This is a genomic window from Sphingopyxis sp. HIX, assembly GCF_001468285.1.
Lineage (GTDB): Bacteria > Pseudomonadota > Alphaproteobacteria > Sphingomonadales > Sphingomonadaceae > Sphingopyxis.
On the sequence record NZ_LNSB01000013.1, the window covers coordinates 1 to 56,473 of the forward strand.

Consider the following 56,473-nt stretch of genomic DNA (forward strand, 5'->3'; position numbering starts at 1 on the left):
AGTCGCAGCGGGGTGGGCCATTGCAGCGTTGCTGCCCACCCCCAACCCCTCCCGCAAGCGGGAGGGGAGATCGACGTCCGCTCCCCACCCCAAACCGGCCAAAAAAATGGGGCGGCCCCTTGCGGAGCCGCCCCTGCAGTTGCGGGCTTCACATGGTGAAGGTCGTCAGAGCTTTCGCGTGTTGGTCTCGATCAGCTTCTTCGCCTCGGCGATCGCTTTTTCGGTCGTCAGCTTCTTGTCCTGGATTTCGTCGGCCATTTCGAGCAGGCGACCGCTGATCACCGTGCCGGTCTGCGCCTCCTCCTGGATCGCGATGCCGCCCTTGGCCGCGGCGACGCGGTCCCATTCGGCGCGGATCGCGGCCCAATAATCCTTGGTGGCGGCCCAATAATCGTCGGCGGCCTTCACGTCATATTGGTCGTATTTGATATAGGTGTTGAGGACATATTCCTGGACGATCGGCACCAGCTTGCCGTCCTTGGTCCCCATCTTGGTGTTGTCCTGCCAATGGACCCAGCCGTCGGGCGAGGGCTGGTGGCGGTTGATCGAATAATAGCGGTCGTAGACGGGGTTGCGGACCGCGTCGCGGCGCGCAAGCGGGCGCCAGGTCCAGTTGGAGCGCCAGCGGCGGATGCCCGCCTGCGTCTCGAACTGGCCCCAGCCGCCGTAGCGCGGGCTGTCGTCGACCTGATAGACCGTCTGCGACCAGCGCCCGGTGCGCATCCGTTCGGGGACGTCCTCCCACGTCCAGGCGTTGCGGTCCGAATAGACGAGGACCTTCGCGGGTTCATATTCCCAGTCCTGGCGCCAATGCTTGATGATCATGCTCTTGTCGTCGTCGCCGGTGATGACGAGCATGTGCTGCAGGACGATCTTGCGGCCGGTGTCCTCGATCACGCGCACGACCTCGTTACCGCCCGAGCGCTTGGGTTCGAGCACCTCGTAATTCGGGTCCCAGCGCGTCGATTCCTGCATGTTGAAGCTGACGCGGTAATTGCCCGCCATCGCGAGGATGTCGGCGCGGTCCTGCTCGAAATTGGCGGCCGCGGTTTCCTCGGCGATCGGCGGATGCGCCAGCGCGGCGGTTGGCAGCGCGGCTGTGAGCAGCAGCGCGGCGGCGATCGTGCGATAAGTCTTCATCGGTGCAGTCCTTCGGTTTTGCTCAGAAGCGGTAGCTGAGCGAGGCGCTCGCGTTGCGGCCGGGCTGGGTATAGGCGTCGGCGATCAGCGAGGTCGAAGCGAGGCCGCGGACGTCGCTCCACCAGCTGTATTTCTTGTCGAGGATGTTGAAGACGCCGGCGCGCAAGGTCAGCCCGTCGACGATGCGCACGAAGGCGGTCGCGTCGAGGATGGTGAAGCCGTCGGGGCGGAAACATTGCGGCGTGCAGAGCCCGTCGGTGCGCGACGCCTCCTTGCGCGCGGCGTGCGTCATGATGACCTGCCCGCCGAAGCGCCCGCTGCGTTCACGATAACCGATGCCGGCCACCAGCTTCAGCGGGTCGATCGTCGACAGCGGGCTGCGCGCGCCGGTCGGCTCGATCACGTCGCCGGTGGCATAGGATAGGGCGAGCGTCGTATAGAGGCCGGACGACGCTCGCCCCTCGAACCGCGCTTCGGCGCCCTTGACGCGAACACGATCGAGATTCACGAATTGATAGACGGCCGGGTCGGCGGGGGTGAAGCTGCCGTCCACGACCTCCTGGCTGATGAAATCCTTGTAGCGCGAGCGGAACGCCGTCACGTCGAGGCTGATCGCGTCGTTCGAAAAGCGGATGCCGCCCTCGAAGCTTTCGCTGCGCTCGGGCCCGAGATCGGGGTTCGGGATCGAGGTGTAGCCCGAGGCGAGATTTTCGAAGAACTGGTTTACCTGGCCGGGCTCCGGCGCCTTGAAGCCGGTGGCATAGTTGCCGAACAGGCGGACCTCGTCGGTGATCTTGAACACCGCGCCGAATTTGGGCGAGACGCGCGAGCCGTCCTGTCCGGCGCCGTTGAAGGCAGGGAGCAGCGGATCGTCGTCGGGCGACAGATCGTACCAGTCGAAGCGCAGCGCCGGATAGAGCAGCAGGCGGCCGTCGGCGATCGAGATTTCGTCGCCGACGAACAGGCCGGCGCGGGTGAAATCGGTGCTGGGGAAGGCGCGCGTCGGGAAGGTCTCGCCGAAGGGCGGCACGGTGCCGTCGCGCAGGCCGCGCTGGCGCGTCTTGCTGATGTCGCCGCCGAAGACGAGGCGGTGCGAGATGGAACCGGTGTTGAAGTCGGCGCGCGCGTCGGCGGCGGCGCCGATCACGCGGTTCTCGAAGGTGTTGAGGCGGGTGCGGTCGGCGGCGGGGGTGCGGTCTTCCTCGGTGTACTGATTATCCTCGCCGTCCTGCCAGTAGAGCGCGACGCGGGCGAAATCGATCGCGCCCTCGCCTTCCCAGCTCCAGTCGAGCGACACGCGCTTGCGCTCACCGCTGTCGAAGCCTTCGAGGCGGTCGACGCTGGAGGTGATCACGCCCGCGGCGTTGCGCGTCGCGGTCACGCCGGTCAGGCCGTTGGTGTAGAGATGGGTGTCGAGATATTCGCCGGTCAGGCGCAACTTGTGGCCGTTGGCGGGATCGTAGACGATGCGCGCGAGCGCGGCGTTCGACTTGCCGTCCTGCGGGTTGGGCAAGGTGCGCTGCGGCCCGGTGCCGGGGACGAGGCCCGAAGTACCGGGAGTCCCGACGGGGAAGACGATGCCGGGGTTGGTGCCCTTGTTGTCGAGTTCCTTCCAGTCGCGGCGCGTATAGGCGGCCATCACCGACCAGTCGCCGCTGCGGCCCGCGATGATCGCGGTTTCGCTATATTCGTCGTCGGCGCTGCTGTAAGCGGCGCGGACGAGGCCGCCGACGGACTTGCCGCCGGTCAGGAAATCGGCGGGATCGCTGGTGACGAAGCTGACCGCGCCGGCGAGACCGTCGCTGCCGTAGAGCGCCGACGAGGGGCCGCGCAGGATTTCGACCGACTTGACGAGGCCGAGGTCGACATAGTCGCCGCGGCCCGCGGCCTGCGCGCCGAAGCTGAAGCCGTCGGGGACGCGCACGCCGTCGACCTGGATCAGCACGCGGTTGCCGCCGATGCCGCGGATGTTGAAGCTGTCGTTGCCCGCGCGGCCGGTCGCGCCGAGCGCGGCGCCGAAACGCGCGGGCTGGCGCTGGACGCTGACGCCGGGCTCGAAGCGGATAAGGTCGCGGATGTCGGTCGCCAGCTCGTTGGCGATCTGCTCCTCGGTGATCAGCGAGACGGTGAGCGGCACATCCTCGGCCTTCACCTCGGTGCGCGTCGCGGTGACGACGATCTGGTTCTTGCGCGCCACCCAATATTCGCCGTCATTGTCCTGCGCCATCGCGGGCGCGGCGGTCGCGGCAAGCGCGATACCGAGCGCGGTGCCCGCGGCGAGCCGGTGGATGGACGGCGAACCCTGGATCTTCAATTGTCTTCCCCTTACAGTTTGCGAGTGACTCGCAATAGCGGCGCTCTAGGAGCGTGAAGCGCAGGGGTCAAGCTTTATGATAATGCGAATCGTTCGCGTAAAATGAATGATCCTCCTCACGCGCAGCGATGGGGAGGATCATTCAGCCATTGCCCTCCCCTGCCCCGCGCGGCATGATCGGCGCGGGGGGACAGGAGCGATGGCGGCAGAGGTCTTCATCAGCTATTCGTCGAAGGACCGCACCGTCGCGAACATGGTGTGCGCGCTGCTCGAGGAGCGCGGGCACCGCTGCTGGATCGCGCCGCGCGACATATTGCCCGGCACCGAATGGGGCGAGGCGATCATCACCGGCCTCAAGGGCGCGCAGGTCTTCGTCCTCGTTTTTTCGCAGCACGCCAACACCTCGCCGCAGATCCTGCGCGAGGTCGAGCGCGCAGTGCACCTCGGCCTGCCGATCATCCCCTTTCGCATCGAGGACGTCGTCCCCGAACGCAGCCTCGAATATTTCATGAGCGTGCCGCACTGGCTCGACGCGCTGTCGCCGCCGGTCGAGGACCATATCGCGCGGCTGGGCGACGTGGTGAGCCAGCTGGTCAATGGTGTCACCGATGCGCGCGAATATCGCTCGGCCAAGCCGCAGGGCGCCGCGAAGCTCAGCTGGAACAATGCGCTGGTGCGCGCGGGGACGGGCGGCGCGGTGCTCGCGCTGCTGCTGCTCGCGGCGTGGCTCGGCGGGCTGGCGCCGCCCGCCTCGCCGGTGGGCTGGCTCGCGGCGCTGGTCGCGCTCGCGATCCCCGCGGGGGTGATCGGCAGCGGGCAGGCGAAATGGTGGACCAAGCGCGGCGTGCAGTCGGCGCTGCTTGCGCTGCTGTTCGTTGCGGCGGCGGCTTATGGCTGGGCGCACAGCGGCTATGTGATCGCGGGCGAACAGGGCGCGCCGCTGGTGCGCGGCACCGAATGCACGCCCGATGCGAAGCTGGTCTACGAGAGCGAATGCCCCGACCTGCCGTCCGACGCGCTGATCGACGCGGCCTATGACGAGGCGGCGCTGTGGACCGCGGGGTCGATCGGGCGCGTCAAGCTGATGCTGGGCGGGGCGTGGATGCTCGCCGCGGCGGCAGCGGCGCTGCTGGTCGCGGGCTGGCTCGGCGGGCCGCGGCGCCTGAAGCAGGAGGAATGAGATGCGCATCGGGGGGATGATGGCCGCACTGACGGCGCTGACAGGACCGGTCGCGGCAGAGGCGCAGACGCCGCCCGACGCGGCGGCGCTGAAGGCGATCGAGGCCAAGGTGCCGCCGCAAGGCTGGTATCCCGAGGGCTATTACGACGTCCGCATCGCCGCCGAGGCGCAGGTGGCCGAACATCCGCGCGCGGTGAAGGACCTGGTCTTCGACTGGGACGACGGCAACGGCAAGCGCTACGACATCATCGATTGCAGCGCCGAATATTATACCGATTCCGCCGAATATGACGCGGTGACGCTGCGCTATGTGACCGATGCGGTCGACATCTCGCGCATCCGTTCCGAACTCGAGCGGCTGGGCTTCCCGCTCGCGGTCTATGCCGAGCCGCTCGCCGCCTTCGAGCGCGCACGGGTCGAGGCGGCGGCGAAGCTGTCCGAGCGCGAAGTGCGCATTGCCGCGGGGGTTGAGATGCCCGCGGAAGACGAGCCCTATCCCGACGACGTCGGCGATTATGAAGATTCGGCCGAATACAAGTTCGTCCAGGCGGTCGAGGCCAATCGCAAAAGGCTCGCACCCAAGCTGCCCGCGGTGACGCTCGAGGGCGGCTGCGGCGCGGGCGACGGCGCCCCGGTGATCGTCAAGACCAGCCCGCCGGGCGGCGAGGTGCTGCTGGTCAACGCCTTCGCCTTCAAGGTGTGCACACGCAAGAAAACCGACCCGTGGGACCGCTTCGCGTGCAAGTGGAACGAGATCGAGACGGGGGTCGAGAAGCAGCTCTCCGGCCGCTACGTCTATCAGGTGAAATGGCCCGACGGGGTGGTGCGCAAGGGCACGCGCGAGATCATCGCGGGCCCCGACGGCGATCCGGCGTCGACGGTGACGTTCCGGAAAACGGGGAGCTGAGCATGGGCGGCCGAACGCTCGCCGCCTTGCTGCTGCTCGCGGGTCCGGCGACCGCCGCCGCGCAGGAGACCGACGAAGCCGCTGCGATGCGCGGCTTCGAGGCGGCCGTGCCGCGGCAGGACTGGTATCCCGAGGGCTATTACGACATCCGCATCGCCGCCGAGGCCGAGATGGCCGAGGTCATCGCGAGCCCCGCCGCGGACCGCCCCGAAACGCCGGGCGGCGACCATAATCTGATCGCCTGCGACGCGCGAAAGCTGAGCAGCAGCGCGGCCGACCCGTTGCTGGAACGTTATGGCGATACCGCGCTCGAAACCGCACGGCTGCGCGCGCAGCTCGGCCGGCTCGGCTATCCGGCCGGCGTCGCGGCCAGCCCCTTGCTCGCCTTCGAACGGGCGCGCATCGCGGTCGATGGCGGCGGCAAGGGATCGGGCGATCCCTATGAAGTGCTCGCCGAGGCGCTCAACGCCGCGCGGGCGAGCACGCCCGCCCTGCCCGAAGTCTTCGCCTTCGACGAATGCCGCCCGCCGCCCGCCGCCGCCCCTTCGCCGGCTCCCGGCAGGCCGGCCGTCGCCGCAGTCCGGCCACGGCGGACGGCCGGCGTGACCTTCGTCACCCAGCCTTCGGCGGGCGAGCTGTTGATGATCGACGCCTTTGCGTTCAAGGTCTGCACGCGCAAGCAGTCCGACCCGTGGGACCGCTTCCAGTGCCGCTGGAACGAGATCGAGACCGGCGTCGCGAAGCCGATGTCGGGCCGCTTCGTCTATCAGGTCAAATGGCCCGACGGCACGATACGCAAGGGCACACGCGAGGTCGCGCCCGGACCGGGCGGCGCGGCCACCGTCACCTTCCGCAAGACGGGAAGCTAGGCCCCCGGCCCCTCATAGGCATCGACGATGCGCCCGACGATCGGGTGGCGCACGACGTCGGCGCTGGTGAAGCGGCTGACGTTGATGCCCTCCAGCCCTTCGAGCCGCGCGACCGCGTCGGCGAGACCCGAGGTTGCGGGGACCGGCAGGTCGACCTGTTTCGGGTCGCCGCAGATCACCATGCGGCTGTTCATGCCGAAACGCGTGAGGAACATCTTCATCTGCGGGATCGTCGTGTTCTGCGCCTCGTCGAGGATGATGAAGGCGTCGGCGAGCGTGCGCCCGCGCATGAAGGCGAGCGGCGCGATCTCGATCTCTCCGCTCGCGATGCGGCGCTCGACCTGCTCGGCGGGCAGGCAATCGTGGAGCGCATCGTAGAGCGGGCGCAGATAGGGATCGACCTTTTCCTTCATGTCGCCGGGCAGGAAGCCCAATTTCTCGCCCGCCTCGACCGCGGGGCGCGAGAGGATCAGGCGCTGGACGCTGCCGGTGATCAGCTGCGCCACCGCCTGCGCGACCGCGAGATAGGTCTTGCCGGTGCCCGCGGGGCCGAGCGCGAAGATCACGTCGTCGCGGGCGAGCGCCTGCATATAGGGGACCTGCGACGGCGCGCGCGGGACGATCGTCTTCTTGCGCGTGCGGATCATGATCGGCGGCGCCGCGTTGGTATCGTGGCGGATGATGCCGTCGAGCGTCGGCTGCGCCGACATCGCGATCACCCCGTCGACCATGCCGGCGTCGACCTCCTGCCCCTGTTCGGCGCGGTTGTAGAGATCGACGAGCACGTCGCGCGCGCGCGCCGCGGCCTCGGCCTCACCCTCGATCTGGACGCGGTTGCCGCGCGCCGAGATATAGACGCCGAGCCGGTTTTCGATCGCTACCAGGTTGCGGTCGAATTCGCCGAACAGGATGCCCAGCAGCTGGGTCCGCTCAAACTCCGCCGTCAATCGGACGCGGTCGCCGGGTTCGGCGGGGGCAGCGGCAGTCAGCGGGCGTTTGGACATATGGGCAAGGCTCCTTCGGACAGGATTCGACTGTACTCCCGCGAAGGCGGGAGTCCATCATCGGCGGCTTCCCGATTCGACAGAAGGAGAGGCATGTGCGGCTTTACAGTCACACATGACCCTCCTGCACCGTCACTAGGCGACCGCTTCCATGAGCGGTTCGGCGCCCAGGCTGTTGGGTCCGGCCGACGCAATGCGCACTTCGACCATGTTGCCGATGGCCAGCCCCGGTGCGACGAGATGCGCCGATTGCAGCCAGGGCGTCTTGCCGATCAGCTGGCCGTCCAATTTGCCCTTGCGTTCGAGCAGCAGCTGCGTCGTGCGGCCGACGGTCGCGGCGTTGAAGGCGTGCTGCTGTTCGTTGAGCAAAGCCTGCAGCCGCTGGAGGCGGTCGTTCATGACGGCTTCGTCGACCTGATCGTCCATGGTCGCGGCCGGGGTGCCGGGGCGGCGCGAATATTTGAAGCTGTACGCCATCGCATATTTGGTCGCGCGGACGATATCGAGCGTCGCCTGAAAATCCGCCTCGCTCTCGCCGGGGAAGCCGACGATGAAATCGCCCGAGATCGCAATGTCAGGGCGCGCCGCGCGGACGCGTTCGATGACTTTGAGATAGGAATCGACGCTATGGCTGCGGTTCATCGCCGCGAGGATGCGGTCGCTGCCCGCCTGCACCGGCAGGTGGAGGAAGGGCATGAGCTCGGGAATCTCGCCATGCGCGGCGATCAGCCCGTCGGTCATGTCGTTGGGATGGCTGGTGGTATAGCGGATGCGCTCCAGCCCGTCGATGCGCGCCAAGTCGCGGATCAGCCCGTCGAGGCCGACCGCCCTGCCCTTCGTATCCGCGCCGTCCCACGCGTTGACGTTCTGGCCGAGCAGCGTGATCTCGCGCACCCCGCCGGCGACGAGCGCCTGCGCCTCGGCGATCAGGTCGGCGTAGGGCCGGCTGATCTCGGCGCCGCGCGTGTAGGGCACGACGCAGTAAGTGCAGAATTTGTCGCAGCCTTCCTGCACCGTCAGGAAGGCGGTCGGGCGCTGGCCGCCGGCGCGCTTCGGCAGCGCGCCGAACTTGCTTTCGAGCGGCATGTCGAGGTCGATCGCCTTCTCGCCCTTGGCCGCCTTCGCGATCAGGTCGGGCAGGCGATGATAGGCTTGCGGGCCGACGACGACGTCGACGCTCGGCGCGCGGCGTGCGATCTCGGCGCCTTCGGCCTGCGCGACGCAGCCCGCGACGGCGATCGTCGGGGTGCTGCCGTCGGCACGCTTCAGCCGGCCGATGTCCGAATAGACCTTCTCGGCCGCTTTCTCGCGGATGTGGCAGGTGTTGAGCACGACGAGGTCGGCGTCCGCGCCGTCGGCGGCGGCCACATAGCCTTCGGCGCCCAGCATCTCGGCCATGCGCTCGCCGTCATAGACGTTCATCTGGCAACCGAAGGATTTGACGTGAAAAGTCTTGGGAGAGTCGGATTTCATCGGCGCGCTATAGGCGATGCCGCGACGCGGCGGAAGGGCGCGCATTTTCCGCGATTTCCGCGGCGATCGCGGCGCGCGCGGCCTCGTTGATCGCCTTGCGGTCCTGCTCGACATGGTCGGGCAGCGGATCGAGATAATGGATGGTCAGCGGGATCGCGCGCCGCCGCGCGAGCAGCCGTTTGAAGTTGTCGAGCCCGGATTCGGGGTCGAGCCACGCGATGTCGTTCGCCTCAGCCCCATAGTCGAGGAACACCGGCTGGACGCGCAGCTTCGGCGGGGTCGGGACGATCGCCTGGAACAGCGAGGCGCGAAAGGGCAGCAGGCCGTCGCCGGGCCCGGTCGTACCCTCCGGGAACAAGGTCACCGGGCGCCCGCGCGCGAGCGCCTCGCGCAGGCTGTTTGCCTGGTTGTGGATCTCGCGCTTCGCCTCGCGCTGGACGTAGATGGTCTTGTTCTGGTCGGCGAGCCAGCCGACGAGCGGCGTCGTCTCGACCTCCGCCTTCGACACGAAGGCCGAGCGCGCGGCCCCGCCGAGCGCGAGGATGTCGAGCCAGCTGACATGGTTCGAGACGAACAATACGTCGCGCCGCAGCCGCGTGCCGGTGGTGTGAATGCGCAGCCCCGCGATCCAGCCGACGGCATTGAGGAAGGCCATGACCATCGGCGAGGGCCGGCCGACTGCGCGGTAGCAGAGATGCGGCACGATCAGGAACAGCAACGTCAGCACCATCAGGGCGAGACGCGCGACCGTGCGCCAGGTTATGCGGGCGGCGTCAGCCCTTGTCGCGACCGAGGGAGACACCGTAAAGCTCCATGCGATGGTCGACGAGGCGGAAGCCCAGGCGTTCGGCGATCACCTTCTGCAACGCCTCGAGCTCGGGATCGACGAATTCGATCACCTTGCCCGTCTCGACGTCGATCAGATGGTCGTGATGCGCCTCGGGCGCGGCCTCGTAGCGCGAGCGGCCGTCGCCGAAATCGTGGCGGTCGAGGATGCCCGCCTCTTCGAACAGGCGCACGGTACGATAGACGGTCGCGATCGAGATGCCGCTGTCGAGCTTCGACGCGCGCTCATAGAGCGTTTCGACATCGGGATGATCTTCGCTGTCGGAGATCACGCGCGCGATGATGCGGCGCTGCTCGGTGATGCGCAGCCCCTTTTCGTGGCACAAAGCTTCGAGGTCGATGGTACCGGACATGCGGGCCTTTCCTGCAATATGCAGCCGTGTCGTTCTTCTTTAATCTGTATAGGCACGGCCCGCGCATAGGACAAGGGCGGCGCCATCGCGGCACCGCCCTCACCTGCCCTTCCGGGCCGCCGTTTGAAGCGCGTCAGGCCGCCTTCTTGGCCTTGGGCTTGCGACCGCCGCCGCGACCCTTGGTGCCGAGGCCGATTTCCTTGGCCAGCGCGCGGCGCTTTTCGGCATAGTTGGGCGCGACCATCGGATAGTCGGCGGGCAGGCCCCACTTGGCGCGATAGTCGTCGGGGGTCATGCCATAATGCGTCATCAGGTGGCGGCGAAGCATCTTGAGCTTCTTGCCGTCTTCGAGACAGACGATGTAGTCCGGCTTGACCGAGGTGCGGATCGAAACCGCCGGGACCGGCTTTTCCTCTTCGACCACTTGCGTGCCGAGGCCCGAAAGCGCGGCATGCACATTATTGATAAGGACCGAAAGATCCGAGATCGCGACGCTGTTGTTGCTGACATGGGCAGCGACAATATCCGCCGTAAGGGTGACCAGCATTTCGCTGGTATCGGCTTGCTCCGACATGGGACAGATTCCTTATTTGTTATACCCAGAAGTTGGATGACGAATATTGAGAGTCTTCTTCATCCGCACTTGCCCATGCCACTTTGGCGTCGCTTCCGCAAGCTAGTTACCCTAGTTATCTCGGTTGTGGAGGAAACGCCTCATCGTAATGGCATCGCGGATCGTCCCGTCGGCGCCGCGGTAATAGTCCTTGCGCCGCCCGCATTCCGAAAAACCGCTCTGCCGATAGAGATGAACGGCGTCATTGTCGGCGCGCATTTCGAGGAAATAGTCTTCGGCACCTTCGGCGGCCGCCCAGCCCTGCCAGTCGGCCATCAGTCGCGCGCCGACCCCGCGGCCGCGCCATTCGGGATCGACCGCGAGGAGCAATAATTCGCTTTCGGGACCGGCGATCCGCGCCGCCGAAAAGCCGCACGGGATCTCGCCGTCCCACGCGAGGCAGACGCGCGCCGAGGGCAAGGCGAAAAGCGTCAGCAGCTGCGCACGGCTCCACGCCTCGCCATAGGCGGGGTCGAACGCCGCCTCCATCACCTGCATCACCGCCGCGAGGTCGGCGACGCGCGCGGCGGCGAGGCGGATCGTGTCGCTCACGCCGGCTGCGCCATCGGCTTGGCGTCGGGCGCGCGGCCGTAGATAGGACTGGGATCGGCGAAGATCGCGCCCGCGGGCAGGCGCGCGAAGGCGCGCGCGTCGGGCAGCATCGCCAGCGCCGTGCCATGGCCGCGCCGGGCGACGAAGGCCTCGGCGCGGTTGCCGACGACCAGCGCGTCGTCCAGCGCGATCGCGGCTTCGGGGAGCAGCGATTGCACGTCGGCGCGCGGCGACAGGTCGGCGGCGAAGGGCTGGACGAACCACTGGCCGTGGCCGCCCTCCATCACGACCAGCGCGCCGTCCGCGTCGGCAATGTCGGCGGCCGCCGCTGCGGCGACCAGTGCAAGCGTCGAAAAGCCCCGCACCGGCACCTGCCAGCCGAGCGCCAGCGCACGCGCCGCGGCGACGCCGATGCGCACGCCCGCAAAGCTCCCGGGGCCGCAGCCGACGAAGATCGTATCGGCGCGCCCGCCGCCCGCGAGCTCGGCGATCAGCGGGACGAGCCGCTCGGCATGGCCGCGGCCGATCACATCGTGCCGAAAATCGTCCAGGCGAGCGCCGGCAAACAGCGCGACCGAACAGGCCTCGCTGGCGGAGTCGATGACGAGGCGGCTGGCCTCAGACGATGCGGTTGAAGCGGTCAAAGCCGGGCCGCGGGCTGCGGTCGAAGATGGTCGCGGGATCGCCATAGCCGAGCGTCGAGATGAAGTTGCTGCGCACCGTCGGCTGGTCGGCGAAAAAGGCGGCGTCGACCGCCTCGTTGCTGAAGCCCGACATCGGCCCGGTGTCGAGCCCGAGCGCGCGCGCCGCGAGGATGAAATAGGCGCCCTGCAGGCTCGAGTTGCGGAAAGCGGTCGCGTGCGCCAGCTCAGGGTTCGTATTGAACCAGGGCTTCGCATCGGCGTGCGGGAAGAGTTCGGGCAGATTCTCGTAGAATTCGAGATCCATGCCGACGATCGCGGTCACCGGCGCCTGGCGGATCTTGTCGCCATTGGCGGGCAGCGCGAGCGCGGCGAGCTTTTCCTTGGCTTCGTCCGAGGTCACCCAGACGATGCGCGCGGGCAGGCTGTTGGCGCTGGTCGGCCCATATTTCACCAGGTCCCAGATGGCGTGCAATTGCGCCTCGCTCACCGGCTTGTCGACATAGCCGTTATAGGTGCGCGCGGTGCGGAACAGCTGGTCGAGGGCCTCGTTGGAAAGCGGCTCGCTCATCGGGTCATTCTCCTGGATGGTAGGGTCCTGAGAGGGTCAGACGGCGTGGACCGCCGTCACTTCGGGCACATAATGTTTGAGCAAGGATTCGATGCCGTTCTTCAGCGTCGCGGTCGACGAGGGGCAGCCGGCGCAGGCACCCTGCATCTTGAGGTACACATTCCCCTTGTCGAAACCGCGATAGACGATGTCGCCGCCGTCGTTGGCGACCGCGGGGCGGACGCGCGTCTCGATCAGTTCCTTGATCTGCTCGACGATGTCGGCGTCGGCGGGATCATCGGCAAAGGCCTCATCCTCGGCGGGGACCGAAAAGCCCGATGCGCTCGCGGGATGGAAGAGCGGCATGTCGGCGAGGAAATGGTCCATCACGATGCCGAGGATGTCGGGCTTCACATCGGCCCATTCGGCGCCCGGCGCGATCGTCACCGAGACGAAGTCGCGGCCGAAGAAGACGCCGGTGACGTCGCCGAGCGTGAAGAGCGCGGTCGCGAGCGGCGAGGCCTGCGCTTCCTCGGGGCTCGCGAAGTCGCGCGTGCCGCTTTCCATGACCACCCGGCCGGGCAGGAATTTGCGCGTCGCGGGATTGGGCGTCGATTCGGTTTCGATCAGCATGGGGGGCATGTGGGACGCGATCGGGCTTTGTGCAAGCCGACAAAGATGCGCTAGGGGCGAAAAATGCGCCGTTTCTCCTACTTCGCCGCGATCGACTGGTCGGGCGCGCGCGGTCCGCGCCAGCGCGGCATCGCGCTGGCGGTAGCGAGCGGCGCGGCGGCGCCCGAACTGGTCCGCCCCGGGCACATCTGGTCACGCGCCGAGATATTGGCCTGGCTCGAAGACGTGGCGGCATCGGGCGCCGACATGCTGATCGGCTTCGATTTTTCGGCGGCCTTCGCCTTCGAGGATCGCGGCGCCTATTTTCCCGAATGGCGGGAGAGCCCTGCCGACCTGCCGACGCTATGGGCGCTCGTCGAGGCGCTGGCGGCGGCCGATCCCAACTATGAGATCGCGAGCTTCTTGGCGCATCCCGAGGCGCGGCGCCATTTCCGCCACGGCCGCGGCGAGGTCGGCGACCTGTTCGAGGCCGGCGCGGGGCGGCTGCGCGTTGTCGAACAGTATCAGCGCGCGACGAAACAGGCGGCGAGCGTCAGCAATTTCAACCTCGTCGGCGCGGCGCAGGTCGGCAAGGCGAGCCTGTCGGGCATGCGCCTGCTCCACCGGCTGCGCGGCAAGCTGCCGCTCTGGCCGCTCGATCCGGTGCCGTCCAAGGGCCCAATGCTCGCCGAAATCTACACCAGCCTCGCCGCGCGCGCGGCGGGGATCGGCGGCGGGCGCAGCAAGATCCGCGACGGCGCAGCGCTCGACGCTGCACTGGCAGCGCTCGGCTCGCCGCCCGCGGGGTTCGCCGGGCCGGTGAGCGACCATGCCAGCGACGCGCTGCTCACCGCGGCCTGGCTCCGCGCGATCGCCGGCGAGGCGGCACCCTGGTCCCCTGCCCTGCTGACCGCGGGCCTCGCGCGCACCGAGGGCTGGACCTTCGGCATCATTTGACGCAAAGGGCGACGCATAGGCCGGCTTAGCTCAGTTGGTAGAGCACCTGATTTGTAATCAGGGGGCCGCGGGTTCGAATCCTGCAGCCGGCACCAGATGCCCCATCGACCGCAGCCGTATCAGGGCTCCCCCTCGCCCAGCATATAGTCCGCCACGCTGAAGGCATGGCTCGCCTGATAGGCGTTGCGGCCGCGGTTCATGTGGGTGAGGTTGAAGCGCCGGATCGCGCGCAGCGTGACCGGATCGGCGAGGAAGATGCGGATCGAGGCCGCGCCGCGGACCTTGACGATGAAAAGGTCCGAGCTGGCGGGGCAGGCGTAGGTCAGATCCTCGGGCCGCTGCACGCCTTGTTCGAGGCGCATGGGGTCGATCGCTTCGGGCATGATCGACCCGTCGACCGTGAAATCCGAGACGTGCAAGATGAAGCGGGCGCGCAGGTCGTCGCCATCGGCATAGAGGGTGAAGAGCTCCATCCAGCTCGCGTTGACGCGGACCAGCGGCTTGTCCGAGGTCGAGGGCAGGCATGAGACGGACCAATAATAACGCTCGGTCGCGCGTGGGATCGGGATGCACGTCCGGCCGTAGCGTTCGAGGATTTCGAACAGCGCGGGCGCCTGCGGGCGGCGCAGCAATTTCTGGAAGCGCGGCGCATAGCGGAGCCGCTGCTCGATCGAATCGGGCCGTTCATCCGCGTCGGCGAGCTGCGCTCCTTCGAGCCAGGCCTGCTGCTGGTCGAGGTCGAGGAATTGGCGCAGCCCCTTGGCGGCCTGGCTGGACTTGCTGGTCATGCGCCGAGGATGTGCGATACGCGCCCGATCATCAATGATAGGATTGCGGGCGAACGAACGGGCATGCTCGGCGCCGCCCGCGGCTAGCGCGCGATATCCTGCGTCCCGAACGACGCCTGCTCGACCGCCGAGCGGCCGAAGGGGGCGAAGTCGCCGCGCAGGCCGTGCTTGAGCGCGGCGAGCGCGAGGCCGTGGCGCGCGGCATCGGCCAGCGTCTTGCCCGACCACAGCCCGTCGAGCACGCCGGCGGCGAAGGCGTCGCCGGTTCCGACGCGGTCGATCACCGGGGCGATAGGGGCGGGCTCGGTCGTCCCGCTGTCATCGCGCGTATCGATGCGCGCGGCGATGCGGTGCGTATCGGGGCCGACGATCTCGCGCGCGGTCGACGCGACATGGGTCAGCGACGGAAAGGCGTCGAGCAGCGCGAGCGCCGCCTCGCGCCGCCGGTCCGCGCCCTCGCCCGAAAAATCGCGGCCGAGCAGCAGCGCGGCGTCGCGGTGGTTGCCGAAGAGCAGGGTCGCCTGCGCGACGATGGGTTTGAGGATCGCGGCCGGATCGGGCTGCCAGCGCTCCCAGAGGCGCCCGCGCCAATTGCCGTCGAAGGAGACGCCGATCCCGGCAGCGCGCGCATGCGTCGCGGCCTCGAGCGCGGCGGCCGCGCCGGCGGGGCCGAGCGCGGGGGTGACGCCAGAGAGGTGCAACCAGCCTACGCCGGCCAGCAGCGCGTCCCAGTCCCAGCTCTCGGGCTTGGTCTCGGCGAAAGCCGAGGCGGCGCGGTCGTAGACGACCTCGGCGGGGCGCATCGCGCCGCCGGGAAGGTGGTAATAGAGCCCCATACGCCCCGCGGGGCGGAGCACGGGCGCGACGTCGACGCCGTGGCGGCGGAGTTCGCCGAGCACGCCGTCGCCGATGGGCCCCTCGGGCACCGCGCTGATCATCGCGGTCCGGCGCCCAAGCGCGGCGAGCGCGACCGCGACATTGGCCTCGGCGCCGCCGACATAGGCGTCGAAGCGCGCCGATTGCAGCGGCAGTTCGCCGTGCGGGACCGAGACGCGCATCACGATCTCGCCGAAACAGGCGATGGGATCTTCGGGAGCGATCATGACTGGAAGCCGGTCTCCGGAACCGCGGTGCAGGCGATGGTCGCGGCGGCGCCGAAGCTTGCCTCGGCGCGTTGGCCGATGACGATGGGATGCACGCCGGTGATCGCGCCGGCCGAAATCCACTGCCCGGGCGCGAGCGCGATGACGCCGCGGCGGTGGAGGCCGAGGAGGAAGTTCAGCGAACCCCACGGCCCGTCGAGGACGTCGATCGCGCGGCCGGTCCCGACCGTCCCGCCCTCGATCCGTGTTTCGACCGCCAGCGTCATGAACTCGGCGACGTCGAGCGACGGACCGAGCAGCAGGCCATTGTTGATGCCGATGTCGGCGACGATGCCGAACGGCGCATGGGCGTGGACGTCGGGCGCGGGCGAGCTCGCGACCTCGAAACCCGCGCGGATGTCGCCGATCCAGGCCGCGCCGTCGTCGCTGCCGCTCACCTCGGTGTCGGGCACGGCGCGCAGACGCAGCATCACCTCGGCCTCGATCGCCCCCGCGCCGCCCTCGAAGACCATCGCCGCGCCCGCCGCGCCGCCCAGTTCGGCGATCCGCAGCACCGGACCCGCGACACGCTCGGCACCGAGCGTCTCGATGAGCGGGGCCGGGATGCGCCCGACCTTCCAGCCGAGCACCGGGGTGCCGAGCGCGATGGTGAGGCGCTGCTGGATATCATAGGCGCCAGCGAGAGTGGTCGGGACCGGCGCCGGAAAGGCGGGGAGCGCCCGGCCCGAAAGCCGCGCGGCGAGGAGCGCCGCGGCCGGATCGGGCACCTCGGGCATCAGGCGAGCTTGGCGCTCAGCAGGTAGCGCTGGCGGCTTTCGGCCGATTGGCGGCGCAGTTCGACCATCGCGCGTTCCTCGGTCTCGTCGAGCATCGATTCGATCAGGCGGTTGAAGTGGCGCCGCATCGCGAGCCGCGCGCCGGTCGCGTCGCGCTTGCGCAGCGCCGCGACGACGTCGGCATGCTCGGCCTGGCGCGCCGCGCCGTCCTTGCGGCAGACGAGCGAGTGGCTGCTGCGCACCTCGGGCAATTCCATGCGCATCCGCCACAGGCTCTCGATCACATGGATGATCGCCTTGTTGCTCGAGGCGGCGGCGATCGTCATGTGGAACTCGCGGTCGATCGCGCTGATCTCGTCCTCGCTCTTGGCATCGTCGGCCATCGCGGCGAGCAATTCGTCGAGCTTTTCGAGCGTTTCGGACGAGATCGTCGGCGCCGCGAGCGCCGCGGCCTCGGCCTCGAACAGCGAGCGCGCCTCGGTGAGTTCGAAGGCGCTGACCTTGGGCAGCACCGCATTGTCACCGGGCAGCACCGCCTCGACATAGGCGCCCGCGCCGGTGCGGATATGGATCCACCCCGTCGCCTGCAGCGCGATCTCGGCCTCGCGGATCGTCACGCGACTGACGTCGAAACGCTCGGACAGCTCACGCTCGCCCGGCAGCCTTGTCCCCGGCGGGAAGGTCCCGTCGAGAATCAGGCGCCGGATCGTGTCGGCGACATCTTCGAAAAGGCGGCGTTCGGCCATGGTCAGTCATCTCCCCGCTGTAGACTTCATCATGTCCATACAATCCGGTATGACAAGTTTGAAGCCCATGACCGAAATCGTTTTCTAGATCCGCGCGCGGATGCCGATGAAATATTTGGCGCCGTAATAATGATACTGCCGGCTGCTGCCATAGACCGGCATGTAGGTCGCCTTGGGCTCGTTGAAGATGTTGAGCGCCTCGAAGCGCAGCGACACGCCCTTCATCAGGTCGAGCGAGGCGCGGAAATCGACGGTCTCGCTGGGCCCGACGTAGCGCAGCTGGCTGTTGCCGCCGACGAAATCCTGGAAATAGCGCGACCGGTAATTGTAGATCGCCTGCAGCGACACGGGGCCGAGCTCGTAATAGGCCTGCGCCGACAGCACATGCTTCGAATAGCCCGACAGGTTCGCCGGCGGGATGATGCCCGCGCTGACGGTGTCGGTTTCGGGATCATATTGGTCGCCGAGCCGGATGTCCTGCGTCTCGAAATTGGAGTCGGCATAATTGTAGCTGATTTTCGCGCCCAGCCCGTCGAGCGGCTTGGGCAGGAAGGAGAAGCGCGTCGCGGCGGTGAGTTCGAGGCCGTAGATGCGCGACTTGTCGGGGCTGTTGCGCGTCTGGGTCACCGGGATCGCGACGCTCTGGCCGTCGATGGTGAAATCCTCGTCGAACACCACCGGCTGGAAGCCGCCGGTGAACTGCTTGTAATAGACCGTCGCCGACAGCAGGCTGTCCTTGTTCGGATACCATTCGAAGGCGAGGTCGGCGTTCCACGACATCAGCGGCTTGAGGCGCGGGCTGCCGTTGGCGGTGATGTTGCGGATCGCATCCTCGACCGAGGTGAAGCTGGTGCCGTCCTCGAGCAGGATCGTCCGTCCCGCGCCGAGCGCGCTGGGGTTGGGACGCGACATCGCACGATAGCCCGCGGCGCGGACCAGCGTGTTCGGCGCGACCTCGAAGATCGCGTTGATGCTGGGCAGGATGCGCGTGTTGCTGCTCTTGATCGTCACCGTGTCGAAATCGCCCGAGGTTTCGAGACGGATCGTGCCGTCGGGGTTGTTCACGATGCTGAGGTCGCTGCGCAGGCCGTTCGAGGTCACATCGGTCTTGACGACGCGCACGCCGACATTGCCGCGCACCGGCATGCTGCCAAGATCGCCGCCATATTCGGCCATGACATAACCCGCGAGCGTGCGTTCGGTGACGTCGCGATTGGCGACCGAGCGCGTGTCGGCAGGAAGCCCCGGATCCTCGCTGCCCATATATTCGCGGAACAGGCAGTCGACGTCGAAGGTCGCCCAGCTGTGGATATTATTGCCCTCGGCCGCCGACAGGAAATCGGTCTGCGGAAAGGCCTGGCGGCAGAGATTGTTGATGCGGCGATCTTCGGCGATCGGCGGGTTCAGGTTGAAGTCGCCGTTGCGCACGTCGTAGTCGCGATAGGTCAGATGCGACCAGCGCGCGCCCGCCGACAGCGTCTTGAGGAAACCGTCCAACTCATAGGCGGCGTCGAAGCGCCCGGCGTAGATTTCGTTGCGGCGCTTGCTCTCGTCCCGGCGGAAGCGCGCGTCGTCCCAGAACAGATTGTGATTATCGAGGTCGAAGCGCGGATCGATCGTGATCGTCGGCACGAAGCTGCCCGGCGTGATCGAATAGGTGTAGGGAATGCGCATGTTGTTGAAGACGGTGCGCACGCCGTTGACGTCGGTGGGGTCGGTGCGCAGGCGGACGTTGCGTTCGATTTCCTTGCGGATCGTGCGCGAATAGCTGCCGTCGAGGTTGATAGTCAGCCGGTCGGTCGGCTGCCATTCGACCGACAGCCCGCCGCCCAGATATTGTTCGGCGCGCGACAGTTCGGAACCGTTCGATTCGATCGCGCTGATGCCATTGAGGCTCTGGACGATGCCATTCTCGTCAAAGACGACGTTGGTCAGGCCGTAGCGTCCCTCGGACAGGTTGAGGTCACGGCGGCTCTCGACATAGGTGCGCTTCGAATATTGGACGTCGAGGTTGATATCGAGCGTGTCCGACGGCTGCCACTGGATCGCGCCGAAGATCGCGTCGCGCTTGTCGGTCTCGCTGATCTGGCGGAAGGTATAGGCGTTGGGGACGAGGTAGAAGGGCAGGTTCTGTCCATATTCGTCGCGCGTATATTCGTTGCAATTGTTGTTCGCGACGACGGGCGCAGCCTGGCACGCGGTCCAGGTCGTCGAGGCGGCATAGGTCTCCTCGGGATTGTTGGTGTCGTTGCGCTGCGCGCCGATCGCGATGCCGATCGTGTCGTTCGCGAACTGGTCGACATAGCTCAGGGTCCCGCGCCAGCCCACCCCGCCCGAGCCGCCGGTGATGCGGTCGCCATAGGGGTTGAATTGCGCCTTGATCTCGCCCTGCAGCCGCGTCTTGCCGAAATCGAGCGGACGCAAGGTGCCGATTTCGATCGTCCCCGCGACGCCCCCCTCGACGAGGCTCGCCTGCTGGGTCTTGTAGATCTTGATGTTGTTGACGAGTTCCGACGGGAACTGGTTGAAGTTGACCGAGCGGTCGCCGCTGCCGTTGGTCGCGTCGCGGCCGTTGAAGGTCGCGTTCGACAGGAAGGGGCCGAGGCCGCGCAGCGCGATTTCGGACGCGTCGCCCTTTTCGCGGTGCGTCGTCGCGCCGGTGATCGTCTGGATCGCCTGCCCCACCGAGATCGCCGGAATGTCGCCGATGTCGTCCGACGACAAGGCGTCGACGATCGCCGTCTCCTCGCGCTTGGTGTTGATCGAATTCTGGATCGTCTCGCGGATGCCGGTGACGACGATCGCATCTTCCTCCTGCGCCGCGTCCTGCGGCGCGGGGGCCTCCTGCGCGGCCGCGGGCGTGGCGGCGATCAGCAGCGTCGAACCGGCACCGGCCAGCAACGCGGCGCGCAGGCTGCGCGCGCGGATCGGATTAAGAGAAGTCACGTCGTCTCTCCCTGAAAATCGATTCTGTTCTAGCCGATGCTGTCGAGCATGGCGGCCAATTTGTCAACAATAGTGTATGGCAAATTGGTTAGTCCATTTTGCCATACACACTTGATCAGCGCACGAGCTGACTCCGCAGGCCGGGGACCGCGCGCGCCAGCGCCTGCGTCACCAGCTTGGCGGTGACCTCGGCCCCGACGTCGCCGAGGTGGGTGTAATCGAACTTGCGCGTCACCTGCCCGCGCGCGCCGTCGCCGACGATCGGCGCGGGCTCGGGCGGCGCCGGGCGCGCGGTGAGCGTCGTGCCCGCCTTCGCCGCGGCGAGTTCCTCGTCGGTCGGCGGCTCCTGCGCGAGCTTGGTCGCCATTTCCGCGCCCATCTCCTGCGCCTGCGCCGCGCTGAGTGCGTTGAGGTCGACGAGCGGCACGTCCATCGCCTTGGCGACGGCGCGCACCTGGTCCGACCAGCTCGCGAGCGTGTTCCTGAGCTTGCCGTCCTTGAACTCGCGGCGTGTCAGCGGGGTGACGAGCACCGGCGTCGCGCCCACCGCCTTCACCTCCTCGACGAAGCGCTTGAGGTTGGCGGGGAATTCGGTCGTCTCGTCGGTCCAGCGTTCGGGGCGCGACGACTGGTCGTTGTGCGCGAACTGGATCAGCACCCAGGTGCCGCGATAACCCGGCACCTTCGCCTCGGCGAGCGCGATGTCCCAGCCGCCCTCCTGGCGGTAGCTGCGCGTGCTGCGCCCGCCGCGCCCGGCGTTGAGGCAGGCGACCGAGGACTTCACATGATGCGCGCAGAACGCCCCGCCCCAGCCGCTGTGCGGTGCCATGGTGGAATCGCCGACGAGGATGATCTTGTACGGCTCGAGCGGCGGCGCATCGGTCCGTTCGCGCGTCTGCGCCTGCGCCCCGCCCGAAAGCAGCACGCAGGCGGCGGTTGCGGCAAGCCAGCGCATCACGAGAAGGCCAGGCCGCCGTTGATGTCGAGGCAGACGCCCGCGAGGAAGCTCGCCGCGGGCGAGGCGAGATAGACGATCGTGTCGGCGACCTCGTCGGGATGGCCCTCGCGGCGGAGCGGCGTGTTGCCCGCGGTTGCGGCGCGGCCCTCGGGCTGCGAGAAGATGTCGTGGAAGCTGGTGCCGATCAGGCCGGGGCAAACCGCGTTGACGCGAATGCCCTGCGGCCCGAGTTCCTTGGCCATCGAGCGGGTATAGGTCATCAGCGCGCCCTTCGCGGTCGCATAGACCGACGCGCCGGGGCCGCCGCCGTCGCGGCCGGCCTGGCTCGACACGTTCACCACCGCCGAGCCTTCGCCGAGGAAAGGCAGCGACGCCTGGAGCACGAGGAAGGCCGATTTGAGGTTGAGCGTCATGACATGGTCGAAAAAGGCCTCGTCCATCTCGCTCAAAGTCTTGCGCGCGACCATACCGCCCGCGAGGTTGACGAGGATGTCGAGCCGGCCGCTGAACGCGATCCCGACCTCCTCGAGCATCGCCTTGACCGCGCCGCTGTCGGTGACGTCAGCCTGGATAAGGAAGGCGTCGCCGCCCGCGTCCTTGATCGCTTTCAGCGTGTCCTCGGCGGCTTCGCGCCCGCTGTTGTAGTTGATCGCGACGCGGACGCCGGCACGCGCGAGCGCGATCGAGACCGACCGGCCGATATCGCGGCCGCCGCCAGTGACGAGCGCGGTTTTCCCCTGGAGATTCATCTGGTGCACTTCCTTATTCTTGATTGTTGGCGGGTTTGACGGTGACCGGTGCGACGCGGCCGCCGACCAGCCAGAAGCACAGGAAGGAGATGGGCACGATCGCCGCGGAGAGCGCGAAGATCGGCGCGTAGCTCGTCTCGGTGAGCGCCGGGACGAGCCACGTCGTGATCAGCGTGCCCGCGACCGCGGCGGTGCCGCTGATCCCCGCGAGGCTGCCGACCGCGCCGCCGCCGAAATAGTCGCTGGGCAGCGTCTGGATGTTGCCGATCGCCATCTGGAACCCGAACAGGATGCACGCGATCAGCAGCACCGCGGTCAGCGGATCGCTGGCGCCGATCGTCAGCAGCAGCGCGGGCAGCATGATCGCGCAGCCGATCGCGATGGTCGTCATCCGCGCCTTGTGCACGCCGCCGCCCTTGCCGATGATCCGCCCCGCGAGCCAGCCGCCGAACAGGCTGCCGAGCATCGCGCCGACGAAGGGCACCCAGGCGAAGAGCCCGATCTGCTTGACGTCGAAGCCGAAGGTCTCGGCGAGATAGATCGGCAGCCACGAGACGAAGAGCCACCAGACGGGGTCGAGGAAGAAGCGCGAGAGGATGACGCCCCAGCTCTGGCGATAGCGGAGCAGCTCGCCGAGCGGCACGCGGCGGTCGTCGTCGCGCCCCGCCTCGGTGCGCCCGGTCAGGATATAGTCGCGTTCTTCTTCGCTCAGCCCCGGATGCTTGTCGGGATCGGCCTTGTAGAACCACAGCCATGGGATGAGCCACACGAAGCCGAGCACGCCGATGAGCAGGAAGGTGCCGTGCCAGCCGAACTGGACGAAGAGCAGCGCGATCAGCGGCGCCGACACGATGCCGCCGAGCGAAGCTCCGGCGTTGAAGATGCCCTGCGCCAGCGCACGCTCGCGCGACGGGAACCACAGCGCGTTCGCCTTGGCGGCGCCGGGCCAGTTGCCCGCCTCGCTGATCCCGAGCGTCGCGCGCAGCACCATCAGCAGCGGCATCGAGCGCACCAGTGCATGCGCCGCGATCGACAGCGACCAGAACACGATCGAGATGGTGAAGCCCATCCGCGTGCCGATCGCGTCGAAGATGCGCCCGAAGAGCGACTGGCCGAAGGCGTAGAAGATCATGAAGATCGTCACCAGCAGCGCATAATCTTCCTTCGACGCGCCGATTTCCTTCGACACCTCGGGCCACATCACCGCGAGCGCGTTGCGGTCGATATAGTTGATGACGGTCGCCAGCGCGATCAGTCCGATCACGCACCAGCGGAAGCGGCCCTTGATATTGCTCATTTCTTCGCTCCGGTCTTGGCGAGGTCGAGGCGGCCGACGGGGCCGGTCCAGGCGAGGGTTTGGCCGTCGATGCCGACACTGTGCTTCGCCGTCGCCGTCACATCGTCGGCGACGGCAATCGCGATGCGGCGTCCGTCGACGAGGGTGACGAGGATGATATCGATGTCCCCTTCGCGGCGATGCTCGAGCCCCGTCACGCGCGCGCTGCTCGCGACGACCGTCTCGGCCGAGGCGTCATAGGCGCCATGCGGTTCGAGCAGGCTGACGAAGGTCGCGTCGCCCGCGCCGTCGACGCGCTGGATGACCACCGGTTCGCGGCGGAGGTTGAAGTCGGGATCGTTGGCGCCGCTCTCGGCGACGATGAAGCGCGCGCCCGCGGGCGGCAGCATATGATAGGAGTAGAAGCGGCTGCCTTGCATCCAGGTGAGCCGCGCCTTGCCGGCCTTGCTCCCCTCGCCGTCGACCCACAGATGCTGGTAGCCATTGGCCTGGCCGAGCACCGGGCGCTCGGCGAGCTTGCGGGCGAACGCAATGTCGCTGTCGATGATATGCCCCGAAAAATGCAGCGGCAGGTCGTAACGATGCCTGCCGCTGCCAGTCGGGTGGAGGATATCGAGGACGAGCGGGTTGGCGAGGCCGTCGACCTCGACCAGAAGCAAGGCGCGGCGGAAGGCGACGTCCTTGTACGCGCCGTCGATCGCGCCGATCGCATAGCGCGTCGGCCCGTCGAGCGACGCCGCGAGCTGGCGCGTGCCGACCTTCTCGCCCGCCTTCCAATCGCCGCCGAAATGGCTTTGTTCGTCGACGACCAGCGTGTTGTGCGCGATCGTCGCGCTCGCCCAGCTGTCGTTCTCGGGCAAATAGCGCCCGCCCTGCTTCGCCTCGACGTTGAGGAAGCGCGCGGCGCCGTAATCGGTCACCACCGCGCCGGTCTCGTCATAATAGAGCCAGCCGAGCCGGTCGAAATGGCCGTGCCCCATGCCCTGCACGGTGTTCTTGGCGACGAGCAGCGGCCCGCTCGGATCGGGCTTGGTGCGCAGCAGGACGAGCGCGCCCTGCTTGCCGTCGGGACCGTCGGAGAGCAGCCGCGAGCCGAAGGGCCAGGGCTGCGCCTTGCCCGCCGCGAGGTCGGCGGCCATCGCCTGCCCCGCGGGGGTCAGCACGGTGCGCCCCTGCCAGTCGGCGATCGACAGGAAGGCCGGATCTTTCGTGGCGCCATAGGCGATCGCGACCGCGTGATAGAGTTCCTCGGTGCGCAGGCTCTTGTCGGGCATCGCATCGTTGATCGGCAGGAAATAGCCGTCGTGGGTGACGTCGATCGCGGTGCGGATCGCCTTCAGGACGATGCCGCCCCGATATTCGAAAATCCGGCGGTCGGGATCGTTTGCCGCGATCGCCGCGGCGAAGACGACGAAAGGCTGCAGCGCATAGCGTTGGTAATAAGGTCCTTCGGCATAATAGCCGTCGGGCGAGAAGAGCAGGTCGAGCTGGCGCAGGAAGCCCGCCTTGCCGCTCTTGTCGAGCCCGAGCAGCGCCTTGTCGACGAGGTCGCGGTCGCCGAGCAGATAGCCCGACAGCCCGACGCCGGCCGCGGCCCAGGTCGCGTGATTATGGATGCGGTCGATCACCTCGGGCGAGCCGTCGGAGAGGAAATGCGCCATCGGGCGGATCACCCGGTCGTCGATGCGCTGGCGGTCGGCGGCCGAGAGCGAGGCGCGGATCTCGGCATAGCCCTGCACCGCATTGACGAGGAAGACGCTGTCGTTGAGGCTTTGCCAGAAGAGGCGCCCCGCGCTCTGGTTGGCCTTGGCCGGATGCGGGCCGAGCCCCGGATAGAGGTCGGCATAAGCGAGCAGCATGGCGCGGACATGGTCGCGGTAACGCGCCTCGCCGGTCAGGCGGAAGAGCTGGCCGCCCTCGAAGATGACGCGGTAGTTGCGCTTGTGTTGCTCGTGGGTGAAGCCGCCGCCCGGGTCCTTGGGCACGGGCACGTTGATGCCCGCCGCGATCGAGGCGTCGACGTCGCGCCGCGCGCGCTCGACCTCGCCCGCGAAGAGTGGGGCATAGGCCTGCGGGACGGCGGCGGGCGGGGTCTGGGCCTGCGCCGGGATGGCGTGCAGCGTCGCGGCGGCGAGCAGGAGCGCGAGGGTGCGGGTCATGGGCGCGCCTCGACATTGCCTTCGACCAGCCCGCGCGGCGGGCCTTTCCAGGCGAGCTCCTCGATGCGCGGCGCGGGGGTCGCGGCGAAGGCGTTCGACGCGATGCGCGTCTCGGGCGCGCCGACCGAGTGGATCACGACGATGCCGTCCGACTTGGCGAAATTATTCTGCACGATCTCGGCGTGCTGCGCGCCCGAGATGCGCAGCGACGCACCGTCGGCGCCGCTGTCGGCGACGCTCGACCCGGTCATCGCGAACCATGGACCGAAGGTGCTTTCGTCGCTGCCCTTGCGCAAGAGGTCGGCGACCATCGCAACGCGCGCGAAATGGCTGCCGGTAACCGTCAGCCGCTCCATCGGGTACCAGCCCTTGGCCTCCTGCTCGCCGGTCGCGGCGACGACGACGCCCATCTCGGCGAAGGCGCTGTTCGTGATGATCACATCGTCGGCAAAGGTACCCGGCGCCATCACGATGCCGTCGAGGCGGCCCTTGCCCGGCCCCGCCACCGACACGCCGTCCAGCGTGAGGCTGTAATTGGGCGCGGCACCGGGGCCGACCGCGATCAGCGCGCCCTCGCCCGCCGCGCCGCGCGCATCGATGTCCAGATTTTCGAGGCGCAGTCCGCCGCCACCTTCGATGCGCGCGAGCCCTGCCGCGACGCGCAGCACGGGCTTCGCATCCTTCGCCCCCGCGATCGTCAACCGGTGGCGCAGCGCCAGCGGCGCGGCGACCTCATAGGTGCCCGCCGCGAGCGACAGCGTATCGCCCGCCCGGCTCTCGGCCACCGCCGCAGCGAGCGAGGCGCCCGCGGCGAGCGGGTGCGTGGCGCCGGTGCCGAACGCCGCCTCGGGCGCCTCGCCGCGGTACCAGCTCGCGCCGACCTCGGCGCGCGTCACGGGCTGGAGGTCGCGCGGCGCGCCGACCGCGGCGAGTGCCGGGTCGGTCGGATAGAGCAAGCCGTTCGCGGCGCGCTCGAGCGTCACCTCGCGCTGCTCGACCCCCGCGCCGAGCAGCGGCTTGGCGACCTTCGCCTCGACATTGCCGGCGAGCGCGATGCCGCCGATCTCGCCCTCGGCGCGGAACGGGTCTTCGCCCTTCGTACCGACGATCAGGTTGCGCTCGAACCGACTGTCGACGGGCGCCGCCGAGCGTTCGGCATCGGCGCCGGCGGCGAGCGTGATGCGCGCGCTGTCGATGATGCTGTTATTCTCGATCCGCGCATTCGCGACCTGATGATAGCGGTTGATCACCGAGTTCGGCACGCCGTTCATCACGCTGAGCGCGCTCTTGAACGAACTGCCCGAAAGCCCCTCGAAATAATTGCCGCGCACTTGCTGGTCGCGGTTGATCACGCGCACCCCGCCGGTGTCGGGCACGCCCTTGCCGAGGAAGATATTGCGCTCGACGATATTGCCGTTGCCGTGGCGCAGCACGAAGGCGCCCTGCGCTTCGAGCACGAGATTTTCGCGGAGGATATTGCCGCCCGACTTGACCGACACGATCTCGACCTCGCCGCTGGTGCGGTCGAAGATGTTGCGCTCGACGATGCTGTTCGACGCCGACAGCGATTCCTCGCTGGTGCCGATGCGGATCGTCTCGCCGCCGTTCGAGCCCAGCGGCGGGCGCGGGCCGAAATAATTGTGATCGATGCGGTGGCGGTTATCGAGCGGGTCGCCCGCGCGGCGGATCACCGCGAGCGTGACGCCGCTGTTGGTCTTGCCCTCGAAATGCGAATGGTCGACGCGGTTGCCGGTGCCGTAGAGCGCGACCCAGATATCCTCGGCGCGGCGGTCGGGCTTGCTGTAGCCGTCAATGACGACCTCGGTCACGCGCGTATCGCTCGCGAGCGTCTTCGAATCGCGGCGGAAGGCGATCACTTCGCCGGTCGGGCTCGACCCGTTCTTGAAGACGAGACCCGAAACGAGCAGGTGCCGGCCGCCGATGCGCAGGTTCGACTGGCCGGTGAGCAACACCTTGCCCCTGGTCTGCGCGGTCAGCGCGATCGGCTTGTCCGCGGTGCCGGTACCCGTGAAGACGATCTGGAAATCGCGCCACTCGCCGTCGGCGAGGATGATATTGTCGCCAGGCTGCGCCTTTTTGACCGCGACCTGATATTGCGCCTGGTCGCTGACGAGCAGGTCGCGCGCTAGCGCCGGATGCGCCGCCGAGACCAGCAAAATAGCCGTTAGAACCGCCCTTGTCCGCACTATGCCTCACCCATCTTCTGATTCTCGCTCACTGGTCTATACAAGCGGTATGACAATATCAACCCGGCTTTGGTCTGAATCATGGGTTGACATACTGGCCTGACAGGAAGAGCTTGCCGCAAAACAAGACCTGGGAGGGAGTGGGATATGATTCGGGCCAGCCTGATGCGCGTTTCGCGCGGCAAGATGAATTTCGCGGCGGCGCTGCTGGGCACGACCGCGCTGCTCGGCGTCCCCGCCTTCGCGCAGGACGCGGCAGCGCAGGACAGCACCGCGACCGACGCGAGTGACGATGACACGATCGTCGTTTCCGGCATCCGCAGCTCCCTTGCCACCGCGCTGGGCGAGAAACGCACCTCGGACAATATCGTCGAAGTCATCCAGGCCGAGGATATCGGCAAGCTGCCCGACCAGAACCTCGCCGAAGTGCTGGAAAATGTCACCGGGGTCCAGATCACGCGCCAGGCGGGCGTCGGCAATGCGGTGCAGATCCGCGGCACCGACGCCAACCGCACCGAAATCAACGGCGTGTCGACCGTCGGGTCGGGCGCCGGCCGCTCGGGCATCAGCTTCGAGGATCTGCCCGCCGCGCTGATCGCCTCGGTCGAGGTCACCAAGGTGCCGACCGCGCAGACGATCGAGGGATCGGTCGGCGGTACGATCAACCTGCGCACGATCCGCCCGCTCGACCTCCGCGATCCGCTGATCGCCGCGCGCGTGCAGTTCGAAAACAGCGACCTCTCCAAATCGACGCTGCCGCGCGTCTCGGCGACGCTCGGCAACCGCTGGGATACCGGCATCGGCGAGATCGGCATCGTCGTGAGCGGCAGCTATGCGCGGCAGGACGTCGCGGCGTTCAAGCCGCGGGTCGACCGCGATGCGCTCGTGCTGCCGGGCTCGGGGCCGAGCGCCGAGGCCTTCCCTTTCCTGCGCATCCAGTTCCTGCAGCAGGGGCTCGAGAATTACGAATATGAGACGTACAACGGCACCGCCGCGCTCGAGTGGAAGCCCAACGACGACCTCAAATTCTATTTCGACGCGACGCTGAACAACCAGCAGCGCGGCCAGCAGAGCCACCGCGTCCAGATTTCGGGCACCGCGACCCCTTCGGTGGTCGACGCGATGAACAATAGCGACTTCGAAACCGTCGATTTCGGCACGCTCGACGGCCCCAATGGCCCGATCGACCTCGGTACGGTGCAGGCCGCGCTCGCGGGCACGATCGGCATCGGCGGCTCGACCGGGACGGTCATCGATCCGAACCTGCGCACCTCGTCCGACACCGGTGCGCGCGTGACCAAGAGCCGCGTGTTCGACCTCGGCACCGAATGGCAGGTGACCGACAAGCTGAGCCTCCGCGCCGAGCTGTCGCTGTCGACCTCGAAGTCCGATTTCCCCAATTTCTCGACCACGCTCGACTTCATCAACCCCAACGGGCCGCAGCCCGTGATCGGGCGCAGCATCGACAATGGCGTGCCGATCGAATTCGACCTGCGCGGCGGCACGCTGCAATTCGGCATCGACCAGGCGAGCCCCTTCGCGCCGACGACCGCGCAACTGCTCGACCCCGCCAATTACCAGCTGCAGCAGGTGACGCAGGGCGCCAATTCGACCGATAATGAGGAGCGCGCGGCGCGGCTCGACTTCAGCTACGACACGAGCGACCTCAACCCCTTCGTCACCTCGGTCGACTTCGGCTGGCGCTGGAACCGCACCTCGGCCGAGAACAGCGAATTTTCGAACAATGTCAGCCTGACCAACACCACCACCGCGTGGAACCGTCCGTCGGGCGACCTCTTCTCCGATATATTGATCCCGGGGCCGAACAACTTCAACGCCGCCGACGGGCGCGAGCTTTATTTCCCCGACTTCCTGCTGATCGACGGCGGCCTCGCCTTCCGCGATCCGGCGAGCGTCCTCGCGGCGCTCAACGAAGCGATCGCGGCGAGCAATGCCGCGCGGACGCAAGGGCCAGCGGTCGCGTCGCTCGCGACGCCGACCGAATCCTTCGCGGGCTTCTTCAGCATCAAGGAGACGACCAACGCCGCCTATTTCCAGGCCAATATGGAGGGCGAGATCGCGGGCATGCCGGTGCGCGGCAATGCGGGCTTCCGCTGGCTGCACACCAGGTTGTCGTCGACCGGCAACAACATCGCCAACGGCGCGGTCACCGGCCAGACCGTCGCGAAGAGCGACTATAATTTCCTGCTGCCGCGCTTCAGCCTGGTGCTCGAGCCCGCCGACAGGTTGCTGGTCCGCGCAGGCATCGCGCGCGACATCCGCCGGCCCAATTTCGACACGCTGTCGACCTCCTTCTCGTTCGGCACGGGCGCGAACACCCCGGTCGCGGTCGGCAACCCCGACCTGGTGCCCGAGGCGGTGTGGTCGTTCGACCTGTCGGGCGAATATTATTTCGCGCCGTCGAGCCTGGTCAGCATCGGCTTCTTCCACAAGAGCCGCACGAACCTGTTCGCGCAGCGGCAGGAGGATCCGGCGCCGAACCTCGACGCGAACGGCAATCTCAACATCTCGATCGATCCCGCCTGCCCCGGCGGCGGCATCTACAACCCGATCGCCAACCGCAACATCAACAACCCGATCCAGGGCGTCGGCATCTGCGTCCCGCGCAGCTCGACCTTCAACGTCCCGGGCAGCACGACGCAGACCGGCATCGAAATCGCCTTCCAGCACGATCTGTCGGCGTGGGAAGACGCGCTCGGCTTCGCCTCGGGCTTCGGCGTGATCGGCAATTTCACCTATCAGAAGACCGGCGGATCGGCGCGCGAGTTTCGCGTCGCCGACGGGCCGCGGACGGTGTTCACCCAGCTGGGTTTCCCGAATTCGCGCGACCTGATCACGCTGACCAACCTGTCGAAATATGCCTATAACGCGACGTTATTCTACGACAAATACGGGCTGAACGCGCGGCTGCGCTACACATGGCGGTCGAGCTATGTGTCGAACGACCCCTTCTTTTTCGGCCTGCCGCTGATCAACGGCGCGCGCGGGCAGCTCAACGCCAGCATCAACTACGACATCACCGACAACATCAACGTCGGGGTCGAGGGGATCAACCTGCTGCGCGGCGACCAGAACCAATATTGCGTGAACAACAAGGCGCTGCTGTGTTTCCAGGGGCTCACCGACCGGCGGATCACCGCCGGGCTGAGCGTGAAGTTCTAGGGGCTAGCTGACCTTCGCGGTCGGCATCAGCCAGGCGGTGCCGCGGCCGTTGAGCTTGTAGACGAAGCCCTCGCCGCTGCGCAACGCGTTGCGCAGCCCCTTGACCAGCGGGCCGATGGTGACGCTGAGCTCGGCGGAGAACATCAGCATGAAGTCGCCGTCGACGGTGAGTTCCTGGCTGCCGTCGAGTTCGACGATGTCGATCTCCTCGACCGGCACCGGCGCCTCGACCGCGAACACCCCCTTGCCGCTCATCTTGGGCTGGACGAGGCCGTTGCCGCCGAGCACGCCGGCGATGGTGTTGTGGCGATGCGTCGTCAGCTGGATGCCCGCGCCGCAGGCATAAAAGGCCTTATCGTCGAGCAGCAGCGAATCGCCATCGATCTCGCCGATGATGAAATTGCGGCGGCCGGGCTCGGTCCAGATCGTGCCATGGCCCGAGAATTTGGTCGCGAAGGCCGATTCGCCGGTCCCCGCCGAGGCGAGCGCGCGGCCGAAGAAGCCCTTGTCCTCGTGCTGCTGGACGGTCGATTCGATCTTGCCGTGCATATATTGCAGCGCCCCGGGTTCGAGCATCACCGCGCCGCCCGAAAGCTTGATGCACAGCTGGAAGATGTCGGTATTCTCGACGATATAATGCACCCCGCCCTCGGCGGTCGGCATACCGCGGGTGACCAGCCTTTTTTCGACGAAGCGATATTTCTCGATCCGGACGCCGCCGGCTTCGACGGCTTCTTCCAGTCTGCGAAATTCGGTCATCTTCGGGCTCCTTCGGGTCAGCGGAACGGGTTTTCGTCGTCCGAATAGCGTTCGTTTATGAACTGCGTGTTGTTGGTGAAGGCGTCGATGTCGTGCTGCGCCAGGTCGCGGAGCATCGAATCGACGCGCTCCTGCAATTTGTCGAGGCTGGCGTCGAGCAGGAAGCTCGCCGACTTGCCCGTCTTGCGGAAAATCTCGCCGCGGTGGCTGGCGGGGACGTCGATATAGCTCTGCACCAGCCCAGGCAGGTGGACGTCGCGCATCTGGCCGGTGTCGACGCGGCTGAAGCTGGGCACCTGTTCGCGTTCCATCGCCTTTTCGACCGCGGTGATCGATTCGAGGATGGTGGCGATCTTGGCCTTGGCGCTCTTGGGGATGCGCTCGTCGTCATAGTCGAAGGCGGGGGGCGCCGCGGCCGGCGGCGGCGCAGCGGGCGGCGGCGCGGGGTTGCCGCGCGGCGTTTCCGCCTCCCCGCCGAACAGGCGGCCGAGCCGTCGCAACATGCTCATCGCGTCTCTTTCCCGCCTGCTGCCGTCATCCTGCCCCATCCATAGCCGCGCGCACCGGGCTTTCCAAGGCGGTCAAAGCGCGCTCAGCGCCGAACGATGCTGGCCATCGAGCGCATCGACCGAGGCGGTGACGTCGGCGAACGCCGCGCGGAGCGCCGCCACCTGTTGGGCCGCCTCGGCGCTGTCCAGCGCAAAGCCGGCATTGCCGTCGGCCGAGGCCTGCGCCGAGCGTTCGAGCAGCGAGCCCGCCGCCGCCGTCACGCCGCCGATGCGCGACAACACCATGCGCTGGTTGGTCAGCGTCTGCGCCGCGACGATCGCGGTCTGCAGCGCGGCGATCGTCGTCGCCGAGGCGCGGTCGATGCCCTTGATCAACTCGATATTGTTGGTCTGGATGATGCCGAGCATCGCATAGCCCTGCTGCGACACCGCCATTTGCGTCAGCAGGTCGCCGTGGCGCTGGCGCGCCTGGAACAGCGCGGTCGAGCGCAGCCGCTGCGCCTTGTTCGGATCGCCCTGATCGAGCTGCGACGCGAGTTTCTCGAAGCGCGCGTCGAGGTGGCCCGACATCTCGACCGCCTCGGCGAGGCTCGCGAGCAAAGGCCAGGTCGCGGCGCGGAAGCGCTCGATCGCGATATTGTCCTGGAGCAGCAGGTCGCGGCTTGCCGCCAGCGCACCGAGCGCGGCTTCGATCTCGCCCTCGGCGTCGCGATAGCGGTCGAAATAGCTCGTCAGCCGGTTGCCCGAGGGGAAGAGCCCGAGCAGGCGCCGCGGTTTGAGCAGTTCGTCGCCCACGCCGGGGTCGAGCCGCTCGACCACCGCGCGCAGCCGTTCGAGATGCGTGTGCACCGCGGTGACCGCACCGTCGCGGTTGCCGGTGCGCGACATGGTGGCGCGCGCCTGGTCGGAGAGCAGTTTGACCTCGCGGCTGCCGAGCGCCGCGATCTGCGCCGCCTTGCTGTCGAATTCGGGGCTGTGCGGGTCGATCGACACGAAGGCCCCCGCGAATTCGCGCGCGACCGCCTTCAGCCGCGCGACGGTCGAAGCGTCGAGCGCGACCTCGCTGCCGCTCGCCGGCCGCGCGGGGGGCGCCGAGGGCGCCGGGGGTTCGAGATCGAGCCCGCTCATGCCACCCGGACGTCGGCCTGCTGTTCGGGGCCCGCGACTCCATGCGCCTGCGCGCGGCGCACGATCATGCCCGCCCAGGGCGCGTGCGTCGCGGGTTCGCACATGCTGCCGTTGCTGCCGAACACCGCGGGCGCCTCCTGGCTCAATATCGCGCGCGCCTCGGCCATTTCGGACGCGTCGGGGCGATAGACCGAATGGATGATCGATATCTGCTCGGGGTGGATCGCGGTCTTGGTGAGCAGGCCATGCTCGATATCCTGCTCGACCTCGCGGCGGAGAACGTCGGGCGAGGAGAAATGCTCGAACACCGGCGCCGCGACGCCGAAGCCGTTGGGGATGAAGGTGCCGGTGATGTCGCGGATGACGCTGCCGAGCGGGCCGTCGTAGGCGGTGCGGTAGCGCGAGCGGCGGATGCCGAGCAGGCCGAGGATGTCGTTGCCGCCGATGCGCACCGCCGACACGCGCTCGGCATAGGGCTTGAGCTGGTCGCAGAGGCGCGCGAGCGCGGCGCGGTCGAACGCCTCTTCGCCCTCGATCGTCGGCATGATGCGGTGATGCTCGTGCATCAGCGCGGTGAGCCAGACGGGCAGCGACTGGGTCGTCACCTTGGGCAGGACGAAGCCGTCGATACGGTCGATGCCCTCCATGTGGAGCAATTGCGTCAGCATCGGGAAATTGCGCGGGCGGATATAGATGGACAGCGTCGGCGCGCGCTCGGCGAAACCCGCGAGCAGCGCCTGCAGCGCGGCGGTCGCCGCGGGCACCTGGTCGTCGCGCACCGAATCCTCGAGGCAGATGACGACCGAGCGCAGGTCGTCGATCGCGCCATAGGCGATCGCCTTTGCGGTCGGGTTGATGGCGGGGACGTAGAGGGTGGCACCCAGTTCGACCGCGTTCATTGCTGCTCTGCTCCCAAGTCTTTGATAATGGTGACGGCCCGATAGGTCCGCAAGTTTCTTTCGATCACCGGTACGCCCGCCTGGCGAGCGAGCAGCACGATGTGCGCGACGTCGGGGTCGCCACGCCGCTGGACATGGATATGGTCTGGCACACGGCGCAGGATCGCGCGAGTGGCTTCGGCGATGCCAGGCTTGATGCGGTTGATGTCGGTGATCCCGGCTTCGGCGGCGAGTTCGGCGATGGTGTCGGCGGCGCCTTGCCGCACGGTCGCGACCTCGCCGGCGGACCAGGGGCGCTCGGCGCTCCCCTGCCACTCGCCCGCCGCCTCGATCGCATCGATATAGGCGCGGCTGACGTCGCGCGCGGCGTGTTCGGGCATGGCGAGGCAGGCGTGAAAATCGTGCGGGCCAACGAGGTCGGTGTTGAGCACCGAGCGGCTGACGAGACCCGAGACGATGCCGTTGAGCAACCCCCCGGGGATGACATAATCGTCGAAGCTCGCTGCGAGGTCGGCGACCCCCGCAGGATCGGCTACCACCGCGAGGAAGGGCGCGAAACCGGTGGCGCCGTCGCCGAGCGAGCGGTCGAGTTCGCCGCGGATCGCGCCCTTGCCCGTCCAGCCGTCGACGAAGACGGCATTCGCGGTGCCGTGGCGGTGCGCGACATAGGCGAGCGCGTTGGTGTCGATGCCGCGGCCGCGGATGATGCTGATCGAATAATGATGCGCCGCGACCCCGCGCCGGACGAGCGCGCGCTTGAGGAGGATGCCGATCGGCGTGCCCGCGCGCGCGAGCGACAGGATCACGCAGCTTTCGGCCGTTTCGCGGCGCGCGGCGATTGCCGCCGCCAGCACCTCGACATCGTGGCGGACGCGCGCGGCATTGGCGGCGAGCGCGGCGTGGTAGAGGCGCATATAGGCCTCGCCGGGCACCGCCTCGGCCGAGAGCATTTCGGAATAATGGCGCGCGCCCGACTGGATCAGCCGCTCCTTCTCGGCGATGTCGACCGGCTCGATCCGCCGGGGATTGAGCAGGAAGACAACGTCGTCCGGGTCATAGGAGCCCGAAAAGCTCCAATTCCCTTCCGCGTCGAGATAGATGGCGCTGCGTGTCATCGCGTCAATCGACCCAGCCATTGCCGTCGACGACCTGCGCCCACAGCTGCGAGCGCGTCGGCACCACTGCAAAATCGCAGAGGTCCATGAAACCGACGTCGGAGACGCTGTCGCCGATGCCGATCACCGGCCGGTCGGGCGCCTCGCTCCGCGCGCGGTCGATCAGGTAGCGTACCGCGACGCGCTTGCTGAGCCAGGGCGGCAGATAGGCGAGATTGTTGCCGTTGCGATGGCAGCGCCAGTCTTTCGGCACGTGGGGTGCCAGTTCCTGCTCGAGCACCGCGAGTGCCTGGTCGTCATGCTCGTTGCTCTTGATCACGACATAGAGGTCGAGGCCATTCTCTTCGACCATCCAGTGGCGGAATCGGACGGTGCAGAGCGGGTCGGCGATGGCGCGATAGACGTCGGCGACGGGATCGACGCGAAGTGCCTCCCCCGCGAGCCGGTCGTGCCAGACACGGTCGATCTCGCCGTCGTCGCCGACGATGCAGCCGCCGTTCGAGCAGATCGCGGGCGCCTGTTCGATCGCCACGCGCGCGAGCACGTCGCGGCCGCGCGCGGTCACGGGCACGACGGTGCCGTCCCGCAGCCAGCCAAGGAAATGCTGCTGCATCGGGGTCGCGAAGCCGCTGGGGCTGCCGTCGAGCAGGCTGCTCATCTGGCGCAGCCCTTCCATGCCCGGCGGGCATTTGGGCATCGTCTGGAACAAGGTGTCGTCGAGGTCGGTGAGGACGAGCGGGCGCATCGGATCAGCCCTCCGCCGCATAATGGCAAAGCACAACTTCGACCGGCACGTCGGAGCCAAGTTCGGCGAGCGCGGCCTCGGTCTCGGCCTGTTGGTCGGCGGCGACTTCGGTGACGACGAGCACGCGGTCGGGGGCATGGCCGAGCATATTGTAGAGGAAGCAGGGCGCGCCGCTGCCATAGCTGTCGGCGAAGGTCGAGCGGCTGGCCATCGCGCCGCCGAGAAGCGCCGGGCTGCGCGTGATGCACTGGACCGCGGCGATACCGCCGTTACGCTCGACCTCTTCGGCGACGCGCAGCGCCTCATAGCTATGCTCGCCCTCGCCGAGCACGAGGACGCGCTCGCCCGGCGCGGCGCGCACCGGCGCGCGGGTCGCGGCCTCGGACGCCAGCAGGCCGGTGCGGCTCGCCATGCCCGACGCCGGCGCCGCGCCGGGGGTGTTGCTGGCTGCCGCCAGTTCGGGGACGGCGGGCGGCACCGCGGCGGCGGTCCAGTCCATCCGGCCTTCAACGATCGCGCGCGCGGCGCTTGGCCGCGGCATCGCGTCCAGATAGGCGCGGTCGCTCCAGTCGGTGATGCACACGGTCTCGATGCGCTCGACCAGCGGCATCGCGGCAACCAGCGCCTCGGCCGCGGCCACGAAGGTCTTGCCGGTCGAACATTCGTCGTCGACGATCACCAGCGAACGAGCGGATGCCGCGAGCGCGCGGATCGCGGGATCGGCGATTTGGACGAGGTGCGAGGTCGCGTGACTATGCCCTTCCTCGAAGCGCGCGACGATCTCGGCGCCTTCCACGCGCTGACGCGACGATTGCAGATAGACCGCCTCGTGCCCCGGATGCCGCGCCTGCCAGGCGGCAAAAACCCCCTGCCCCAGCGCGGTCGCGGTTTCGGCCATGCCGAGGAAGGCGACGGGTTCGGGCAGGTCGGCGGCGATCCGGGCCGCCATCGCGTCCATCGCCTCGCGCATCGCCGCGGGGCGCGCGGGCAGATGGCGGCCGAGGACTTTCGAGACGATCAGGAAGCCGCGCTTGGGGTTCGCGCGCGCCGCAAAATCGCAATAGGCGTCGAGGTCGACATCCTCCGCGGTCACCAGCCCCAGCTGCCCGGTCGCAAGGTCGATGATCGTCTTCTGGGACAGCTCCTGGAGCATGGACGCGATTTTTCCTCAAAATGGTGAAATCATGATGGCGGTTTCGGCCCGGCCGGCCAGTCGACGACGAAAGCGCCCTAATCCAAGCGCTGCTGGACTTTCAGCTTCCCCCGCGGATCGGCCTCCAGCCTCGCCCCGAAGCGGCGCAGGAGTTCCGCGGGGTCGATCGCCCTGATGTTGGCGCAATCGACCTGGTTCCAGCCGTCGCGATCGATTTCGGCGACCGCGACATATTCGTCGGCAAGCTGACCGGTGGATCCACAGCGCTGCGTATGAGCGGAGACCGCGACCGAACGGATATCGCTACTGACCGAAAAGCTGTGCCCGATCAAGCGCAGGATCAGCGACGCGACATGGCCCATATACAGCGCGGCGATCTCCCTTGGCGGCATCGGCCGGGCGATCAGCGCGGCATAGCCGATATTGGCGACCCAGCGGCTCGTCGGCATTGCCTCGATCGCGGGCAGGCCGACGTCGAGGAGCAGCCGGTCGCCGCGCAATTCGAGCGCGACATTGGTCTCGTGCGCGAATTGCAGGTCGCCGAGCGCGGCGAGCAATTTTTCCTCGATGCCCGCGGTCGCGGGGCCGGTATTGGCGGCCGCGGCGCGCCACAGCATCACCGCCTCGATATGCGCCTGGTCGCTGGCATAGGCCTCGCGCGGCGGCTTGGCCGCGGCCGGCGGCGCGGCGCGCAGGACCGCCGGAACATCGTGATGCTGCGCCGTCAGCGCGTCGATCTGCGCATTGCGCGCGGCGGCATGCTGCGCCAGCAGCTCGGCGATCTCGGCCTTCATCGCGCGGCGCGCGACGGGGTAGAGCGCGGGATCGAGCGGACTGCCGCGGTCGTCGGCGAAACGGATCGCGTCGCCGTCGAGCATGGCTTCGAGCCGGTCGGGCAAAGGCATGGCAGCGGCCGTCCGGCTCAGCTGCTAACGATGATGCTGATCACCGAGCCGCGCAGCCGCTGCACGACGTTGCGGCGATTATTGTCCTCCGACAGGCCGGTGGCCGGGATATCGACGCCCGAGGCGGCGAGCATCTCGTGCACCAGCGCGACCTTGATCCCGAAATTGACATTCTCGCTGATCGCGCCGCGATCGCGCAGGTTTCCGTGCGCCAGCGACGAGGAGGTGATGCCGACGAGATTGCCGAATTCGTCGAGGATCGCGCCGCCCGACGAGCCCGAGCCGATCGGCGCGGTGAACTGGAAGCGCGCGACGTCGCCCTCCCAGCCCTTGAGCCCCGAGACATTGCCGGTCGAGACCTTGAGGTCGGTGCCGAGCAGATCCATCAGCGGATAGCCCGCGGCGAGCACTGCCTCGCCCAGCCAGATCGGCGATGCATGGCGGAGCGGCAGCGGGGTGCCCTGGACCTCGCCCTGCAGGATCGCGAGGTCGTGCATCGGGTCGACGGCGAGCATGGTCAGCGCCTGCTTGCTGCCGCCGAGTTTGAAGTCGTTGCCGCCCTCGATCACATGCGCGTTGGTGACGACGACCCCGGGCGCGACGAGCACGCCGCTGCCCGAGCCGAGCGAGGTGCCCGGCGGTGGCGGCGGGCGGTGATCGCCCCACGGATTGCCCGAACCGCCGCCGCCGCTGCTGCGCTGGCGTCCCGGGATCGCATCGACCGAGAAATTGCGTGCGCGCGCGAAGGCCTCGATGCCGAAGGTATAGCCTTCGTTGGCGACCTTCACCCGCCGGGCGCCGTTGCGCATATAGGCCTCGGCGATGATGACCGCAGCGAGCTGGTCGAAGGGCGCGGGGAAGTCGTAGCTGGTGCCGCCGAAATCGACGGTGAGCGGATAGGCGTCGTTGACGAAGCCACCGCTGCGGTCGTCGACGATGTAGAGCAAGAGCTCGGCATGGTCGCCGAGGTCGGACATCGCCGACAAGGTCCACTCGCCCGCGCCGCTTCCCTTTTCGAGCGGCTGGAAAGCGCCCTCGCGCGAGACCGCGAGTATGCCGACGCGGTCGGCGCCGCGCCCGCCGACGCGGATCGTGCACGCGCTGCTGTCGTCGACCGCGAGCCGTTCGCCGGGTTGCGCCTTGTTCATCGCCCCTCCCCCTTCATGCCGCGACGGCCTGGACGACGGTCGTGAACGACACTTCGCTGTCGATCGCGCGCCGGTCGATGGTCTCCGGGGTCAGCCGGCCGGTGAGCAAGCCCGCCCAGTCGGCGACGAGGCGGCAGCCGACCTGGTCGGCATAGACGACCCCGCCCGCGGGCCGGGCGTTGATCTCGAGCAATTTCCAGCTGTCGTCGTTCGCACGGCGGAACTGCGCGTTGACGAGGCCGTGGAGGCCGAAGCGCCGGACGATCGCCGCGACCGCGTCCTCGAGCGGGTGGCGCGAGACGATATGCTGGTGGCCGTTCGCCATCTTGGTGCGCGCGGCATATTTGAGCAGGCGGCCGTGGTCGGCCAGTATGTCGAACGAGATTTCGGGGCCGGGCAGATAGGGCATGACGACGATGTCGTCGATCGGCCCGCGCGCCTCCTGCTCGGCGAGCGCCGCGACATAGAGCTCGGCGCGGATGCGGCGGCGTTCGGGGTCCTTGAGGTGCGCCATCGGATCGACGTCCATCAGGCGCCAGAAGCCGAGGCCGTTGACCCCCTGCCGCGGCTTGACGCAGGGGCTCGACCCGTCGTCGGGCCAGCGCGCCAGCAGCTCGGCGAGCTCGCCGCTGCTCTGCGCCAGATGCGTCGGCAGGTGATGCTCCTCGCCCGCCAGCGCCTCGGCGAAGCCGTATTTGTCGTCGAGCAGCGCGAGCGTCGCCATGTCGGCGGGCAGGTGCACGCGGCACGGCAGTTCCGCCGCCGCGATCAGCTTGCGATGGCGCGTCGGGATGAAGAGGTCGATGCCCTCGCGCGCGATCGTCTCGCGCACCCACGCCAGATAGGCGTCGCGGTCGTCGGCGGGCGCATCGGCCGAACCGCCGTCGATCCAGGTCGCGGTCGGGCCTGGATAGCGCGCCGCGTGCGGCCCCACGCTGATACAGACCTCGAGCGAGGGATCGGCGGCGCGCATCAGCCCCGCGATCGGCGCGAGCGAAAAACCGCGATTGAACCAGATACGCATCATCGCGCCCGGCATGCCGGGACCGCGGTCCCGCTAAGGCCGGGCACGCGATCAGCCAAGGTTGACGCCCATACTGCCGGCGAGACCCGAAAGACCGCTTTCCCAGCCCTCGCCGATCGCCTTGACCTTGATGTCGCCCTGCGGACCGCGATACAGCTCGACGAAGATCAGCGAGGTGTTCATGCTGCCGTCTTCGGAGAGGTCGAAGCGCGCGAGTTCCTTGCCGTCGGCGTCGTTGATCACGCGCGCATAGGCGTTCGAGACCGAGCCGAAATTCTGTTTCCGCTCCTGGCCCTCGTGGATCGTGACCGCGACGACGACCTTCTTCACATCGGCGCCGAGGCGACCGAAGTCGACCTTCACCGTCTCGTCGTCGCCCGCGCCCTCGCCGGTGCGGTTGTCGCCGCCATAGACGACCGCGCCGTCGGGCGAGGACTTATTGTTGTAGAAGATGAAATGCGCGTCGCTCAGCACCTTGTCGTTGGCGCCGAGAACGAACGCCGAGGCGTCGAGGTCGAAGGCCGCGCCGTCGGTCTGGCGCACGTCCCAGCCGAGCCCCACGGTCACCGCCGACAGGCCGGGCGCTTCCTTGCTGAGCGACACATTGCCGCCCTTGCTCAATGACACTGCCATGTCCGCGTCCTTTCAAATCCTTGGGAAGGGACCGGCCGACCCTTGTCGGCCGGTCCCTTCCTATATCCGCGTCAACCGATGTTGACGCCAAAGTTGCTGGCGAGCGGGCCGAGGCCACCCTTGAAGCCCTGACCGACGGCGCGGAACTTCCATTCGCCGGCGTTGCGATAGACTTCGCCGAGGATCAGCGCGGTTTCGACCGAAGCGTCTTCCGCCAGGTCATAGCGCACGATTTCGGTGCCGGTCTTGTTGTCGACCAGGCGGATGAAGGCGTTCGAGACCTGGCCGAAGGTCTGGCCGCGCGATTCGCCGTCGTGGATGGTGACCGCGACCGCGACCTTCTCGACGTCGGCGGGGACCTTCGACAGCACGATCTTGATCTGCTCGTCGTCGCCATCGCCTTCGCCGGTGCGGTTGTCGCCCTGGTGGACCACGGCGCCGCCGATGTCCTTGTTGTTATAGAAGCAGAAGTCGCCGTCCGAGCGGACCTTGCCGTCGCCCTTCAACAGGAAGGCCGAGGCGTCGAGGTCGAAATCCTGCCCGTCGGTGGCGCGGACGTCCCAGCCGAGGCCGACCATGACCTCGTCGAGGCCGGGCGATTCCTTCGACAGGCTGACGTTGCCGCCCTTTGAAAGAGAAATTGCCATGGAGTTTCATCCTTTCCGTTGCTGGTTGGAATGGCCGGACCGTCCGGCCATCCCCCGATATTGCGTCCCCGTTATCTTCAAGCCCTTGCGGTTTCGGCCTCGCCCTCGTCCGCGCCGTCCCCGTCGGGGTTGGCGCGGTTCCAGCGCACCGAGGACCAGAAGGCGATGCCGATCAGCACCGCACCGATCAGCCCGGTGATCACCTCCGGAATATGCTGGAAGGTGTTGATGTACATGATCACCGCCAGCGCGAGGATGGCATAGAAGGCGCCATGCTCGAGGTAGCGATATTCGGACATCGTGCCCTTGCGGACGAGGAAGATCGTCATCGAACGCACGAACATCGCGCCGATGCCGAGGCCGATGGCGATGATGATCAGGTTGTTGGTGAGTGCGAACGCCCCGATCACGCCATCGAACGAGAAGCTGGCGTCGAGCACTTCGAGGTAGAGGAAGGCACCGAAGCCGGCCTTCGCCACCTGGCCGGTGGTCGGCGTCGGGGGTTCGAGCACATGGTTGACGATCTCGACCACGATGAAGGTCAGGAGGCCGCCGATCGCCGCGATGATGAAGACCAGCGCGTCGGCGTCGGACAGCATCGTCGAGGTGAGCCAGGTGCCGAGCAGGACCAGCCCGATCGCCACCGCGTCGATGTCGGCGACCTTGGCGAGCGGCCGTTCGATCGCTGCGATCCAGTCGACTTCCTTATCGGAATCGAAGAAATATTTGAGGCCGACCATGCCGAGGAAGGCGCCGCCGAAGCCCATCAGGCCGATATGCGCGTCGCTGACGATGCGCTGATATTCCTGGGGCTCGTTGAGCGCGAGCTTGAACGCCTCGATCGGGCCGAGGCCCGCCGCGACCATCACGATCACGAGCGGGAAGACGATGCGCATCCCGAACACCGCGATCGCGATACCCCAGGTGAGGAAGCGTTGCTGCCAGACCGGGTCCATGTCCTTCAAGACCGAGGCGTTGACCGCGGCATTGTCGAACGAGAGCGAGACCTCGAGCACCGAGAGCACGATACAGATCCACACGATGCCGAGCACCCCGTCGACCGTGCCGGTGAGCTCCCAGCCGTACCAAGCGCCCAATGCGAGCGCCACCACGGTGAATAGCAGCGAACCGCCAAAATGTTTGAACATCGAAATTCGTCCCCTTCCCGCCGCAGCGGTCCTTAAAAATCAGTCTTTCGAACCCGCGGCCCAGCGCAGGAAGATGCCGATGTCGTCGGCATATTCCTTCTGGTCACGGTAATAGCGCATGTGGCGCTGCATCTTCAGGCTGCCGCCCTCGTTATCGAGGATTGCGATGCCGCACAGCCGGCAATTGTCGCGCCCTTCGTCGAGGCGGACCTCGATCTCGGGCTGGCCGGGGATCGTCATGCGCACGACGCCGTCGGTCTTGTTCCAGTTGGGAACCCCGTCGTAGATCAGCGCGAACACCGCGATCCGCTTGATATGGTCGAAATATTGCCCGTTGACGCGGATCGTCTCGCCCGCCGAAACCGCGCCGGTGCGGTCGTCGCCCGACAGCTGGATGAAGGGTTCGCGGTGGAAGTCGCCGAACGCGCGGCCCAGCGCCTGGATCACGCCCTTGTAGCCGTCCTGCAGTTCGAACAGCACGCCGAGATCGAGGTCGATATTCTTGGGCCCGCCGCCAAAGAAGCCGCGCTTCTGTTCGGGCTGGCTCCAGTTGAGGTTGAGCACGATCTCGCCGAAGGTCGAGCCGGTCTTCTTGAGGCTGACGCTGGGGCTCGATTTTTCGAGCGTGATCTTCTTGAGGCTGACCGGTGCCGACGGCGCAGGCGCAGGGGCCGGAGCGGGCGCAGGCGCGGGAGCCGGGGCGGGCGCGGGCGCCGGGGCGGGAGCGGGAGCCGGCGCATCGGCCACCTCGCCACCGAAATGGCCGATCAGGCTCGCGAGGCCGCCGGCAAAGCCCGCGGCGATCGTCCCGCATTTCCAGCCCGAGCTGTGGCGGTAGAATTCGACCATCATCACCGCCTTTTCGTTGGTGAGATGCTCGGCGACGTTGAACTCGGCCTTGCCGCCGTCGATCGAGACGAGCAGCGGCCTGGCATCGGCGATCGAGCGGTCGTCGTGCGTCGCGGTGAAGACGATACGGTCGATGCTGGCGGGCAGCGCGTCGAGGTCGACCGCGAACACCGCCTTGTCCGACGAGGGCGACAGGCTGATCGCCCCCTCGGGCGTGCGCGGGTTGGAGAAGAGCACGACATAACGGTCGTCGCCGATCTTGCGCTCGGCGTTGAGCCCGAAGGCCGCGATATCCACCCCCGCGAGGCCGAAGGATACCACGACTTCGCAGCGGTTGCCGACGCCGAGATCGGCGAGGCCGCGCTTTTCACCCTTTTGCAATTGCATCGATGCCCCCCTTGCCGTCGCGGCTTCGCCGCGACGCGGATCGTTGAGTTTGACGGATCAGATCAGGCTGCGCGACTGGTCGGCGAGCTGCTGGACATGCACGCCCTGCGCGCGTTCGCCCAGCGCCTTGTAGATCCATTCGCCGCCGCTGCGCTTCAACGAGGCGAGGATCAGCCCGGTATAGCTGCCGCTCTCGCTGATGTCGTAGCGCGCGAGTTCGCGGTTGGTCGACAAGTCGATGACGCGACCGAAGGCGTTGGCGACCTTGTCGAAGGTCTGGCCGCGGAAGCTGGTGACGGTGAGCACGAGCGTCTCGACGTTCGACGGCAGGCGCGTCAGGTCGATCATGATCGTCTCGTCGTCGCCGTCGCCCTCGCCGGTGAGATTGTCACCGCTGTGGCGGATCGAGCCGTCGTCGCTGGTCAGTTTCTGGAACCACACGACGTCGACGATATTGCCGCCGCCGTCGAACACGAGGCACGAGGCGTCGAGGTCGATCTCTTCGTTGCCGCCCGCGAGCTTGGCGAAGAAACCCTTTGCCGGGGCCATGTCCCAGCCCACGCCGAGCGCGATGCGGGTGAGCCCGCTGCCGCCGGCTTCCTTCGACAGGCTGACACTCGAATTCTTGTTGAGCGAAATGGCCACTTGTCTCTCCTCCACCGACGGACATCCACGGGAGTCCGACTGATATAAACCGCCCCCCGGCCTGTCCATATCTTTGTCGGCGGTCACCGATGCGACTAATCGGCGAAATAATTCTGTAACTCATGTGGTTAAGCAGAGGTTTTGGCGGCGGGATTTACGCGCCGGCACGCGCCGTTTTAATGCCGCGCGCCCGGCTCGATCAGCTTGAGCCCCAGCGTCGAGGCGTTGAGTACCGCCTCCTCGCGCGTCCCCGCGCGCAATTTGCGCATCACATTCTTGAGGTGCCACTTCACCGTCTCGGGCGCGAGTTGCAGCGTGCGGGCGATTTCCTTGTTCGACTCGCCGGCGTTGAGCGCGCTCAATATCTCGATCTCGCGCTCGGTAAGGAAGGAGAAGGCCTCGCCCGGCGCGGCACCGTGCCCGCCCTCGAGCGCGGGGTTGCGGCGCGAGGGCTCGGCGAGGCGCAGCAGCGCGAGAAAACAGCCCGAGGCATAGGCCTCGCTGCAGAAATTCTGCACCGCGCGCACCCCGGTGACGTCGAGCACGTCGACGATCGTGCGGCGGAAGCCGACGCTGGCGGCGTGGTTGAGGAAGCGTACCGTCTCCAATTCGACCATCTTGTCGCAGCGGCCGCTGAGCTGCGGCAATATGTTGAACAGCGTTGCCGATGTGCGCAGCTCGGCATCGTCGGCGCTCGACGCGAGCTGGAGCAGCAGTGCCGCGACGCGCGTCAGCCGCGGGCGGTCCCCGGCGGCGATCGCCTCATAGGCCCGCATTTCGGCGAGCAGCGCGAAGGCGCGGCCGGGCGCCGACAGCGGATCGAGCACCGCCGCTTCCTCGTCGGCGGTGGCCACCACCGCCTCGGGATCGACCGTCTGCGGCAACCGCAGCCGCGCGCGCTCGACGACGCACAGCGCCTTGAGCGGCGCCCAGCCGCGATCGAAGGCGACAAGTTCGGCGCGGTCGATCAGCGCCGCGGCGCGATCGGCCTGCTCGGCGCCCGCCGCGGTGCGGATCGCGACGAGATAGGCGTTGAGCAACGCGTCCTGGAAACAGGCGTTGTCGAGCTGGGGGAGCGCGCGGGCCGCGAGCATGGCTGCGGTATTGAAATCCTCGCGCTCGTAGCAGCAGCGCGCCAGCGCTGCGTCGACCAGCGCCGTCGCGAGCCCCTGTTCCGCGCCCTGCGGCGCATCGCGCAGCATCCGCTCGGCTTCGCCGAGCTGCGCCTGCGCCCGCGCGGCGGCAGCCCTGGCGGTGATCGCGAGCGCCAGCGGCAGGTCGAGCGGGCGCCCGCGACCGCGCAGCAGCAGTGGCCGCACGGCGTCGTGGACCAGCCCGAACAGCCCGCGCTTCAGCGCGCCATGCGCCAGCGTCGCATGCAGCATTGATGCAGCGAAATCCGAGAGTTCGACCGGCGCGGCGAGCAACTGGTCGCAGGCCTCGACGGCCTGATCGAGCCCGTCGGCGGCGTAAGCGCGGTGGAGCAGGTCGAGTGCGGGCGCGTCGGCACCCGCGGCTTCGAAACCGCCCTCGTCCTGCCCGCCCAGCACCGCGAGCCACGCGCGCGCGCGGCCGAGGTCGAGGCTGGCGGCGATGGTCCCGGCGGGGAGCGCGGCGATCCAGTCGCCGGCCTGCTCGATATGGCCGCTTTCGATCATCGGCATCGCGGCGGCGGCAATGAGCGCGCCGGCCTGCTCGAAATCTGCGGCCGCCAGCGCCTGCTCGATCGCCTCGGCGGTCAGCCCCGCGGCGGCATAATAGCGCGCGGCTGCGCAGTGCAGTTGCGCGGCACGGCCGGGTTCGGCGCGATCGAGGCGGCGGCGCAGTGCGGCGCGAAACGCGGGGTGCAGCCGGTATGACGCACCGTCTTCGCCGGCTTCGACGAAGAGCCCCTGCCCCGCCAGATCGCGCAGCCGGTCGCTGCTACCTCCATCGCCACTTAGCAGGCGCGCGAGTTGAGCATCGAGGCGCGGCGCGACCGCGCAGCGCTGAAGTAACAGGCGCGAGGCATCGGGCAGGCCGTCGACCACCTGCGCGAGGAAGACATCGATGCGCGCGAGCAGGCCGGCAAAATCGCCTCCCTTCAGCAGTTCGGGGCACTGCGCCGCGAGCCTGAGCCCGGCGGGCCAGCCTTCGAGCAATTCATGCAGTCGAGCGGCGTCTTGAGCCTCGAGCGACGCACCCGCGGCGGAAAGGAAAGCGCTCGCCGCCGCATCGTCCAGCCCCAGCTCGGCCGAGCCGATCCGCAGCGCCATGCCGCGGCGCTCGACCGTGTCGACGGCAACCGTGGGGGCGGTACGGCCGGTCAGGACGAGATGCAGTTGCGCGGGCGGGTGGCGGAGCACGGCGTCGAGCAATTCGGTCGCGCGCGCGTCGGCGAGCCAGTCGGCGTCGTCGAGGATCAGCAGGAGCGGCCGGTCGTCGGCGTCAATCGCCTCGGCCAGTTCGGCCGCGAGGTCGGGCCCGGACCTATCCGCTCCCCCCGATTGAGGCGCGCGGCCGCACGCGAGGTGCACTGCTGCCGCGATATGCGAAGCCGCCGCCGGGCCATCGTCGTCGGCGGCGAACGAGACCCAGCCCGCGCGCCAGCCCGCGGTCTTCGCCTCGGCGAACAGTGCGGCGGCGAAAGCGGTCTTGCCGTAACCCATGGGTGCCCGCACCAGCGCGAGCTCGCGCTGCGCGAGCCGGTCCAGCCATAGGGCGGCACGGTCGAGGCCGACGAGATCGGCCGGGAAACGCGGCGGGCGATATTTGGGCGGCACCGGCGCCGCGCGGGCATGATCCCCCACGACGCGCAGATGCGCCTTGGCCTCGGTCCTCGATCCCGGTTGGATGGTCATGTCTCGCCCTCCATCTGAACCCCATGGCTATAGCCATGCGGCGCCCGCGGCAAGCGTCCCCCCCATCGCTCCCCCCGCCGCCTCGGCTATGACGCCGCCCGGCTCCGCCATAGCCTCTCCCCATCGACGGCCTCGCATCGACGGGCCGCGAGCCGTGGGAGAGACGATATGATCAACAAGGCTTTTCTGGCGACCTGCCTGTCCACCACCATGCTGGTCGGCTGGCACGCCCCCGCCCTTGCCCAGGACGCGCCGGCCGATGCGCCGGCCGACGCCGCCGCGGCGGAGGCCGACAGCGGCGGGATCGCCGAGATCGTCGTCACGGCGCAGAAGCGCGCGCAGAATCTGCAGGACGTCCCCGTCGCGGTGTCCGCCATCGGCGGCGACGCGCTCGAAAGCCGCGGGATCACCGAGACCTCCGACCTGATGGGCGCGGTGCCCAGCCTCCAGGTCACCAGCCCCTATGGCAACACCCAGCCCAATTTCGCGCTGCGCGGCATTTCGGTCGCGAACGAATTTTCGGCGTCCACGGCTTCGCCGGTCGGGGTCTATGTCGACGAAGTCTATCAGAGCTTCCGCGCCAGCCACGGCCAGCAGCTCTACGACATCGACCGCGTCGAGGTGCTGCGCGGGCCGCAAGGCACACTCTATGGCCGCAACACCACCGGCGGCGCGGTCAGCTTCTTCACCCGCAAGCCCGAGCTCGACGGCAACAACGGCTATCTGACGCTGGGGTACGGCAATTACGACACCAAGACGGTGCAGGGCGCCGCCGAATTCACGCTGGTTCCCGACGTGCTCGGCATCCGGGTCGCGGGCACCCGCTCGAAGGGCGACGGCTGGCAGTTCAACCCCGCGCAGAACCGCCATGTCGGCACCACCGACACGATCGGCGGCCGCATCGCGATCCGCTGGAAACCGACCGACCGGCTCGACATCAACCTCAAATTCTATGCCGCGAAGGACGATCCGCTCGGCGCCAACGCCTATGCGATCGGCCAGCTCGCGGGCAATCGCGACGCGCTCGGCTATTCGCGCTTCGACCCCGCGCAAAACGGCGGGCGGGCGCTGCGCCGCAACGAGGTGTCGGCGGACACCGGCGGCACCTATTATACCCGCTCGCAGGGCGCCGCGCTCAACATCAGCTACGAGGCCAGCGACACTGTGACGCTCACCTCGATCACCGGCTTCGACAAGGGCCGCTATGCGATCGACCCCAATGACTGCGACGGCTCGCCGAACGACCTCTGCGCGATCCGCTTCCGCTCGCGCAGCAAGAATTTCAACCAGGACTTCCGCCTCGCCTATTCGGACGACAGCCTCGACGTCATTGCGGGCCTCTATTACGGCAAGGACACGGTCAAGACATCGAACGAGCCCGACTTCTTCGGCGTGATCCGCCCGCTGCTGCTCGGCGCGGGGCTGCCCGGCAGCTACAACAACGCCGCGGTCGCGACGCCCGACTCGATCGGCATCGTTCCCGCCTTCGCCGCCAATCCGGCGCTCGACCCGACCAATCCCGCGAGTTGCGCGCCGGTCGCGGTCAATCCCAACGGCTTCCTCGACGCGCGCTCGCTGATCGCGCTCCTGACCGACATCCAGCTCAACAATTCGGGCGGCGGCGGCTTCGGCGGGGCGATCTCGGCCGCGTGCCGCGCCGCGGGCGCGCCGCCCTTCACCCCGATCCTGGGCTCGCAGAAATTCGACATCCAGCGGCCCTCGAAGGCGATCTACGGCGACGTCACCTGGAAAGCGACCGACGCGCTGACCATCGCGGTGGGCCTGCGCTACACGATGGACAAGGTGAAGTTCCGGAACGGCAGCACGATCCTGTACAGCCTCGACGGCACCACCCCGGTGGTGAACCTGATCCCGTACAGCAACCCCTATAATCCCAATTTGCCGACGATGAACCTCAGCAGCAAGGCGAACCGGCTGACCGGGCGCGTCAACGTCAGCTACAAGTTCGCCGACGACGTGATGGGTTATCTGCAATATAGCCGCGGCTATCGCAGCGGCAGCTACAACGGCCTCGCCTACCAAGGCACGAACCAGGTCTATTATATCAAGCCCGAGCAGGTGAACGCCTATGAAGGCGGGCTCAAGACGCGCTTCCTCGACCGCCGCGTCCAGCTCAACCTCGCGGGCTTCTATTACGACTATTCGAACCAGCAGACGACGCAGGTCGTCGGCGCGACGACCTTCACCCGCAGCGCCAACGGCCGCGTCTATGGTGGCGAGGCCGAGCTGACGGTGCAGGCGGCAGATTCGCTCCGCCTCGACGCGACGCTCGGGCTGCTCAACAGCAAGTATAAGGGCAATGTCGTCGATCCCGCCGATCCCGCGACGCAGTTCACGCGCAACGTCAACGGCAACAGCTTCCCCAACGCGCCGGAGACGACCTTCACCGCGGGTTTCGAATGGGACGTGTTCGACAGCAATGCCGGCAAGCTGACGCTGCGCGGCGACGCCAATTATATGGGCAAATATTATTTCGACTCGTTCGGCGATTACGGGCTCGATCCGTGCGACAAGCCCGGCGCGCCCGGCGCGATCCGCCCGGCGGGGACCGCCTTCACCTGCGGCAATCCGTCCTACTGGCTGCTCAACAGCCGCCTGACCTATCAGAAGGACAGCTTCTCGGTCAGCGCGTGGGTCAAGAACCTGACCAACAAATATTATTACACCTACGGGCTCAACATCGACGTGTTCGGGCTCGACTATCTGAACCGCGGCATGCCGCGCACCTATGGCGTCGAGGCGACGGTGAAATTCTGACGGGTCGCCCCCGGGGTCGGCGGGCAATCCTCCTCCCGCCCGTCGGCCCTACCCCCTTTGAGCCAAGGATCATGTCATGATGCGTTTTACGGGAAAGAGCGTGCTGATCACCGGCGCCGCGCGCGGCATCGGCCTCGCCGCGGCGCAGGAATTCGCACGCGAGGGGGCGTCGGTGACGATCACCGATATCGACCTCGATGAAGCCGAGGCGGCGGCGGCGGCGATCCGCGGCGAAGGGCTGAAGGCCGAAGCGCGGCGGCAGGACGTCGCCGACGAAGCGGCGTGGGACGCGCTGATCGCCGATATCGCCGCGCGCGACGGCGGGCTCGACATCCTCGTCAACAACGCCGGCATGGGTTTCCTGAAATCGGTCGTCGATACGGGCCTTGCCGAATGGCGGCGGCTGATGGCGGTCAACCTCGAAAGCGTGTTCCTCGGCACCCGCGCCGCGATCAAGGCGATGAAGGACAAGGGCGGCGTCATCGTCAACGTCGCCTCGATCGCGGCGAACGTCGCCGAGCCGCTCTTCCCCGCATACAACGCCAGCAAGGCCGGGGTCGCGATGTTCACCAAGGCCGCCGCGGTCGATTGCGCGCGCAAGGGCTGGCCGGTGCGCATCAACTCGCTCCACCCCGGCTATTGCGAGACCAAGCTCGTCGTCGACGCGGTCGGTGCGCTCGGCGACGAGGCCGCGGGTTTCGCCGCCGCCACCGCCGCCGCGATCCCGATGGGACGCATGGCGACGCCGTACGAGATCGCGCGGCCGCTGCTGTTCCTGGCGAGCGACGACGCGGCGTACATGTGCGGCAACGAACTGATCGTCGACGGCGGCTACACCGCGGTCTGACGCTGACAAATCAACGAAAAGGGAAGAGGACATGAGCAAGAAACCGGTCATCGTCTATGGCGCATCGGGCTACACCGGGCGCCTCGTCTGCGAATATCTGCGCGAGCTGGGCATCCCCTTCATCGCCGCGGGGCGCGACAAGAAGCGCGTGCAGGAAGTGATGGACAAGGTCCCGGGCATCGAAACCGCCGACTATGAAGTCGCCGAGGTCGAGCATGATGTCGCGGCGCTGACGAAGCTGTTCAAGGGCGCGAGCGTCGTGTGCAACATGGTCGGCCCCTTCATCAAATATGGCCCCGAGGCGGTCGAGGCGTGCCTGGCCGCGGGCTGCCATTATCTCGACACCACCGGCGAGCAGGACTGGATGATGCTGGCGCAGGAAAAATGGGGCGACGCCTTCGCGAAGAAGGGCCTGCTGCTCTCGCCCTGCGTCGCGCATATGTACACCACCGGCGAGATCGCCGCGAATATCGCGCTCGAGACGATGCCCGGGCTCGACACGCTCGACATGCTCGTGCTGTGGAAGGGTTTTCCCACTTATGCCTCGGTCCAGACGATCTTCACCATCCTCAAGGCCGACTGGTATTATCTCGAGAACAACCAATATGTGCAGTGGCCGACGCTGACGACGACCGAGTGCCAGGTCCCCGGCCAGCACGCCACCGCGCTCACCCTGCCGTGGGGCGGCACCTCGCATCCCTTGTGGTTCAAGAACGATCCGCGCGTCTCCACGGTCAAGGTCTATGGCGGCGTCTTCGCGCGCGAGGTGATGGACAATGTGGTCAATATGACCAAGATGATCGACACCGACATCAAGCCGCTGCCGTTCAAGGAACAGGAGGCGGCGCTCGCCAAGATGGCCGAATCGGTGCAGGGCGACATGCCGCCGCGCGAGAATCCGCGGCTCAACACCAGCATCGATTCGGTCTATGCCTCGGGTCCGCTCGGCCGCGTCCATGTGCTGCTTCACGGCAATTGCAACTATAAGCAGACCGGGCTGATGCAGGCCTGGGCCGCCGCCAACCTGCTCCAGCAGGCGCCGCGCCGTACCGGCTTCGCTTCGGCGTGCCAGGCCTTCGGGCATCGCGAGATCCTCGGCACCTTGCGCCAGTTCGGGCTGGTGCTGAAACCGATCGTCACGGTCAACGACTGAGGAGGTGGGACCAATGCGGTTGGTCGACTGGCTCGACAAAGGGGCGTCGCTCGGCGCCGACGCGCCCTGCCTGACGATGGACGGGCAGAGCCTGTCCTATGCCGAGGTTCAGGCGCTGACGCACCGCGTCGCGCGCGGCCTCGACGCGTCGGGCATCCTGCCCGGCCAGCATGTCGCGATCCTGTCGGGCAACGACCCCACCGCCTTCGCCTGCGTCTTCGCCATCTCGCGCGCCGCCGCGGTCTGGTGCCCGATCAACCCGCGCAACGAGGCGGCCGAAAACGCCTATGTGCTCGACAATTTCGACTGCACCGCGCTGATCTTTCATTCGAAGTTCGCCGACCTCGTCGACGAACTGCGCGGCCAATTGCCCAAGTTGAAGCTGCTCGTCTGCCTCGACGCCGAACAGGATTTCGCGCCGTCGCTGGCCGAGTGGCTGGCGGGCGTCGACGCCAGTCCCTTCGCGGCGGCGCCCGTCAGCGACCTCGCGATGCTGCCCGGCACCGGCGGCACCACGGGCCACCCCAAGGGGGTGATGCTGACCAATCGCAACCTCGAGGCGATGACCGCGCTGACGCTGATGGGTTATCCCTTCGCGGGGCGCCCCGTCTATCTCGCGATGGCGCCGCTCACCCATGCGGCAGGCGTGCTCACCTTCCCGATCATGGCGCACGGCGGCGAGGTCGTGATCATGCCCTATCCCGACATCGGCGAATTTCTCGCGCTCGCCTCGCGCCACGGCGCGACGCACAGCTTCCTGCCGCCGACCTTGATCTACATGCTGCTCGACCACCCGGCGCTGCCCGCGACCGATCTCTCTTCCATGCTTTGCTTCTGGTACGGCGCCGCGCCGATCTCGCCCGCGCGGCTCGAGGAAGCGATCGCCAAGCTCGGCCCGGTGATGGCGCAGCTCTTCGGTCAGACCGAGGCGCCGATGATGATCTCGATGATGGCGCCGAAGGACCATCTGAACCCCGACGGTTCGGTCGCGCGCCACCGCCTGTCCTCTGCGGGCAAGCCCGGTCCGCTCGTCCGCGTCGCGATCCTCGACAGCGAGGGCCGCGAACTGCCGCAGGGCGAGCGCGGCGAGATCGTCGTGCGCGGCAGCCTGGTCATGGACGGCTATTACAAGAACCCCACAGCCACCGCCGAAGCCACCGTGGACGGCTGGCACCGCACCGGCGACATCGGCTATCTCGACCCCGACAATTTCCTGTTCATCGTCGACCGCGCCAAGGACATGATCATCACCGGCGGCTTCAACGTCTATTCGGCCGAGGTCGAGGCGGCGCTGCTCGCGCACCCCGCGGTGCAGGACGGCGCGGTGTTCGGCCTGCCCGACGACAAATGGGGCGAGCGCGTCTGCGCCGTGGTCCAGCTGCGCGCCGGGCAGGACGCCGACCCGCAGGAGATCATCGCCTCGGTGAAGGCCGCGATCGGCAGCGTCAAGGCGCCCAAGGAGCTCGAAATCTGGCCCGACCTGCCGCGCTCGAAGGTCGGCAAGGTGCTCAAGAAGGATATTCGCGCCGCGAAGCTGGCGGCGGCGAACGACGCCTGAAGCGCGTCACTCCTCCTCGGGTTTCGCGCGCCGCCGCTCCCAGAAGCTCTCGACGAACCCCAGCACGGTCAGCATCACAAAGCTGATCACGCTTGCGATCGCCACCAGCGGCCATTGCGCCGCACCGCACGCGACCCCGATCACCGCCGCGAGCCACAGATGCGCCGCGGTGGTGAGGTTCTTCACCTCGCCCTTGCTGAACACGATCAGTCCCGCCCCGATGATCCCGATGAAGGCGCCCGTCGCCTCGAAGATACGCAGCGGGTCGGCGCGGTCGCCGCCGATCTGGCCATAGAGCGAAATCATCGACACCGTCATCGCCGCCGCGGCGAAGCAGATCAGCCCATGCGTGCGAAACCCCGCCTCGTGCCCGCGCACCTCGCGGTCGAGCCCGAGCAGCAAACCCAACACGGCGGCGACCCCGAGCCGCGACAGGAGGTCCAGATCGATCCAGTGGACGAGTATCGGCGCGTTGAGTTCCATCGCCGGGGATAGCGCGGCAGAAGGCGAAGGGTTCCGCGCGGGCGGTGCCGATATGACCGACCTTGACAGGATTGTCGAACGAGCCGAGGCGCACGCGTTCGGGTGGGCGTCAAAGGACGGCCGTGGCCTTGAGGAGGCGCGACGCGCGATGCACGTTTGTTCAAGGCTTTGGCGCACCCGCCGGATAATGCCTTCATCGGCGCCGCGTCTGCCGCAATAATGGGAATAATCCGGTGATCGATCCGTGGACGATATTCGTGGCCGCTGGTGCAGGCTTGCTTGGCGGCGCAATGAACGCGCTAGCGGGTGGCGGCACTTTCGCGACGCTGCCCGCGCTGATCGCGCTCGGGCTGCCGGCGAATATCGCCAACGCCACCTCGAATGTCGCCCTCCTCCCCGGCGCGGGGACGAGCGCCTGGGCCTATCGGAACGAACTCGGGCCGGTTGCCGGCCTGTCGGTCCGGTTGCTCGCGGCACTGACCTTCGTCTTCGGGCTGGTCGGCAGCCTGCTCCTCGTGCTCACGCCGACCGAGACCTTCGACATCCTCATTCCATGGTTGCTGCTCTTTGCCTTCGTCATGATGGCTTTCGGCAAGCGCGCAGCCGACTGGCTGCATGCGCGGGTCACGATCGGGCGGCCGACGCTGGTCGCGGTACAGGCGCTGCTCGGCATCTATGGCGGCTATTTCGGCGGCGGCGTGGGGCTCATCACCACGGCGCTCTACGGGCTGCTCGCCAATATCCAGCCGCGCGAGCTGTTCGCGATCCGCACCGCAATGCTGGCGGTCGCGAACCTCGCCGCGGCGCTGGTTTTCATCGGTTTCGCGATGGTCTGGTGGTGGGCGTGCCTGCCCATGCTGCTGGGCTCGATCGTCGGCGGCTGGCTGGGGGCAATCGTCGGCAAGCGGCTCACCCACCGCGTCGTCCGCGTCTGGACGCTGCTGATCACCGGCGCCACCACCATCGTCTTTTTCCTGCGCGCCTACGGCGGTTGAGCGGCCCGGCTGGCCAGGGTCAGGACGGCCCGGCCACCGTGCCGATGAACGCGCGGCGGCCCAGCATCAGGCGGTTGGCGCGCGATCGTAGACCAGACGGAAGCCGACATTGCTGGTGCCGAGGCCGGGGTCGCGGCCCTGCCGCGAGGCCGGGCGGTAACGCTGGCAATAGTTTGGTGCGCAGAGATAGCTGCCGCCCTTCACGGTGCGCGACGGCATCCCGGGGTTGAGCGGGTCATAGGCCGAGCCTTCGTCGGGGCCTTTCGGATTGTCCTGGTCGTCGGGGTTGTGCCCCGGCTTGAAGAAATCCGACGTCACTTCCCAGACATTGCCGACCATGTCGTAGAGGCCGTTCGCGTTGGGCTGGTAGCAGCCGACCGGCGCGACACCCTTGAACCCGTCGCTCTCGGCATTGTAGTTCGGGAAGGCGCCCTGCCAGCTGTTCGCCTCTTCGGGCTGGACATTTTTCGACCGCTTGCCGGCGCTCGCCGCATATTCCCACTCGGCCTCGGTCGGGATGCGTCCTCCCGCCCATTTGGCATAAGCGGCCATATCGTCCCATGCGAGATGGACGACGGGCTCGTTCGCCACCTGATCGGGTCCCGTCGGCCCATGGGGCTTTTTCCAATTCGCGCCAGGGACATATTTCCACCAGTCGGCGTAATTATTCGACGGGAAATCGGGCGGTGTGAATACCGCCGACCCCGCCTTCAGCATGTCGGCCGGGATCTGTTCGACGGGAACCTGGAACTGCTTCGGATCGACGGGCTTTTCGGCGACGGTGACATAGCCGGTCGCCTTGACGAAGGCCGCGAACTGCCGGTTGGTCACCTCGTGCGGGTCGATCCAGAAGCCCGCGACCGTCGTTTTGCGCACCGGCCCTTCCTCGTCATAGACATCGTCCTCGCCCATTTCGAACGTCCCGCCGGCAAGCTTGACCGGCGTGTCGGCAATCGCCGGGCATTTGCGTTGCGTCGCGGCAGCGGCGACCTGCTTGCCGTCGCCCGCCGCGCCGTCGCCGCAGGCGGAAAGAGCAAGGAGCGAGGCGGTCAGCGTCAGCGCGCCGAGGGATGCGGAAGGCTTGAAGGACATGAAGATCACCAGCGAATGATTTGTGGGAACCAGGCGAACCCAAGCTGAACGGACAGGTCTTGCCGGTCAATGGGCGGAAGCGGTCGTGGCCGGCACTATTGTACGCGCTC

The 56,473-nt window shown here is 67.6% G+C and carries 48 protein-coding genes, 1 tRNA gene and 1 pseudogene; 11 read left to right on the forward strand and 39 right to left on the reverse strand.

Annotated features, from left to right (window positions below; all coding sequences use genetic code 11):
• Positions 1-165 precede the first annotated feature (165 nt).
• On the reverse strand, positions 166-1,140 hold the full coding sequence (locus tag ATE62_RS08050; RefSeq protein WP_058806286.1) for a DUF6607 family protein: 975 nt from the start codon (positions 1,138-1,140) through the stop codon (positions 166-168).
• A 22-nt stretch (positions 1,141-1,162) separates the two neighbouring features.
• The gene (locus ATE62_RS08055; RefSeq protein ID WP_443028860.1) at positions 1,163-3,454 is read right to left on the reverse strand and encodes a TonB-dependent hemoglobin/transferrin/lactoferrin family receptor; all 2,292 of its coding nucleotides are present in this window, start codon (positions 3,452-3,454) and stop codon (positions 1,163-1,165) included.
• A gap of 199 nt (positions 3,455-3,653) precedes the next feature.
• Here ATE62_RS08055 and ATE62_RS08060 point away from each other — a divergent pair, with 199 nt between their 5' ends.
• Genes ATE62_RS08060 through ATE62_RS08070 form a run of 3 tightly spaced genes read left to right on the forward strand, consistent with a single transcriptional unit; the run spans position 3,654 to position 6,410 of the window.
• Positions 3,654-4,634, forward strand: a complete 981-nt coding sequence (locus ATE62_RS08060) for a toll/interleukin-1 receptor domain-containing protein (protein ID WP_058818490.1) — start codon at positions 3,654-3,656, stop codon at positions 4,632-4,634.
• 1 nt (position 4,635) lies between these two features.
• A complete protein-coding gene (locus ATE62_RS08065) occupies positions 4,636-5,541 on the forward strand; it encodes a hypothetical protein (protein ID WP_058806289.1) in 906 nt (301 codons plus the stop codon).
• A gap of 2 nt (positions 5,542-5,543) precedes the next feature.
• Positions 5,544-6,410, forward strand: a complete 867-nt coding sequence (locus ATE62_RS08070) for a hypothetical protein (RefSeq protein ID WP_058806290.1) — start codon at positions 5,544-5,546, stop codon at positions 6,408-6,410.
• Here ATE62_RS08070 and ATE62_RS08075 read toward each other — a convergent pair.
• From ATE62_RS08075 to ATE62_RS08115, 9 genes are all read right to left on the reverse strand, one after another.
• Entirely contained in the window at positions 6,407-7,414 is a 1,008-nt protein-coding gene (locus tag ATE62_RS08075) for a PhoH family protein (protein WP_058806291.1), read from the reverse strand. The genes ATE62_RS08070 and ATE62_RS08075 overlap by 4 nt on opposite strands.
• Positions 7,415-7,549: 135 nt before the next feature.
• Entirely contained in the window at positions 7,550-8,887 is a 1,338-nt protein-coding gene (miaB, locus tag ATE62_RS08080; RefSeq protein ID WP_082662681.1) for a tRNA (N6-isopentenyl adenosine(37)-C2)-methylthiotransferase MiaB, read from the reverse strand.
• Positions 8,888-8,894: 7 nt separating this feature from the next.
• A complete protein-coding gene (locus ATE62_RS08085; protein WP_058806292.1) occupies positions 8,895-9,689 on the reverse strand; it encodes a lysophospholipid acyltransferase family protein in 795 nt (264 codons plus the stop codon).
• The gene (locus ATE62_RS08090) at positions 9,661-10,086 is read right to left on the reverse strand and encodes a Fur family transcriptional regulator (protein ID WP_058806293.1); all 426 of its coding nucleotides are present in this window, start codon (positions 10,084-10,086) and stop codon (positions 9,661-9,663) included. Before ATE62_RS08090 ends, ATE62_RS08085 begins: the two co-directional genes overlap by 29 nt.
• A 133-nt stretch (positions 10,087-10,219) precedes the next feature.
• The gene (locus ATE62_RS08095) at positions 10,220-10,660 is read right to left on the reverse strand and encodes a MucR family transcriptional regulator (protein ID WP_058806294.1); all 441 of its coding nucleotides are present in this window, start codon (positions 10,658-10,660) and stop codon (positions 10,220-10,222) included.
• A gap of 111 nt (positions 10,661-10,771) precedes the next feature.
• Positions 10,772-11,251 (reverse strand): GNAT family N-acetyltransferase, encoded by a 480-nt coding sequence (locus ATE62_RS08100; protein ID WP_231736196.1) that lies wholly within the window; start codon positions 11,249-11,251, stop codon positions 10,772-10,774.
• Positions 11,248-11,895, reverse strand: coding sequence for a tRNA (adenosine(37)-N6)-threonylcarbamoyltransferase complex dimerization subunit type 1 TsaB (gene tsaB, locus ATE62_RS08105; RefSeq protein WP_058806295.1), 648 nt, complete (start codon positions 11,893-11,895; stop codon positions 11,248-11,250). Before tsaB ends, ATE62_RS08100 begins: the two co-directional genes overlap by 4 nt.
• Entirely contained in the window at positions 11,870-12,463 is a 594-nt protein-coding gene (locus ATE62_RS08110; protein WP_058806296.1) for a malonic semialdehyde reductase, read from the reverse strand. Before ATE62_RS08110 ends, tsaB begins: the two co-directional genes overlap by 26 nt.
• A gap of 36 nt (positions 12,464-12,499) precedes the next feature.
• The gene (locus tag ATE62_RS08115) at positions 12,500-13,075 is read right to left on the reverse strand and encodes a NifU family protein (RefSeq protein ID WP_058806297.1); all 576 of its coding nucleotides are present in this window, start codon (positions 13,073-13,075) and stop codon (positions 12,500-12,502) included.
• A gap of 63 nt (positions 13,076-13,138) precedes the next feature.
• Between ATE62_RS08115 and ATE62_RS08120 the strand changes: the two genes are divergently transcribed.
• Together ATE62_RS08120 and ATE62_RS08125 are read left to right on the forward strand one after the other, a co-directional pair.
• Complete coding sequence (locus ATE62_RS08120; protein WP_058806298.1) at positions 13,139-14,011, forward strand: hypothetical protein; 873 nt, start codon at positions 13,139-13,141, stop codon at positions 14,009-14,011.
• A gap of 19 nt (positions 14,012-14,030) precedes the next feature.
• Positions 14,031-14,106, forward strand: a tRNA-Thr gene (locus ATE62_RS08125).
• 24 nt (positions 14,107-14,130) lie between these two features.
• Here the strand turns inward: ATE62_RS08125 and ATE62_RS08130 are convergent.
• From ATE62_RS08130 to ATE62_RS08175, 10 genes are all read right to left on the reverse strand, one after another.
• Positions 14,131-14,799, reverse strand: coding sequence for a hypothetical protein (locus ATE62_RS08130; protein ID WP_058806299.1), 669 nt, complete (start codon positions 14,797-14,799; stop codon positions 14,131-14,133).
• An 83-nt stretch (positions 14,800-14,882) separates the two neighbouring features.
• On the reverse strand, positions 14,883-15,902 hold the full coding sequence (locus ATE62_RS08135) for a sugar kinase (RefSeq protein ID WP_058806300.1): 1,020 nt from the start codon (positions 15,900-15,902) through the stop codon (positions 14,883-14,885).
• Entirely contained in the window at positions 15,899-16,678 is a 780-nt protein-coding gene (locus ATE62_RS08140; RefSeq protein ID WP_058806301.1) for a hypothetical protein, read from the reverse strand. Before ATE62_RS08140 ends, ATE62_RS08135 begins: the two co-directional genes overlap by 4 nt.
• Positions 16,678-17,424, reverse strand: a complete 747-nt coding sequence (locus ATE62_RS08145; protein WP_058806302.1) for a FadR/GntR family transcriptional regulator — start codon at positions 17,422-17,424, stop codon at positions 16,678-16,680. The genes ATE62_RS08140 and ATE62_RS08145 overlap by 1 nt, the downstream gene beginning before the upstream one ends.
• An 84-nt stretch (positions 17,425-17,508) precedes the next feature.
• Complete coding sequence (locus ATE62_RS08150; RefSeq protein WP_082662679.1) at positions 17,509-20,370, reverse strand: TonB-dependent receptor; 2,862 nt, start codon at positions 20,368-20,370, stop codon at positions 17,509-17,511.
• A gap of 115 nt (positions 20,371-20,485) precedes the next feature.
• Positions 20,486-21,325, reverse strand: coding sequence for a rhamnogalacturonan acetylesterase (locus ATE62_RS08155; RefSeq protein ID WP_058806303.1), 840 nt, complete (start codon positions 21,323-21,325; stop codon positions 20,486-20,488).
• Entirely contained in the window at positions 21,325-22,077 is a 753-nt protein-coding gene (locus tag ATE62_RS08160) for an SDR family NAD(P)-dependent oxidoreductase (RefSeq protein ID WP_058806304.1), read from the reverse strand. The genes ATE62_RS08155 and ATE62_RS08160 overlap by 1 nt, the downstream gene beginning before the upstream one ends.
• A gap of 13 nt (positions 22,078-22,090) precedes the next feature.
• Entirely contained in the window at positions 22,091-23,374 is a 1,284-nt protein-coding gene (locus tag ATE62_RS08165; RefSeq protein WP_058806305.1) for an MFS transporter, read from the reverse strand.
• Positions 23,371-25,533 (reverse strand): heparinase II/III domain-containing protein, encoded by a 2,163-nt coding sequence (locus ATE62_RS08170; protein ID WP_058806306.1) that lies wholly within the window; start codon positions 25,531-25,533, stop codon positions 23,371-23,373. Before ATE62_RS08170 ends, ATE62_RS08165 begins: the two co-directional genes overlap by 4 nt.
• Positions 25,530-27,710 carry a chondroitinase-B domain-containing protein gene (locus tag ATE62_RS08175; protein WP_058806307.1) on the reverse strand — a complete coding sequence of 727 codons (2,181 nt, stop codon included), beginning with the start codon at positions 27,708-27,710 and terminating at the stop codon, positions 25,530-25,532. The genes ATE62_RS08170 and ATE62_RS08175 overlap by 4 nt, the downstream gene beginning before the upstream one ends.
• A 177-nt stretch (positions 27,711-27,887) precedes the next feature.
• Between ATE62_RS08175 and ATE62_RS08180 the strand changes: the two genes are divergently transcribed.
• A complete protein-coding gene (locus ATE62_RS08180; protein ID WP_197411586.1) occupies positions 27,888-30,923 on the forward strand; it encodes a TonB-dependent receptor in 3,036 nt (1,011 codons plus the stop codon).
• A 3-nt stretch (positions 30,924-30,926) separates the two neighbouring features.
• Here the strand turns inward: ATE62_RS08180 and ATE62_RS08185 are convergent, their stop codons facing one another.
• From ATE62_RS08185 to ATE62_RS08260, 16 genes and pseudogenes are all read right to left on the reverse strand, one after another.
• Positions 30,927-31,682 carry an AIM24 family protein gene (locus ATE62_RS08185; protein ID WP_058806308.1) on the reverse strand — a complete coding sequence of 252 codons (756 nt, stop codon included), beginning with the start codon at positions 31,680-31,682 and terminating at the stop codon, positions 30,927-30,929.
• A 17-nt stretch (positions 31,683-31,699) separates the two neighbouring features.
• Positions 31,700-32,191, reverse strand: coding sequence for a hypothetical protein (locus ATE62_RS08190; RefSeq protein ID WP_197411587.1), 492 nt, complete (start codon positions 32,189-32,191; stop codon positions 31,700-31,702).
• Positions 32,192-32,263: 72 nt separating this feature from the next.
• A complete protein-coding gene (locus ATE62_RS08195) occupies positions 32,264-33,319 on the reverse strand; it encodes a toxic anion resistance protein (protein ID WP_058806309.1) in 1,056 nt (351 codons plus the stop codon).
• Positions 33,316-34,218, reverse strand: coding sequence for an HpcH/HpaI aldolase/citrate lyase family protein (locus ATE62_RS08200; protein WP_058806310.1), 903 nt, complete (start codon positions 34,216-34,218; stop codon positions 33,316-33,318). The genes ATE62_RS08195 and ATE62_RS08200 overlap by 4 nt, the downstream gene beginning before the upstream one ends.
• Complete coding sequence (locus ATE62_RS08205; protein ID WP_058806311.1) at positions 34,215-35,333, reverse strand: cysteine protease StiP family protein; 1,119 nt, start codon at positions 35,331-35,333, stop codon at positions 34,215-34,217. The genes ATE62_RS08200 and ATE62_RS08205 overlap by 4 nt, the downstream gene beginning before the upstream one ends.
• Positions 35,334-35,337: 4 nt before the next feature.
• On the reverse strand, positions 35,338-36,078 hold the full coding sequence (locus ATE62_RS08210) for a sucrose-6-phosphate hydrolase (protein ID WP_197411588.1): 741 nt from the start codon (positions 36,076-36,078) through the stop codon (positions 35,338-35,340).
• Between the two features lie 4 nt (positions 36,079-36,082).
• Complete coding sequence (locus ATE62_RS08215) at positions 36,083-37,231, reverse strand: phosphoribosyltransferase domain-containing protein (RefSeq protein ID WP_058806313.1); 1,149 nt, start codon at positions 37,229-37,231, stop codon at positions 36,083-36,085.
• Between the two features lie 77 nt (positions 37,232-37,308).
• Positions 37,309-38,136 (reverse strand): hypothetical protein, encoded by an 828-nt coding sequence (locus ATE62_RS08220; RefSeq protein ID WP_058806314.1) that lies wholly within the window; start codon positions 38,134-38,136, stop codon positions 37,309-37,311.
• A gap of 17 nt (positions 38,137-38,153) precedes the next feature.
• Positions 38,154-39,284 (reverse strand): S1C family serine protease, encoded by a 1,131-nt coding sequence (locus ATE62_RS08225; protein WP_058806315.1) that lies wholly within the window; start codon positions 39,282-39,284, stop codon positions 38,154-38,156.
• 13 nt (positions 39,285-39,297) lie between these two features.
• Positions 39,298-40,323: an ATP-grasp domain-containing protein gene (locus ATE62_RS08230; protein WP_231736198.1), complete on the reverse strand. Its 1,026-nt coding sequence runs from the start codon at positions 40,321-40,323 to the stop codon at positions 39,298-39,300.
• Between the two features lie 36 nt (positions 40,324-40,359).
• Complete coding sequence (locus ATE62_RS08235; protein ID WP_058806316.1) at positions 40,360-40,941, reverse strand: TerD family protein; 582 nt, start codon at positions 40,939-40,941, stop codon at positions 40,360-40,362.
• Between the two features lie 71 nt (positions 40,942-41,012).
• Positions 41,013-41,588: a TerD family protein gene (locus ATE62_RS08240; RefSeq protein ID WP_058806317.1), complete on the reverse strand. Its 576-nt coding sequence runs from the start codon at positions 41,586-41,588 to the stop codon at positions 41,013-41,015.
• A gap of 77 nt (positions 41,589-41,665) precedes the next feature.
• On the reverse strand, positions 41,666-42,736 hold the full coding sequence (locus ATE62_RS08245) for a DUF475 domain-containing protein (protein ID WP_058806318.1): 1,071 nt from the start codon (positions 42,734-42,736) through the stop codon (positions 41,666-41,668).
• 39 nt (positions 42,737-42,775) lie between these two features.
• Positions 42,776-43,975, reverse strand: a pseudogene (locus ATE62_RS08250) (TerD family protein); the annotation flags it as partial.
• Positions 43,976-44,029: 54 nt separating this feature from the next.
• Positions 44,030-44,617: a TerD family protein gene (locus ATE62_RS08255; RefSeq protein ID WP_058806320.1), complete on the reverse strand. Its 588-nt coding sequence runs from the start codon at positions 44,615-44,617 to the stop codon at positions 44,030-44,032.
• Between the two features lie 176 nt (positions 44,618-44,793).
• A complete protein-coding gene (locus ATE62_RS08260) occupies positions 44,794-47,457 on the reverse strand; it encodes a LuxR C-terminal-related transcriptional regulator (RefSeq protein WP_058806321.1) in 2,664 nt (887 codons plus the stop codon).
• Positions 47,458-47,625: 168 nt separating this feature from the next.
• Between ATE62_RS08260 and ATE62_RS08265 the strand changes: the two genes are divergently transcribed.
• The 4 genes from ATE62_RS08265 (at position 47,626) to ATE62_RS08280 (ending at position 53,793) form a co-directional block, all read left to right on the forward strand.
• Positions 47,626-50,235 carry a TonB-dependent receptor gene (locus ATE62_RS08265; RefSeq protein WP_231736200.1) on the forward strand — a complete coding sequence of 870 codons (2,610 nt, stop codon included), beginning with the start codon at positions 47,626-47,628 and terminating at the stop codon, positions 50,233-50,235.
• A gap of 76 nt (positions 50,236-50,311) precedes the next feature.
• Positions 50,312-51,082, forward strand: coding sequence for an SDR family NAD(P)-dependent oxidoreductase (locus ATE62_RS08270; RefSeq protein WP_058806322.1), 771 nt, complete (start codon positions 50,312-50,314; stop codon positions 51,080-51,082).
• Between the two features lie 31 nt (positions 51,083-51,113).
• Positions 51,114-52,235 carry a DUF5938 domain-containing protein gene (locus tag ATE62_RS08275; RefSeq protein ID WP_058806323.1) on the forward strand — a complete coding sequence of 374 codons (1,122 nt, stop codon included), beginning with the start codon at positions 51,114-51,116 and terminating at the stop codon, positions 52,233-52,235.
• A 13-nt stretch (positions 52,236-52,248) separates the two neighbouring features.
• On the forward strand, positions 52,249-53,793 hold the full coding sequence (locus tag ATE62_RS08280; protein ID WP_058806324.1) for an AMP-binding protein: 1,545 nt from the start codon (positions 52,249-52,251) through the stop codon (positions 53,791-53,793).
• 6 nt (positions 53,794-53,799) lie between these two features.
• Here the strand turns inward: ATE62_RS08280 and ATE62_RS08285 are convergent, their stop codons facing one another.
• The gene (locus ATE62_RS08285; RefSeq protein WP_058806325.1) at positions 53,800-54,276 is read right to left on the reverse strand and encodes an MgtC/SapB family protein; all 477 of its coding nucleotides are present in this window, start codon (positions 54,274-54,276) and stop codon (positions 53,800-53,802) included.
• A 257-nt stretch (positions 54,277-54,533) separates the two neighbouring features.
• On the opposite strand from ATE62_RS08285, the gene ATE62_RS08290 reads away from it, so the two are divergent.
• A complete protein-coding gene (locus tag ATE62_RS08290; protein WP_269433339.1) occupies positions 54,534-55,271 on the forward strand; it encodes a sulfite exporter TauE/SafE family protein in 738 nt (245 codons plus the stop codon).
• Positions 55,272-55,337: 66 nt separating this feature from the next.
• Here ATE62_RS08290 and ATE62_RS08295 read toward each other — a convergent pair whose 3' ends face one another.
• Positions 55,338-56,363 carry a formylglycine-generating enzyme family protein gene (locus tag ATE62_RS08295; protein ID WP_082662684.1) on the reverse strand — a complete coding sequence of 342 codons (1,026 nt, stop codon included), beginning with the start codon at positions 56,361-56,363 and terminating at the stop codon, positions 55,338-55,340.
• Between the last annotated feature and the right edge of the window lie 110 nt (positions 56,364-56,473).

What these genes read in the sequence shown, in the direction of transcription:
- ATE62_RS08265 (WP_231736200.1), top strand. Translation starts at nt 47,626, where the DNA reads ATGATCAACAAGGCTTTTCTGGCGACCTGCCTGTCCACCACCATGCTG.
- ATE62_RS08065 (WP_058806289.1), top strand. Translation starts at nt 4,636, where the DNA reads ATGCGCATCGGGGGGATGATGGCCGCACTGACGGCGCTGACAGGACCG.
- ATE62_RS08245 (WP_058806318.1), bottom strand. Translation starts at nt 42,736, where the DNA reads ATGTTCAAACATTTTGGCGGTTCGCTGCTATTCACCGTGGTGGCGCTC.
- ATE62_RS08295 (WP_082662684.1), bottom strand. Translation starts at nt 56,363, where the DNA reads ATGTCCTTCAAGCCTTCCGCATCCCTCGGCGCGCTGACGCTGACCGCC.
- ATE62_RS08155 (WP_058806303.1), bottom strand. Translation starts at nt 21,325, where the DNA reads ATGCGCTGGCTTGCCGCAACCGCCGCCTGCGTGCTGCTTTCGGGCGGG.
- ATE62_RS08280 (WP_058806324.1), top strand. Translation starts at nt 52,249, where the DNA reads ATGCGGTTGGTCGACTGGCTCGACAAAGGGGCGTCGCTCGGCGCCGAC.
- ATE62_RS08050 (WP_058806286.1), bottom strand. Translation starts at nt 1,140, where the DNA reads ATGAAGACTTATCGCACGATCGCCGCCGCGCTGCTGCTCACAGCCGCG.
- ATE62_RS08210 (WP_197411588.1), bottom strand. Translation starts at nt 36,078, where the DNA reads ATGCGCCCGCTCGTCCTCACCGACCTCGACGACACCTTGTTCCAGACG.
- ATE62_RS08170 (WP_058806306.1), bottom strand. Translation starts at nt 25,533, where the DNA reads ATGACCCGCACCCTCGCGCTCCTGCTCGCCGCCGCGACGCTGCACGCC.
- ATE62_RS08140 (WP_058806301.1), bottom strand. Translation starts at nt 16,678, where the DNA reads ATGCCCGAGGTGCCCGATCCGGCCGCGGCGCTCCTCGCCGCGCGGCTT.
- ATE62_RS08115 (WP_058806297.1), bottom strand. Translation starts at nt 13,075, where the DNA reads ATGCTGATCGAAACCGAATCGACGCCCAATCCCGCGACGCGCAAATTC.
- ATE62_RS08285 (WP_058806325.1), bottom strand. Translation starts at nt 54,276, where the DNA reads ATGGAACTCAACGCGCCGATACTCGTCCACTGGATCGATCTGGACCTC.
- ATE62_RS08130 (WP_058806299.1), bottom strand. Translation starts at nt 14,799, where the DNA reads ATGACCAGCAAGTCCAGCCAGGCCGCCAAGGGGCTGCGCCAATTCCTC.
- ATE62_RS08225 (WP_058806315.1), bottom strand. Translation starts at nt 39,284, where the DNA reads ATGAACAAGGCGCAACCCGGCGAACGGCTCGCGGTCGACGACAGCAGC.
- ATE62_RS08060 (WP_058818490.1), top strand. Translation starts at nt 3,654, where the DNA reads ATGGCGGCAGAGGTCTTCATCAGCTATTCGTCGAAGGACCGCACCGTC.
- ATE62_RS08095 (WP_058806294.1), bottom strand. Translation starts at nt 10,660, where the DNA reads ATGTCGGAGCAAGCCGATACCAGCGAAATGCTGGTCACCCTTACGGCG.
- ATE62_RS08090 (WP_058806293.1), bottom strand. Translation starts at nt 10,086, where the DNA reads ATGTCCGGTACCATCGACCTCGAAGCTTTGTGCCACGAAAAGGGGCTG.
- ATE62_RS08145 (WP_058806302.1), bottom strand. Translation starts at nt 17,424, where the DNA reads ATGGCCGAACGCCGCCTTTTCGAAGATGTCGCCGACACGATCCGGCGC.
- ATE62_RS08215 (WP_058806313.1), bottom strand. Translation starts at nt 37,231, where the DNA reads ATGCTCCAGGAGCTGTCCCAGAAGACGATCATCGACCTTGCGACCGGG.
- ATE62_RS08260 (WP_058806321.1), bottom strand. Translation starts at nt 47,457, where the DNA reads ATGACCATCCAACCGGGATCGAGGACCGAGGCCAAGGCGCATCTGCGC.
- ATE62_RS08275 (WP_058806323.1), top strand. Translation starts at nt 51,114, where the DNA reads ATGAGCAAGAAACCGGTCATCGTCTATGGCGCATCGGGCTACACCGGG.
- ATE62_RS08185 (WP_058806308.1), bottom strand. Translation starts at nt 31,682, where the DNA reads ATGACCGAATTTCGCAGACTGGAAGAAGCCGTCGAAGCCGGCGGCGTC.
- ATE62_RS08110 (WP_058806296.1), bottom strand. Translation starts at nt 12,463, where the DNA reads ATGAGCGAGCCGCTTTCCAACGAGGCCCTCGACCAGCTGTTCCGCACC.
- ATE62_RS08135 (WP_058806300.1), bottom strand. Translation starts at nt 15,902, where the DNA reads ATGATCGCTCCCGAAGATCCCATCGCCTGTTTCGGCGAGATCGTGATG.
- ATE62_RS08270 (WP_058806322.1), top strand. Translation starts at nt 50,312, where the DNA reads ATGATGCGTTTTACGGGAAAGAGCGTGCTGATCACCGGCGCCGCGCGC.
- ATE62_RS08205 (WP_058806311.1), bottom strand. Translation starts at nt 35,333, where the DNA reads ATGACACGCAGCGCCATCTATCTCGACGCGGAAGGGAATTGGAGCTTT.
- ATE62_RS08180 (WP_197411586.1), top strand. Translation starts at nt 27,888, where the DNA reads ATGATTCGGGCCAGCCTGATGCGCGTTTCGCGCGGCAAGATGAATTTC.
- ATE62_RS08230 (WP_231736198.1), bottom strand. Translation starts at nt 40,323, where the DNA reads ATGCCGGGCGCGATGATGCGTATCTGGTTCAATCGCGGTTTTTCGCTC.
- ATE62_RS08200 (WP_058806310.1), bottom strand. Translation starts at nt 34,218, where the DNA reads ATGAACGCGGTCGAACTGGGTGCCACCCTCTACGTCCCCGCCATCAAC.
- ATE62_RS08160 (WP_058806304.1), bottom strand. Translation starts at nt 22,077, where the DNA reads ATGAATCTCCAGGGGAAAACCGCGCTCGTCACTGGCGGCGGCCGCGAT.
- ATE62_RS08195 (WP_058806309.1), bottom strand. Translation starts at nt 33,319, where the DNA reads ATGAGCGGGCTCGATCTCGAACCCCCGGCGCCCTCGGCGCCCCCCGCG.
- ATE62_RS08070 (WP_058806290.1), top strand. Translation starts at nt 5,544, where the DNA reads ATGGGCGGCCGAACGCTCGCCGCCTTGCTGCTGCTCGCGGGTCCGGCG.
- ATE62_RS08220 (WP_058806314.1), bottom strand. Translation starts at nt 38,136, where the DNA reads ATGCCTTTGCCCGACCGGCTCGAAGCCATGCTCGACGGCGACGCGATC.
- ATE62_RS08165 (WP_058806305.1), bottom strand. Translation starts at nt 23,374, where the DNA reads ATGAGCAATATCAAGGGCCGCTTCCGCTGGTGCGTGATCGGACTGATC.
- ATE62_RS08120 (WP_058806298.1), top strand. Translation starts at nt 13,139, where the DNA reads ATGCGCCGTTTCTCCTACTTCGCCGCGATCGACTGGTCGGGCGCGCGC.
- ATE62_RS08075 (WP_058806291.1), bottom strand. Translation starts at nt 7,414, where the DNA reads ATGTCCAAACGCCCGCTGACTGCCGCTGCCCCCGCCGAACCCGGCGAC.
- ATE62_RS08190 (WP_197411587.1), bottom strand. Translation starts at nt 32,191, where the DNA reads ATGAGCATGTTGCGACGGCTCGGCCGCCTGTTCGGCGGGGAGGCGGAA.
- miaB (WP_082662681.1), bottom strand. Translation starts at nt 8,887, where the DNA reads ATGAAATCCGACTCTCCCAAGACTTTTCACGTCAAATCCTTCGGTTGC.
- ATE62_RS08235 (WP_058806316.1), bottom strand. Translation starts at nt 40,941, where the DNA reads ATGGCAGTGTCATTGAGCAAGGGCGGCAATGTGTCGCTCAGCAAGGAA.
- ATE62_RS08240 (WP_058806317.1), bottom strand. Translation starts at nt 41,588, where the DNA reads ATGGCAATTTCTCTTTCAAAGGGCGGCAACGTCAGCCTGTCGAAGGAA.